Source organism: Thioalkalivibrio sp. AKL19, from assembly GCF_000420165.1.
Taxonomy (GTDB): Bacteria; Pseudomonadota; Gammaproteobacteria; order Ectothiorhodospirales; family Ectothiorhodospiraceae; genus Thioalkalivibrio.
Genome location: NZ_ATUK01000013.1, coordinates 1 through 56326 on the forward strand (window position 1 = coordinate 1; position 56326 = coordinate 56326).

Genomic DNA, 56326 nt, shown 5'->3' on the forward strand with positions numbered 1-56326 from the left:
ACTGGCTACGGCTATGAGGAGGCGAGTGAAGCGGTTGCTGGGGATGTCGTGTTCGACGTGTCGCATTCCCTGAACCTGGACGGGTTGGACCCGTCGCTGGCCGGGGCGATCGCCTACAGTATCGTGGGTGGAGATACAGCCTACCTGGCGCTGGCTCAGGACGGCTCGGGTAACTGGGTGGTGGTCCTGACCGAGGCCGGGGCCGCTGCGATTCGCGCCGGCCAGGTGGATGGCAACCAGCTGAATGTAACGATCGAGGGCACGGTGGTCCTGTCCGGGATGGACGATCTCGTGGATACCGGTAGTGGCGTGGCTCCCGTGCCCGAGCCGAGTGGCGAAGAGCCGCCGGATCTGCTGGCTTCTGCCCACACGGTGGGCGGCAGTGATGTTCAGGGCACGATGGCGAATGCGAACAACCTGAAGGAGACCGGTTCGCAGAGTGCAGCCGTCTCGCATCAGGATGGGTTTTTCGCGATCGACCATCAGGGGGCTTCGGATGACCCCAACGCGATCGAGTTCGGCGAGGCCCTGCTCTTTACGCTGGTCAGCCCGGCCGATACGGCCGTGTTCCAGATCCTGGGCGCCATTAACGGCGGTTCCTATCACCTGTACGACGCCGAGGGTGTGCGGATCGGTGGTGCCCGTGATCTGGCAAGCGATGTGAACGAGAACGGCTTCCTGGAGCTCGGTGGCGAGACGTTCTCCTTTATTGCATTCCAGGGTGGGAGCACGGGTCCTGGAGCCAGTGGGGACGCAAGCGCGTTCGCGGTGAAGCCAGTCGATCTTTCGGTACAGGTGGGTCAGGGCGAGGATGCGGAGTTCTATCCCGCGGGTGGCGAAGAGGCGCTTGCCGCGGAAGTGGTCGATGCCCTCGGTGAAGCCGATGACTTCGGGGCGAATTTCCTGACGGTCGATTCGGATCAGGACATCTTTGTCGTGTCGCAGGGTGGTGAAGGCAGCATGGAGGATCCAGCACGCTTCGTGATCCAGGGCTTCAGCCTGGAGAGCAACGATCCCGGTGCACAGATCACGCTCGGTGAGCTCCTGTCCAGCGCGAGCCAGGAGACGATCGACCAGTACCTGATGGCGGAAGCGCAGGGCGAGGGTACCGTGCTGCACATCAGCTCGGGCGGCATGCTGGAGAGTGACACGGGCGGTGCCGATTACGCCATCACGCTGGAAGGGGTCAGCATGAATGGCTTCGACTCGTCGTACGATTTTATCCAGACCCTGATCGAAAACGGGCATCTCTCCATCGATCAGTAGCGGTCCCTGCCATCGGGATCAAGGGCCCGGCGCCGCGATGCGGCCCGGGCCTTTTTCTGTGCCGGAAGGGAATCCCTGAGAAAGGCGGGTTCGTGCGGGGCGAGTACCGGGCCGTTTCTGGACCGCTCAGGGCGGGCAGCTGGCTCCGTGCACGAGTGAAGATGCGGAAGCCAGCGATCCGGCGCGATTGAATCGGCGCCTCCCTAACGCGTCGGTTCCCGGACGGCGCTCCCCGTGACGGCATCGATGCCGGCGTCCATCAGCAGTTCGATGTCGTCGCTGATGTCACAGCCTTCGGCGATGACAAGGATCCCGATGGAGTGGGCCAGGGTGCAAAGCCCGCGAATGAGGGCCTGGGTCTCGCTGGAGCGATGCACGCTGTGGGTCAGGGAAGCCTGCAGCTTGACGTAATGGAGGCCAAAGGTGGTCAGGTCGTGCGCCTGAAAGGCTTCCGGTCCCGCGTGTTCGAGCCCCACGGTGAACCCCGTCAGGCGAGCGATTCGACAGAGATCGCGCAGTTCCGCTGGGTGTGCCAGTGCGCCGCGAGCGGGGAACTCGACCCACAGGCGTCCCGCCGCCTGGGGGTCTTGCTGTAGCCGGGATTCGAGGGTCTGACGGAAGTGGGTGTCACGCAGGCTGTCCACCGAGAGGTTGATGGCCAGGCGTTCGCCGGCGGTCTGCAGCCGGGACAAGGCGGCTTCCAGGACGGCGTCGTCGAGCCGTCGGATCAGATCGAGGCGCACCGCCCAGGGCATGAAATAGCCCGCAGGGCGCAGTTCGCCGTCTAGAAACAGGCGCATCGGGGCTTCGTGATGCATCAGTTGATGGTCGGCATCGATGACCGCAAACCGGCCCAGCTCCACCCCGTGTTGGTCAAGCGCGTCGGTGATGGCCGCGCGCCATTGATTCTGGTCCGAATAGGGAAGGGTGGCGTGGGGCTCGTGGGCGACTGCATCGCCGGGCTCCAGTTCCGCACGTGCCAGCGCGAGATCCGCTCGCGCGAGAACTTCCCCGGTGGTGTCCTCGGGGTGATAGAGGGTCGCGGCCACATGAAGCGTCAGGGCGTCGGGTGCGTCGTCGCCGAGCGCGTCCCGGACCCCGCTCAACAGGGACTGCGCGAACCGGTGACTGTCCGCGATGCTGTCGCCGAAAACCGCGATGTCGGAGCCGTTGAGCCGTCCGGCGGCGCCATACTCGGTATGGGCGACGGCCTGTTCCACGACCTTCGCGATCCGGGCGAGCAGCGCATCGAGGTTCTGGTGGCCGACGATCTGGTTGATCGTGGCCAGATCGTGGATGCGGAGCACCGCGAGGCTGCCGGAGGAACCGGCATGCCGGTTATCCAGCGTCGCCTGCAGGCGGGCGAGAAAGGGCTCCCGGGCCAGCAGGCCCGTCACGTCATCGTGCTGCAGTCGGGTCTTCAGACGCTCCAGCCGTTTCGACTCCTCCACGAGCATTACGCGTACATGCTCGGTCAGTCGGTTCATGGCGCGCACCAGGGCGCGGAATTCCCATGTGCGCGGTTCGGGGGTGGTGATGAAGCGGCGTGCGCCGACCGCCTCGGCCTGCTCCACGACATGCCGAAGGGGCTGGATAAGTCGCCCGAGCAGGAACGACCCCAGCAGGCCGATGATCAGAAGCCCGGCGGTAAAGATTGCCGTCAGGCGCAGGGTGCCGGCCCAGAGCTCTTCGTACGCGTAATTGGTCTGGCTCTCGACGATCAGCGTGCCAAAGGACGACCAGCCGTCGGACACCTGTGCCACCCCGGGGCGGACATCGAAGTTCAGGGTGTCGATGAACCAGTTCGGGACACCCCGCGGCGTTTCGGGGTTGTGTCGTTCCAGCATGAGTTCGCCCGAGGGATCCTCGAGCCGGATATGGCGGTAGTGGCCGGTATCGAACTGGGAGGCTATCTGCAATTCGACGGTCGTATCGTCCTTGGGCAGCTGGGACAGCGACAATGCAAGCGAGGCGGCATTGTCGATGTTCTTGGTCAGGATCTGCTGGGCCAGGTAGTTGCGTGCCGACAACGTGCTGGCGACGATGCTCACCAGCAGCGCGAGCAGCATGATGATGGCCACCGCGATCCAGAGTTGTTTTCTCAACGTCATGCCTGCGCCCTCTTTATGGGGTCGGGTTGATGGGTTGTTCAAGATCGAGACCGTATTCCGCCAGCTGTTCCAGGACCCGGCGCCAGCGGGACAGCCTGGCAGTGGGATCGGCCGCCGATTGTGACGCGCCGTCGGGCCAGAGGCCCCGACTGTTGAACGAGAAGATTGGCGTCAGATCGTCGCGCTCCCCGGCGCGCTCGATACGGGTGATCAGATTGTCGAGAACCAGGGGTTCATCGCGCGGAGTTTCGAAGTAGCCCAGGACCATATGGGCCTGGCTCAGGTTGCTGCCCGGGCCGCCGATACGTGCGCGCACGTAAAAGAGCCGCAGACGTTCATCCGGGATGCCCAGTTTGCGCAGGCTGACGTACTTGGCGATCGAGTAGTCCTCGCAGTCGGCGGCACCCTTGTCCATGGCCTCCAGCGGCGTGGCCCAGAAGTCCTCCTGGCCCCAGGTAATCTGATCGTCCTGATAACGCAATAGACGGTTGAAGAACTCGTTCACCCGTGCGATCTGGGTTTGCTCGTCTTCGTCTGCCAGCGATTCGAGCAACTCGCGCCATTCACGGACCCGGTCCGCGGTCTCCGGGCCGTACCGGATGGCGGCGACCTCCTCCAGTTGCGCGAAGTCTTCGAGCCCCGCGTCGGAAGTACCCAGGGTCCACGTGCCCAGCGCCAGCATCAGCACGACGCTGAGCAGCCGGATCATTTGCGGGGGGGTACGGGCACAGGACAAAAGCACGTGGGCGTGCCCTCCGGTGAGTGAGGATTACGCGTCTCACCTGATGATGGGCTACGCTGACGGCGAAAGCCAGATTCGCAAGGAGAAAATCATCCTTCATATCACTTTTTTTTCGTTTTCCGTTTAGCGAGCGTTAGTCGGCAAAGGAAACGAGAGTTGTGCCGCCTGGGGGCGGTCCCTAGTATTCAGAAGTTTTGATAACCAGAACTTTTCTGACCGGCAAGAAAAAAAGCCCGGCAGAGGTCGTTCTGGGGGGTGTCCACGCTAAATGAAAGGACAAGAGCGATGAAGCGATTCGGGTCTGTGACCAGCAAGGGGGCTCTCGTCGGACTGACGGCGGCCGTGGCGATGGCGGTGGGGGTGTCTGCGCATGCAGCGCCGCCACAGGAACTCCGGGACGCCGCCATGGAGGCGGTACTCTCCAATCCGGAGGTCCAGTCGCAGTGGCATGCATTTCGTGCGGCCGGCGAAGAGCAGACTGGCGCGCGCGGCCGGTTCATGCCGGAGATCGATCTGAATGCGCGCGCGGGTTACCAGTGGCAGCGTTCCAGTGACGACGGTTTCGACACCTTCTCGCGCAACCCGCGCGGCGTGGATATTACGCTGACGCAGATGCTGTATGACGGGTTCGAGACCGCCAGCGAGGTGAATCGTCTTGGCGAGATCCAGCGCGTCCGGTTCTTCGAGCTGCGGGAGACGACCGAGGATATCGCGCTGGAGGCTGTTCGGGCGTTTGCCGACGTGCAGCGTCAGCGGCTGCTGGTGGACCTGGCGCAGGAAAACTACGACGCCCACAAGGACGTGTACGATCAGATCGTCGATCAAACCGAGCGCGGGGTTGGCCGGGGCGTGGATCTGGAACAGGCGGCCGGTCGCCTCGCGCTTGCGGAATCCAACCTTCTGACCGAGCGGCAGAACCTGCATGATGTCAATGCCCGCTACTATCGCGTCGTCGGGCAGATGCCGGCCGATGGCCGGGCGGATCTCGTCGGAACCTTCTCCGAAGAGCCCATCCCGGGGACGGTGCAGGAGGCGCTGACCGAGGCGGTCACCATGAACCCGGCCATGTTTGCGTCCCTGAGGAACATGGAGGCGGCGCAGGCGCAACGCAACGTCGCCCGTGCGGCCTTCCACCCCCGGGTCGACCTGCAATTGCGTCACGCCTACGAGAACGATCTGCTGGAACGGGAGGACATCCGGGTCCACGACACCTCGGCAATGGTGATGATGACGTTCAACCTCTTCCGGGGTGGAACCGACCAGGCGCGCGTACGCCAGTTCACGGAGGAGTTCAATCAGGCGCGTGACCAGCAGGAAGTGGTCTGCCGTAACGTCCGTCAGACCGTATCGGTGGCGTACAACGACGTCCGTTCCCTGGAAAGCCAGCTGCGTTTCCTGCGTCAGCATCGCGATTCTTCCGACCGCGTGCGGACCGCCTACCGACAGCAGTTCGGTATCGGCCAGCGCAGCCTGCTGGACCTGCTGGACACCGAGAACGAGTACTTCGAGGCCAGCCGCGCCTATATCAATGCGCAGCACGACATGGAAATCGCGAAGGCGCGGGCGCTGAACGGTCTTGGCCGGTTGCTTGAGTATCTGGAGATTTCGCGTGGGGATATGCCGACCGCCGCCGAGCTGGGGCTGGTCGACGAGCATGCACGCATCGATCCGGACTCGGTGTGCCCGCCGGAAGCACCGCAGATGATGGAAACCCGGCACGAGAGCATCTTTCGCTGATTGACCGCCGGGCATGTCCGGCGCAATAAAAGGGCCAGCCCTCAGGGCTGGCCCTTTTGCGTTTGGAGGGCGTGCCGATCCGGATGCCTGCCGGGGCTTCTGGCTCAGCGCTCTTCGATGGAGACGTACTCGCGCGAGGGGTAGCCGGTGTAGAGCTGGCGCGGGCGGCCGATGCGGGATTCGGGGTCCTGCATCATCTCGTTCCAGTGCGAGATCCAGCCGACGGTGCGGGCGAGGGCGAAGATCACGGTGAACATGTTCAGCGGGATGCCCATCGCGCGCAGGATGATGCCGGAGTAGAAGTCCACGTTGGGGTAGAGCTTGCGCTCGATGAAGTAATCGTCCTCCATCGCGATGCGTTCCAGCTCCATGGCCACGTCGAACAGGGGCTGGTTGTCGGCGCCCATGTCGCCCATTTCCGCGAGCAGTTCATGGCACATCGTGCGGATGATCTTGGCCCGCGGGTCGTAGTTCTTGTAGACGCGATGCCCGAAGCCCATCAGGCGGAAGGAGTCGTTCTTGTCCTTTGCTCGGGCGACGAAGTCCTCCACGCTCTTGTCGGAGTGCACGATCTCCTCGAGCATGCGGATGACCTTCTCGTTGGCACCGCCGTGCAGCGGGCCCCACAGCGAGGCGATGCCGGCGGAGATCGCGGCGAACGGGTTGGCCTCGGAGGAGCCGGACAGGCGTACGGTGGAGGTCGAGGCGTTCTGCTCGTGGTCGGCGTGCAGGATGAGGATCAGGTCGAGCGCGCGCACGAAAACCGGGTTGGGCTGATAGGGCTCGCTGGGCACGCCGAACATCATCGCCAGGAAGTTGGCGGTGTAGGACAGGTTGTTGTCCGGGTACATGAACGGTTGACCGTTAGCGTACTTGTACGACCAGGCGGCGATGGTGGGCATCTTGGAGATCAGCCGGTGGGCGGCGATGCGCCGGTGATCCGGGTTATGCACGTCGACGTTGTCGTGGTAGAAGGCCGACAGCGCGCCAACCACCCCGACCATGATCGCCATCGGATGGGCGTCGTGGCGGAAGCCGTCAAAGAAGCGGCGTACCGCCTCGTGCAGCATCGAGTGTTCCTTGATGATGCGCGAGAAGTCGTGGAGGTCGTCGGAGGAGGGCAGCTCGCCGTTCAGCAGCAGGTAGCACACCTCGAGGTAGGTGCTCTCCGAGGCGAGTTGTTCGATCGGATAGCCGCGATAGAGCAGCGTGCCTACGTCGCCGTCGATGAAGGTGACGTCCGAACGACAGCTGGCCGTGGACATGAACCCCGGGTCGTAGGTGAAGTAGCCGAGCTCCTTGTACAGGGCTCGGATATCCAGGCAGTTCGGGCCGTGCGAGCCCTCCTGGATCGGCAGCTCGATGCTCTTGCCGGTGGTGTTGTCGGTCAGGGTGACGGTTTTGCTCATGAAACGGCCTCGTGGGAAAGGGGTCGTCCGGATGCGGATGCCCCAATGGTAAACCAAAGGCGGCCCTGCGGCAGCGGGCTTCGGGCGGCTCCGCGACGCCGGTCGGTTCTGCGCCGCGAATATCTCGGTTCGTGTGTCGTGGCGGCCGCGTGTGGCGGCGGGCCTGGGGCCGGCGTGTTAAGGGGCGGGCGGTCCGCGGCGCTGGCGCTTGTCCGTGTACATGGCGGCATCGGCGTTGGCCTGCGCCTGATGCAGGGAGCCGCTGACGGTGCGGCAGGCGTAGCCGATGGAGGCGGCGACTCCGGCGGCGTCCAGGGCCGAACGCAGCCGGCTGGCGATTTCGGGGAGGTTGTCGGCCGGGGTGTCGGGCAGCAGGACGGCGAACTCGTCGCCGCCCAGGCGGGCCACGATGTCGTTCTCGCGAGTTGCGTCGCGCAGGGCCCTTCCGGCCGCGGCAATCAGCTGGTCACCCGCGTCGTGGCCCTCCTGGTCGTTCACGGCCTTCAGGTGGTCGAGGTCCAGGGCGATAATGCCTGCCGGGAGGCTGTGATCCAGACAGCGCTGCTCCTCCGCGTTCAATGCGATCTGCCAGCCCCGCCGATTGCGGGCTCCGGTGAGGGCGTCGCTGTAGGCCTCGAGTTTCAGGGCCTCGCGTTCGCGTTCGAGTTCGTCGATCTGGCGGCGCTGCCGGAGCAGGGCCTCGATCACGGCCACGGCGGACTCGATCTCCTCGGCGTGTCCTTCGAGGTCCACTGACAGGGCCTCCGGATGCATCGCGCAGAGTACGCCGTACATGCCGTATTCGTGGTCCTGGACCGGAAAGCCGATGTAGCTGCCGATGGCGGGGGGGTTGTCCAGGGTCGCCAGTGCTTCTCGGTAGGCGGGGACCTGCTGCACGTCGGGGGCGATGCGTGGGCCCCGTTCGGCAAGCATGCGGATGCAGAACGAGTTGCCCCAGTCGAAGGCGGTGCCTGGTTCGATCCCGTAACCGTGGTCGTCGGCACGCACCACGATCTGCTCGTTGTCCTCGATACGGGTCAGCATCCAGACGTCCAGTGGGGCGATCCGGTGGAGCAGCTTCAGGGCGTTGTCGACCCCGAGGTTAAACGGGGAGGGGGCGGCGTCGAGTGGATCGGTGCTTCGGGGCATGGGACATTCCGTCGAGAAGGCGCGGGTGTCGGTTTGATACAGGGAGGCCGCGGTCAGGCCGACGCGGCCTGTGGTGTCTGCCGCATGGCGCGGGTGGCGCGCTTCAGTGCGTGTTCGAGGCTGCCGGTGCCCACCTCGCGCATGGCGTGCCCGACGGCCGCTGGGATTCCCTGCTCGGCGAGGGACTGTTGCAGGGTCTGTGCGCGCTGCGCGAGCGGGATCTCGCTCAACTGGCTGGCGAGCAGGGCGAACTGGCTGCCGCCGAGTCGACCGATCAGGTCGGTGGGATGGATCAGCCCCTGCAGGGCGAGGATCGCGCGGATGAGGTCGGTATCGTCGTGGAACCCGGTGGTGCCCCGTGGCGAGGGGTCCGGAAACAGGTCGAGGGCAATGACGCCGGCCGGTTGGCCGCTCCGCTGGCAGCGCGTCTCCTCGGCGTCCAGGGCGAGCTCCCAGCCATGGCGGTTGAGCACGCCGGTCAGCGGATCACTGTGCGCAGCCAGGGCGGTGTGCTGGCGCAGGCGGTCCAGTACCTCGGCCCGTTCGCTGAGGCGCAGCACGTGAACCAGTGACTCGGCCAGGGCGCGGACCACGGGCTCGTGGCGGTCGATGTCCGCGTCCATGGGGTCCGGGTGCAAGCCACACAAGGTGCCGAAGAGGTGGCCGTTCGCATCGTACAGCGGGAATCCGATGTAGCAGCCGATCGTCGCAATATCGTTGATCGGGGCGCTGGCATAGGCCGGTACTGTGCTCGCATCGGCGGCGATGTTCGGCCCGTCGCCCGCGTTCATGTGGAGGCAGTAGGAATGCTGCCAGCTGAACGCCGCCCCCGGCCGGAACCGCGGTGAGCGGCCGCGTGTGTGCAGCACGATCCAGTCGTCGGCCTCGACCCGTGTCACCATCCAGATGTCCAGCGGGATCAGCGCCTGCAGGGCATTGAGGGTGGCATCGACGGCGCCGGAGAACTCGTCGGCCAGTGCGGTGGCAAGGGTGGCCCTGGGCATGCTGGGGCGCGCGCTCGGTTCGGTCGGGCCCGTCATCCTACAAGCGGGGCAGGTCGGGATGCGACAGCTGCCCGCCATGCACGTGCTGGCGGCCAAATTCAGCGCAGCGGGCCAGCGTCGGGACGGCCTTGCCGGGATTGAGCAGGCCCAGCGGGTCGAAGGCGCGGCGGAGGCGGTGAAACTGTTCCAGCTCCGAGGCGGCGAACTGCACGCACATGCCGTCCAGCTTTTCCACGCCGACGCCGTGTTCGCCGGTAACGGTACCCCCCACCTCTACGCACAGCTCGAGGATTTGCTGACCGAAGGCCTCGGCCGTCTCCAGCTGTCCGGTCTGGTTGGCGTCGTAGAGGATCAGGGGGTGCAGGTTGCCGTCGCCGGCGTGAAAGACATTGCAGACCCCGAGGCCGTGCTCGCGCGACAGGTTGTTGATGCGTTCCAGCACGGTCCCGAGCTGGTGGCGCGGGATGGTGCCGTCCATGCAGTAGTAGTCGGGCGAGATGCGGCCAGCAGCCGGGAAGGCCGCCTTGCGCCCCGCCCAGAAGAGGGCCCGCTCGGCGTCGTCACGGGCGGTGCGTACCTCGGTGGCACCGAGATCCAGCAGCTTCCGGCGCACCACCATGATGTCCTCGGATACCTCGGCGTTGGTGCCGTCGAGTTCGCACAGGAGGATGGCCGCCGCCTCCACCGGGTAGCCGGCATGAACGAAGTCCTCGGCGGCCCGGATGGCGGCGTTGTCCATCATCTCGAGGCCGGCGGGGATCAGGCCGGCGGCGATGATCCCGGCGACTGCGCGTCCGGCCGTGTCGACATCGTCAAATCGGGCCAGCAGGACCTGGGTGCGTTCGGGGCGCGGGAGCAGGCGCACGGTCACCTCGGTGACGATGCCGAGCATGCCCTCCGAGCCGACCATGAAGGCGAGCAGATCCAGGCCGGCACTATCCAGTGTCTTGCCCCCCAGCCGGATGGTCTCGCCGTCCAGGGTGACGATCTCCAGCCCGGTCACGTTATGCACGGTGAGCCCGTATTTCAGGCAATGCACCCCTCCGGCGTTCTCGGCGACGTTGCCGCCGATGGAGCAGGCGATCTGGGAGGAGGGGTCCGGCGCGTAGTACAGCCCCTGGGGCGCGGCGGCCTCGGAGATCGCAAGATTGCGGACGCCGGGCTGGACCACCGCACAGCGGTTGTCCGCGTCGATCTCCAGAATACGGTTGAAGCGGGCCATGGACAGCAGCAGCCCGGTCTCGCTGGGCAGTGCCCCGCCCGACAGGCCGGTGCCCGCCCCGCGCGGAATGATCGGTACACCATGTTCGCGGCAGACCCGTAGGCAGGTCAGGAGCTCGTTTCGGGTCCGTGGGAGCGCCACGGCGCCCGGGACCTGGCGGTAGGCGGAGAGCCCGTCGCACTCGTAGGCTCGACGTTCCGCCGCCTCGAGTACCAGGGCATCGGATGGCAGCTCGGCTGCCAGGATCTCGATGACCGCGGCCAGTGCCTGCATGGCCGTCTCGGATGGGGCGATGGATGGATTCGCGCTCATGCATTCGATGGTAGGGGTCTGCTGGGTACACGCGCTGTGATCGCATAAACTGTAGGCCTTTTTGGGAAGCAGGGCGGGATCATGGGCATCGGAATGGGTTCCTACCTGGCAGTGGCGGTGGGCGGTGCGCTGGGTTCCGCCCTGCGCCTCGGCATGCAGGAGTGGATGGTGGCGCAGTTTGGTCGCGCCTTCCCCTGGGGGACCCTCGGCATCAACATTCTCGGCTCGTTCCTGATCGGTGTGCTCGCCGTGATGCTGGTGGAGCGCCTGGAGCTGCATCCCGCCTGGCGACTGTTGCTGGTGGTCGGGGTGCTGGGGGGCTTTACGACGTTCTCCACGTTTTCCCTCGAGGTGGTCCATATGCTCGATATCGGTGCCTGGACCCGGGCGTTGGGGTACATGCTGGCGAGCATGCTGACCTGCGTGCTGGCCGCAGCCGCGGGGCTGTACGGGACGCGCTGGGTGCTGGGTGTCGGGCCTGTGGCTTCGTGAGCGTCGCCAGGAAGGGTCTCCCGGGCACCGCTGCATCGTGGACGTCGTGGAGTGGCAACCGTAGACTTCTCCGTCGTTCCCGCAACCCCTCACTGGAAAGCCGTCATGCTTGATATCCGCAGCCTGCGTCAGGATCTGGACGCGACCGCCGCCGCGCTCGCGCGGCGTGGCTACACCCTGGACCGCGAACGTTTCGAGTCCCTGGAGGCCCGGCGCAAGGCATTGCAGGTGCGCACCCAGGAGCTGCAGGCGGAGCGCAACACCCGGTCCAAGAGCATCGGGCAGGCCAAGGCGCGGGGCGAGGACATCGAGCCGCTCAAGGCGGAGGTCGGTCGGCTGGGGGATGAGCTCAAGCAGTGCGAGACCGATCTGCATGATGTTCAGGAGGAACTGGACACGCTGCTGATGTGGATCCCCAACCTCCCGCAGGCGGATGTGCCGGATGGCCTGGACGAGAAGTCCAACGTGGAGATCCGGCGCGAGGGTACGCCCCGCGGCTTTGACTTCGCGCCGCGCGATCATGTGGACCTGGGCCTGCCGGGCGGCTGGCTGGATTTCGAGGCGGCGGTGCGGGTGGCCGGTTCGCGTTTCGTGGTCATGCGCGGGCAGATGGCGCGTCTGCACCGGGCCCTGACCCAGTTCATGCTGGACATGCACACGGGCTCGCATGGATACCAGGAAACCTATGTGCCCTACCTGGCGAACCCGGAGTCGCTGGAAGGGACCGGTCAGCTGCCGAAGTTCGACGAGGATCTGTTCGCGGTGGACTGTGACCAGCGCTACCGCCTGATCCCCACCGCGGAGGTGACGCTGACCAACCTGGTCCGCGAGCAGATCCTGGAGGCCGACGCGCTACCGCTGCGGATGGTGGCGCATACCCCGTGTTTCCGTTCCGAGGCGGGCAGCTATGGCCGCGATGTGCGGGGGCTGATCCGGCAGCACCAGTTCGAGAAGGTCGAACTGGTGCAGATCGTGCGGCCGGACGAGTCGAACGCGGCCCTGGAAGCCCTGCTGGGACATGCCGAGGCGGTGTTGCAGGCGCTGGAGCTGCCCTACCGGGTGATGCTGTTGAGCGCCGGGGACATGGGTTTCGCCGCCGCGCGCACCTATGACCTGGAAGTCTGGCTGCCGGCGCAGGACGCCTACCGCGAGATCTCGTCGTGTTCGAACTTCGAGGCTTTCCAGGCGCGCCGCATGCAGGCACGCTTCCGGCCAAAGGCGGGCGAACGCCCGGAGCTGGTGCATACCATCAATGGATCCGGGGTTGCGGTGGGCCGGGCACTGGTGGCGTTGCTGGAAAATCACCAGCAGGCGGACGGTTCGATCCGCATTCCCGAGAAGCTGCGTCCGTATCTTGGGGGAACCTCGGTGCTGGAGCCGCCGTCCGATTAGCAGGCCCATTCGGAAACTTGCCACGTGAAACGTCTCTCCCCCGGAATTCGTCGCCCCGCTTCGCTAGCCTTCCTCGCGGCGCTGTTGCTGGCGTGGGCAGTGACGGGGACGTCCGTGCTGGCCGACGACGACGTGGCGGAGCCGGATGAAGGGCTGGTGTTCGACGACACGCCGCGACCGATCGGCCTGCACACCCCCGACTGGTTCGAACTGAGCTTTCTGGACCTGCGCGAGGACCTGGAAGACGCGGTGGAGCAGGGCAAGATGGGACTGGCCGTCTACTTCGGCATGGATGACTGCCCCTACTGCGAGGCCCTGTTCGAGAAGAATTTCGCGCAGGACGACATCCGCGAGTACCTGGCATCGCATTTCAATGTCGTGGCGATCGACGCCCTGGGTACTCGCGAGGTGACGGATCTCGACGGCGAGACCTGGATCGAACGCCGCTATGCGGCGGAACAGCGGCTCAACTTCACGCCCTCGATTGCCTTCTACGACGAGGACGGCGAGCGCATCCACCAGATGCGCGGCTATTACCCGCCCTACCGATTCCGTGCGTTGCTGGAGTACGTGATCGACCGGCACGACCGGGAAGAGAGCTTCCGCGACTACCTGGACCGCGCCGATCCGCCACCAAAGTTCGATCTGGACGACATCAATCAGCGTGACTTCTTCGCCGGCGAGCCGTATGCGCTGGATCGCAGCCAGGTTCCCGCGGACCGTCCCCTCGTGGTGTTCTTTGAGCGCGAGGCCTGTCACGCCTGCGATATCCTGCACTCCGAGCCGTTGCAGCAGGACGAGGTTCTGGAGCGCATTGCGCTGATGGATGCCGTCCAGCTGGATGCCGATGATGCCGACACCCCGGTACTGACCCCGGATGGCGAGCGGACCAGCGCGAAAGAGTGGGCGGCCGAGCTGGACGTGCACTGGGCCCCGACGCTGATCTTTTTCGACGAGCATGGCGAGGAGATCATCCGCATCGATTCGGTGGTGCACCTGAATCGACTGCGCAACGTGATGGACTACGTGCTGACCCGTGGCTACGAGGATCACCCGACGTTCGAGCGCTGGCGCGCCCAGCAGCCGGGACGTCCCTGAACCGGCCCGCGACCGCGTCACCTGAGACAAGGAACGAGCTTTGCATTTCGAACGTGACTTCGTAATTCGTAACCGCGAGGTGCTGGAAGGCATCGTCGCCCGATCCCATCGCGTGGCGCTGGGGATCTTCGTACTGACCTTCAGTGGCTACGGCGCGGCCGTATGGCTGTGGTTCCAGGACAACATGTGGGGCGCGCTGGTGGTGGCGACCGTAAGCTACCTGGTGTTCCGCCAGTTCCGCATGCTCGCGCTGGGCGTCGCGCGTATGCCATTGCGGGGGGATCCGCAGGCGGTGGAGGCGTTGCGGGCGATCGATGTGGCGCTGGAGCAGGACAAGCCCCACCCCGTGCTGGCCGAGGTCGAGGCGCATCTGCGCGCCCTTGAAGACGATCCGCCGACCGCGGACGAGCGCGCGGCGGCGGGCCAGGACGAACCGAAGGAAGGGTCGGGTAAAGCGGATTAGGGAAACACTGATCCAGCGGTTGTGCGTTCAGAGCTCGACCGGAACGCCCAGTTTCTGTTCGATGACGCGCACCAGGGTCGCGTGCAGGTCTTCGCCATTGCGATCGTCGATCCAGGCGCCTTCCTCCTCGGAGTAGCCGAAGTGGGCGGGACCCTCGGGCGAGGAAAGCCAGATCTGTTCGGCGGCCTCCTGGCGGTTCAGGATCAGTTGCGCGCCGTCGTCGAATTCGATCGTCATCACCCCGTCGATCAGGTCGATGTCCAGGTCATCCAGGGCGCTCTGCTCGCTCAGGCGGGTCTGGATGTCGTCGAGGGTTTTCTCGGCGAATACGGCGAAGGAGGTCTGGCTCATGGGGCGCTCGATCCGGTCGTGAAGTTGGGGCTGGCAGGGCGCGATTATAGGTCAGCCGCGCCAGGCGGCAATGACCAACCCCGCCCAGCCGAGGATAAAGGCGGTTCCGCCCAGCGGCGCGATCGCCCCGAGGATGCGGGGTGCTCCGAGGGCCAGGGCATACAGGCTGCCGGAGAAGAGCAGGATGCCGATCACGAATGCGACGGCGCTGGCCGCGGCCCAGCCGTTGGCCAGGTGTGCCCACAGCGCGGCCAACAGCAACAGGGCCAGGGCGTGGATGAAGTGATACTGGACCCCTGTGTGCCAGGTCGACAACGCGTGTTCCGAGAGGCGTTCCTGGAGGGCGTGGGCCCCGAAGGCGCCGAGGATGACCGCGACCCCGCCCAGCAAGGCCGCGATGACGATCAGGGGGCGTATGAGGGGTTCGCCACCGCCCATCAGGCGTCGTCGCCCATCTCGCTGTCGATGTCCTGGCCGGGGACCCAGCCGTGTTCGCGGGCGCGCTCGATCGCCTCCTGGTGGATGCGCTCGTGACGTTCGCGCAGTTCGGGCGGGAGGTTGCTGATACGCAGGTCGTACTTGTCCCACTCGGCATTGACCTGGTCATGCAGCATCTGGATGCGCGAGACATCCCAGCCATCGCAGGTTTCGGTCTCCGGCAGGATGCCGAACACCCAGGCATCGCGGATGAAATTGCCGATGGGGGTCATGCCGGCGTACATGTCGTTGTACAGACCGACATAGGTGCGGTTGGAACGGTTGGGTCCTCTCATGCCGCCTAGTGTAGGGGGGAGCTGAGCTCAGGCAAAGTGTTTTCGCCGGTTGGCGCGGCAAACGGAGATCACGGGTGCAAGTCGGGAACGATTCACTGGCGCGGGTGCGGATCCGCGCGGTCATGAAGCTGATGGTGCTGGGGGCCGCCTTGCTGCTGGTGGGGATCATGCTGCGATACGCGTTTTCCGGATCGGTGGATACCGGCGGCGAGACGCTTCGGGTGGATCTTGCGGAAATCACCCCGGGCGAGGCGGGGCGGTTCATCCACGGGAACCGGCATGTGCTGGTGGTGCATCGTGATGCCGCCTGGCAGGCCGCACTGGCGGATGACGACGAGCTGGTGGACCCGGCGGCGCGCCGGGGCCAGCAGCCGGACGGGCTGGCGTTGCCGCTGCGCAGTTTCCGGCCGGAATGGCTGGTCGTCATTGGCGAGAGTACGGACCTGGGTTGCGAACTGGACCTGGTACACCCGGAAGAGGCCGATGGCTGGAGTGGCGGGTTCGTCGACCGTTGCCGGGGCGGGCGCTACGACGGAGCCGGTCGGGTATACGCCGAGCAGTCGGCCCGCCGGAACCTGCCGATTCCGGATTACCGCTTCGCGGGGGACGACCGGCTGATCCTGGGAAGTCCGTGAATGCTGCGCGAGATCCGTCGGGTCACCCATTTTCCCGCGAGGGGGTGGTGGCAGGATAGAGGTCAAAGCGCACGCTCTTGCCCTTCACACTCGCCTGGGGCGTGTCCGGGCCGAGGGCCGGAGCCTGCAGCGGGCGTTTCACGATCACGCGGCGTTCCACGTGGCGGCGCAAGGTGGCGAGGGTCTGCTCCGCGTCCGGGTCGGCCGCCTCGGGCATTAGCGCCTGGATCAGCTGCATGTCCTTCTTGACCGCCGCGCGCTTGGCGCGCTCCGGGAACATGGGATCGAAGACGGCGGCCATCGCGGGCGGGGCCACACGATCGGGGTTGGCCTTGCCCTCGCGCAGATCAATGCGCCCGATGATGGCGGCGAGTTCCGGGTTGAGGGCGGCGCGAGCCAGCGCATCGGCCAGCAGCTGATACACCACCGGGTGCCGCTCCCAGGCCGTTACCTGGAAGCCGTGCGCGGCCAGCAGCAGGGTGTCGCGCCCGAGTCCGGCAGAGGCGTCGAGTACCTGGCCGTCGCGCGGCAGCTTGCCGAAGGCCCGGATGAGCCCTTCGCGCTGATGGCCGGCATGGGCAAGGCGATAGCCCAGGCGTCCGGCAGCAAAGTCGAGGTGCAGCCGCAGCGTGGGTCGCGTGTCCTCGCGAATCAGCTGGAGGCCGTGGTCTCCCGCCTCCAGTACCAGTTCGGCCTCACCTTCGTGGTGATAGCCGGCGAGCGCCTCGCGCAATCGCTCGGCTTCCGCCTCGTGACCGGGTGCGGCACGTACCTCGAGCGGCATGGGTTCAGTAGTGCGGCGGTGGGGGTTCCGCGCCCTCGGGGGCGCCGCCACGCTCCTCGAGGTCACGCAGGCGATCCCGCAGCCACTGGACCTGCTGGCGCAGTTCGGTATTGGCCTGCTGCAGCTCCAGCTGGACGCGGGCCTGCTCCTCCTGGGTGTACTCCTGGTGGGCCAGGCGGATCTCCAGGTCCTCGATGCGCTGTTGCAGGGCCTTGGTGTCCATGCCGGTCATTCCGCCACGTGGCGCGGCTGGCCGCTCGCGAAGCCGCGGATGTTGGCCGTGACCTCGTCAATCACCCGCTGGCGGGCGCTTCGGGCGGCCCAGGCGGTGTGGGGCGTGAGGACGAGGTTCGGAATATCGTCGGCCAGCAGGGGATGCTCCGCCGGCGGGGGTTCCGGCTCGAGGACGTCGATGCCGGCACCGCCGAGATGCCCGGAGCGCAGGTGGCGGGCAAGCGCGTCGGGATCGACCAGCCCGCCGCGGGCCGTGTTCAGCAGCAGGCTCCCGGGACGCATCCGCTGCAATGCCGCATCGTTGATGAGGTGTCGGGTCGCGGTCGTGAGAGGGCAATGAAGGCTGATCACGTCGCACTGGGAGAGCAGGCGATCCAGTGGGACGCGGTCTTTTTGTGCGCTGCGGACGGGATCGTGGCTCTCCGCGACCAGGACTTCCATGCCGAAGGCCTCGGCCACGCGGGCGGTCGCCTGGCCCAGGACGCCCCATCCGATGATGCCGAGGCGCATCCCGGCCACGGTACCGATGGTATGGTCGAGCAGGCAGAACTGGTCCGAGGCGCTCCAGCGACCTGCGCGGATGTCGGTGCGGTACGCGTCCAGTCGGGTTACCAGGGTCAGGAGCAGCGCGAAGACATGCTGCACGACCGAGTCGGTGGCGTAGTCGCGGGCATTGCTGACGACGATGCCCTGGCGACGGGCGGCGGCGACGTCGATATTGTTGAAGCCGGTCGCGGCGGCGCAGATCAGTCGCAGGCGGGGGGCGGCGGCTAGCAGGTCGGCATCCAGCTCGACCTTGTTGGTGATCACCACCTCGGCGTCCGCGATTCGTTCGGCGCGCTCGTCGGGACGCGTGCGGTCGTGGAAGGTCCAGTCGGGCAGACAGGCGCGGAGTTCGGTGAGGTCGAGATCGTCCCGGTCGACCGTGTTCAGGTCGAGAAAGACGCCGCTCTGGAGCTGATTCATGGGCCGACTTCCCCGGGAGTCTGTGCAAACGATGTCCAACGAAAAGGGCCCCGCGCAGCGGGGCCCTAGAACGTGTACCTGCGCGTAGCGCTGGACCCTTAGTTGTCGCCCATGAAGGCGTGGAACAGGTTCAGCAGGTGCAGGAACATCACATAGAGGTTGGCGTACAGCGAGACGGTCATCACGATGTAGTTGGCCTCGGGGTCGTGAATCATCCGGCTCGTGTCGAACAGGATGGCCGCCGACAGCAGCAGGACGACCGCTGCAGAAATGGCCAGCGACAGCGCCGGGATCGCCAGGAACAGGTTGGCGACAATGGCCAGCAGGGCGACGATCAGGCCGACGACCAGGAAGCCGCCGAGGAAGCTGAAGTCCTTCTTGGTGGCCAGGGCGTAGCCGGAGAGCGTGACAAACGCGATGGCCGTGGCGGCAAACGCGTTGCCGACGATCTGCGGGCCGTTCGGCAGCCCCAGGTACATGCTCAGGATGGGGCCGAGGAAGAAGCCCAGGACACCGGTGAAGGCGAAGGTCAGCACGATGCCGAGCGCGGAATTGCGGGCGGCGTGGATGGCGAACGGACCCCCGATCAGCACGCCAAGCATGATGATCCAGTGCACCGGCGGAGCGTTGACCGCCATGGCGATGAACGCGGTTACCGCGCTGAACGCCAGGGTGAGCGACAGCAGCATGTAGGTCTGCCGGATCACCTTGTTGGTCGAGATGGTCTCGCTGATGGAGCCAGTGCTGGACGGATTACGACTCGAGCGGACGATCTGGTCTCGGGACACGGGTCAACTCCTCAATGGGTTCGAAACAGCCACAGTGTAGCGACAAGCGCGGCGCGTTGCAGCGTTTCCATGGCCGTTCCGGGGCATCCGCCCGGCCATGGAAAAACGGGACCGGCGTGGGCTACTGCATGGGCTCGCCGACCTTCTCCGAAATGGTCTTCACCGCGTGGTCCGTGGACTTGTAGATGTTGTCCTTGCCGATGATTTCGTCCAGCCCGGTGCGCTGCATGACCTCCATGATCTGGGCCTTCACGCCGGCGAACACGAGGGTGATGCCGCGCGCCTTGAGGCGGTGCACGAGCTGGTGGATGACCTCCTCCCCGGAGGCATCGATCTCGTTGATGCCCTTGCCGACCACGATCAGGTACTTCGCCTGCGGATGTCGGGCCACCAGGTCCAGGACCGCGTCTTCGAAATACGGCACGTTGGCGAAGTAGAGTGAACCGTCGAAGCGCATCATCCCGACCTTTTCGTTGGTCTCCAGACCGTAGCGCTTGGCCTCGCGGAGGGTGCCGTCCTCGTAGCGGGCCAGCTCCGACACGCGAGGCTGCATGGTGCGGTACAGGTAGAGCACGATGGCCAGGCCGGCACCGGTGAGGATGCCGTAATCCAGGTTCGGGGCCATGGCGAGGGTCGCCACGAAGGTCACAACAGCGGCAACGCCATCATGCTTGTTGGCGATCCAGGCGTGCTTGATGGCCTTGAAGTTCACCAGGCCGGCCACCGCCATCATGATGATGGCCGCGAGGACCGCCTGCGGCAGGTGATAGATCAGCGGCGTCAGGAACAGCAGGGCGAGGCCGATGATGACCGCCGTGAAGACCGATGACAGTCCGGTCTTGGCGCCCGCGTTCAGGTTGACGGCCGAGCGCGAGAATGACCCGCTGACGGGGTAGCCCTGGGTAAGACCACCGGCAATGTTCGCCAGCCCCTGACCCATCAATTCCTTGCTGGGATCCAGCCGCTGGCCGGTGCGGGCGGCCATGGCCTTGGCGATCGCAATGGCCTCGGTGAAGCCGACCAGCGCGATGACGAAGGCGGTTGTGAGCAGGGTCGTGAAGGTGCCGAAGGTAATCTCCGGGATCGAGAAGGCGGGGAGCCCCTGGGGCACGTTGCCCACCACGGCACCGCCACCGTTCAGGTGGACGGTATCGTCGCCAACACGTTCGATGCGCCAGGCGGCCCGCTCGGCGCGTTCGCGCTCGGCATCCGTCAGGTGATCGTCGGCGACGAAGCGGTCCGGTTCGCCTTCCGCTCCGGGGACACGCCGCAGGGTGATATCGCGGATCTCGTCGCGCATGCCGGCCAGTTCGGGCCGCAGCTCATCTCGCTGCAGGCGCAGCTGGTCGGCTTCGTGGCGGAGCCGGACCGCTTCGGCACCTTCCTGTTCCTGCAGCTCGGCTTCCAGCTTGCGGATCTGGTCGTCGAGTTCGGCCAGGCGTTCGCCTTCGCGTTCGATACCCTGGGCCAGGGTGAGCACTTCGGCCGGTGCGATCCGCTCGATGGAGGTCTCGGCCTTCTGTTCATATCCCATGGCCCAACTCGCCAGGATGGCCACGACCACGGCCACGAGGACACCCGGGACCTTGGGGGTGAAGCGCTTCATCAGCACCATCAGGACGATAGCGCCGACACCGAACGCAAGCGTGGGCCAATGGATACTGCCCAGTTCCATGAGGACGCCCCAGAGGCCCAGCATGAAGTGACCACTGGTATCGATCGGGACGCCCAGGATCTTGTTCAGCTGCGAGAGCGCAATGATGATGGCTGCCGCGTTGGTAAAGCCCACAATGACCGGGTGCGAGATGAAGCTGACGAGCGCCCCCAGCTTGAAGAGCCCCAGCATCAGCTGGACAACGCCGACGATGAACGCCAGGGCAATGGCGAGCATGATGAATTCGGAAGACCCCTCGGCTGCCAGTGGGATCAGCGCCGAGGCCGTCAGCAGCGAGACCACCGCCACTGGGCCCGTCGCGAGTTGATTGGAGGAGCCCCAGAGTGCGGCCACCATCACGGGCAGCAGGGAGGCATACAGCCCGTAGACAGGCGGCAGACCGGCGAGTTGGGCGTAGGCCATGGACTGCGGGATGAGGACCAGGGCGACCGAGATGCCGGCGATGAGGTCCGCGTTGAGCGTCTGCTTCGTGGGGCGCCAGCTCAGGAAGGGAAACACTCGCAGCAGGATCGAATTCATCGGGTCGCTCACTTGGCCAGTTTTAAAGATCGACGACGGCGCGAAACCGAGTGCCAGGGCCCGGGGGGGATCAGGGCCGGTTGGTCTGCCAGGGCCGTCGTCGCAGTGCTGGCAGCCAGCGCTGGCCCGGTAGGGGCGCGGGCGCAATCGGGAAGTGGCGCTGATTATAGGGGGTGAGTATATTTTCTTCTATCTAACCTGTTCTATATGACACATGTCAGATCAGCTATGGGTCGGGGGCGACCGGTCGGCTGTTGGACGGGGAGGCCGGGCGATGGCGCGGGGAGTGATAGATGGCGGAGAGGGAGGGATTCGAACCCTCGAGGGGCTTTCACCCCTGCCGGTTTTCAAGACCGGTGCAATCAACCGCTCTGCCACCTCTCCGAGGTCGGGCATTGTCTGGCAAGGGGGGCGGGCTGGCAACCGGGGTGGTGCTGCGTGGCCTGGCGGCCACGAGAGGGAGGGATGGATTCGGCCCTGCGGGCCTCACCCTTCGGGCGTTGCCTGGCGGCAACGTCCTGCGGCGGCTGAGCCGCCTTGTCGAGACCCTCGAGGGGCTTTCACCCCTGCCGGTTTTCAAGACCGGTGCAATCAACCGCTCTGCCACCTCTCCGAGGTCGGGCATTGTCTGGCAAGGGGGGCGGGCTGGCAACCGGGGTGGTGCTGCGTGGCCCGACCCGGGTGTTGATGGCAGCCGGATGTTCGCCATGAAATGCTTGACGTTCGCGCGCTTGAACCCTAATCTTGTCCGCGCTCCGGGCGGTTAGCTCAGCGGTAGAGCACTGCCTTCACACGGCAGGGGTCACTAGTTCGAACCTAGTACCGCCCACCAATTTCGGATCACGGAAAAGCGGCTTCGGGAAACCGGGCCGCTTTTTTTGTGCCCGGACTACGTCGCGCGGAATGAACTGGGCGTTGTCGGATGGAGGACCTAGTGCGACGCCGCGTCCTTGGGGCCGGCGTTTGCCGCGACGTTCTGGCACTACCCGTCGAACGGTCGTTTCTCGATCCCTCTGGCTCGGATCCCGAAACCGCAGAGGCCGGACATGCAAAAGGGGTCGCTCGGGCCCCCTTGCTTGAATCTGGCGGAGAGGGAGGGATTACTCGGCACTTCGTGCCTCGCCCTCCGGGTCGTCGCCTGCGGCGACGTTCTGGCATCGCTGCGCGCTGCCAGTCGAACCGTCATTTTCGATTCCTCGGGTTCGAATCCCTGGACCGCTGGGGCCAGACATGCAAAAGGGGCCGCTCGGGCCCCCTTGCTTGAATCTGGCGGAGAGGGAGGGATTACTCGGCACTTCGTGCCTCGCCCTCCGGGTCGTCGCCTGCGGCGACGTTCTGGCATCGCTGCGCGCTGCCAGTCGAACCGTCATTTTCGATTCCTCGGGTTCGAACCCCGAAACCGCCGGGGCCAGACATGCGAAAGGGGCCGCTCGGGCCCCTTTGCTAATGTTTGGCGGAGAGGGAGGGATTCGAACCCTCGGTACTCGCGAGAGTACAACGGTTTTCGAGACCGCCCCGTTCGACCGCTCCGGCACCTCTCCGTTTTTTGCACCGGGCGGGGTCGAGCCGCCACGGCGGAGCGAATCCTAGCAGATTCGGTTGCCGGAGCGGTAGCGGCCCCGGTGGCGGGTCACGGCATCAGTCGGGTGATTTCCCAGTCATTCCCGACGCGGTGGTACTGGAAGCGGTCATGCAGCCGACTGGGGCGCCCCTGCCAGAACTCGAACAGTTCCGGCTGCAGGCGGTAGCCGATCCAGGCGGGATCCCGCGGGATGTCGCCTTCCGGGTGTTGTTGTTCCAGCTCGCGTACGCGTTGTTCCAGAGCGTTGCGGTCCGCGACCGGGTGGCTCTGGGTGGAGGCCGCGGCGGCGAGCTGACTCCCCCGCGGGCGCTGGTGGAAGTACTCGTCGGCCAGTTCGCCCGGGAGGGCGGCGACCGGCCCCTCGACGCGAATCTGGCGTTCCGTCTCGGGCCAGTAGAACAGGAGCGCGGCGCGGGGATTTTCGTTGAGGTCCTGACCCTTGCGGCTGCGCGAATCGGTATACCACGCGAGACCTTCGGCATCGACGTGCTTGAGCAATACGGTGCGCGCGGAGGGCTGGCCATCGGCGTCGGCCGTGGCCAGGATCATGGCCGTGGGGTCCGGGTTGCCGGCCTCGCGGGCTGCCTCCAGCCATTCGTTGAGAAGCCCGAGTGGGTTGTCCCGCAGATCGCGGCGACGCAGTTCCGCGTGGGTGTAGTCACGGCGGGTGTGGCGGTGGTCGGCGGTGGTCATGCGGTTCCCCGTGGTTGGACAAGACGTTGTCATCATACGGCGGCGCGAGGGATTCGGAAATTTGTGCGACTTTCGCTGTCACAGTTGGGAGCGAACACAACGAACGCAAGGAGCATCCGATGGCCGAACCGATCATCGCCGCAGTGGAACCCCGGGGCGTGGAGCTGAAAAAGGGCGAGGAGTACGCCTTCTGCCGCTGTGGACGTTCGCAGGATCAGCCGTTCTGCGATGGCTCGCACGAGGGTTCGGGGATCGAGCCCCTGGTGTTCACCGCGGAAGAGGACGGCGAGGCCTATCTGTGCCAGTGCAAGCAATCCGGCAACCTCCCGTACTGCGACGGGACGCATGCGCAGTTCGACGCGGATGCCGTGGGTGGGCCGGCGAGCAAGGCGGACGCGGACGCTGCCGAGGCCGATGCCCGGGACGCGGCACCGACCCCGCGCAACAGCGAGACGGAGCCGCACGTCGAGTGGATTCACGCGCTGGCCCGGGACGGGCTGGAGGGGGTGGGTCGGCACGGGACCACGGTGGCCATGGGTGTGCCGCGGGATCGCTTGCCGAGCTGGGATGGCCTGCAACTTCTGGCGGCGCAACTGGCCACACGCCCGCTGGACGAGGACGCCGCCGTGGGTACGTCCCTGGTGATCGGGCCCGAGGCCCGGCGCCCGCTGGAACTCGACATCCCGCTGCTGGTGTCGGACATGAGCTTTGGGGCGCTTTCGCGCGAGGCCAAGATTGCCCTGGCCCGAGGGGCCGAACGGGCCGGAACCGGCATTTGCTCGGGCGAGGGCGGGATGCTGGATGCCGAGAAGGCGGAGAACTCGCGCTATCTGTTCGAGCTGGGCCCGGCGGGGTTTGGCTACTCCGAAGACGTCCTGGACAAGATCCAGGCGTTCCACTTCAAGGCGGGCCAGGCCGCCAAGACCGGCGTGGGTGGCGTGCTGCCGGGCAGCAAGGTCAGCGACGAGATCGCGCGGGTGCGCGGAATCGAGGCCGGCCAGGATGCCCATTCGCCGGCGGCCAGTGCCGAGTTGCAGACTCCGGCCGATTTCCGCCGCTTTGCCGATGAGGTCCGCGAGAAGACAGGAGGCGTTCCCGTCGGCTTCAAGCTGTCGGCGAACCATATCGAGACGGATCTCGCATTTGCCCTGGAGGCCGGGGCCGACTACCTGATCCTGGACGGGCGCGGGGGTGGCACAGGGGCCGCGCCGGCCTTGCTGCGCGATCACATCAGCGTGCCGACGATCCCGGCGCTGGCCCGCGCACGGCGTTTCCTGGATGCCAACGGGGCATCCGGGCGGGTCACGTTGCTGGTGACCGGCGGTTTGCGCACGCCGACGGATTTCGTCAAGGCCCTCGCGCTGGGCGCGGACGGAATCGCCCTCGCCAATTCGGCGATCCAGGCCGTGGGCTGCGTCGGGGCCCGGATTTGCCATACCAACCAGTGCCCCAGCGGCGTCGCGACGCAGGATCCGAAACTGCGCAGTCGCCTCGATCCGCAGGAGGGTGCTGAGCGGCTCGGACGCTTCCTGGACGGTTCCACCGAGCTGATGAAGGTTTTGGCGCGAGCCTGCGGGCACGCCAGCCTGGAGGACTTCGGCCCCAACGACCTGACGACCTTCGACCGTGATCTGGCGCGCCTGGCCGGGATTCAGTACGCGGGCGTGCTCGGCGACACGTGACCGCTTCGGAATCCATCATGCGTGATGTATGTGTGGAAGGCGGGCTGGTCCGCGCCTTCCGGGGATTCAGACTCTGACGGATCTTGATGTTGGGCAAAGTTACAAGCGCTGCCGCATGGACGAAGCCTTCCTGGCCAGGTTTCTTGCCCGGTTTCTCTAGGAGACGCTGATTTAATCGCACGTCCGCGTTGGTATCCCCTGTTTTCCGAGACAAGGCGCGTCGTGCAGCGGGTAGTGGTTCTACCCGCAAGCGGCGCAACGCAGGATCGGGGAACAGGGGGCACCAACCCCACAAGCCATTGAACGCAGGGGCTCGGCCGCCCGTTTTTGATAACAACGGGCGTGGGAACTGCGTTGCGGTTCCCTTGTGCAGAATGACTGCACGGCAGTCACCGCGCCTTGTTCGCACGCAAAAGCGACTCGAGCGCGGACGCGCGATTAAATCAGCGTCTCCCTAAGCGGATGTTCGTGTGGCCGAAACGCTGGGGCGTTACTCCGCCGAGCGCCAGCGCCTAATCCTCGACCAGTCCATCCATGCGGTCATGCATCACGAGGGGTCCGGATCGGGCGCTGCTGACGGGATCCACCGGGTGGTTCAGGTCCACAGTCGGCATGGCGAGGTTCCAATCGAGCCAACGCTTTATCCGGTCTGGGTGGAGAGCCTGGTTGAATCCCTGCGGGAAACCGACCCGGATTGGGACGCGACCCTTGAAAAGGAATGGCGCGCGGTGATTGCCCCCGTGGTGGATACTCTGGTCGAGTTGCACCTGGCCGGACCTCCCGGTTATAGCAGGGGTGGTGGGATCGCCGACGTTTGATCTGGATCAGGCGGTCCCGGGACAATCCCGTTAGACTCGCGATTTTCCGGAAATGGGGGACTGGATGAGCTACTCCGACGTGCACCAGAGCTACGGACGTTGCCGGCGGGCCGGCCACTTCGTGGATCGCTTTTACGAGCGCTTCCTCGCGGCTGACGAACGAGTGGCGCAGGCATTCCGGACCACCAACTGGTCGCAGCAGAAGCGGGCCCTGGGCCAGGCGATCTCCACCGCAATCAGTTATGCGGAGGGCGAAAGCTTCGTGGCGCCGACGATGGAAAAGATGGCCGAGGTGCACAGCCGTCATGGCCGGGTGCCGGTCGAGCCGGAGCTCTACGGGGTGTGGCTGAACTGCATGGTGGAGACGGCCCGCGAGGTGGACCCGCGCTGGGACGAATCCCTGGCCCAGCGCTGGCGCGGGGCACTGAGCCCTGCGATCGACCTGTTCATCGAGCGCTACTGACACAAGTCCTGCCATGAGGTCCGGCCGGGGGCCTCCGGGCCCGGTCGCGTGAAGCCCCGCCCGCGGGCGTGCCCTGTTGATCTCGGGGCGCCCCGGGCGTGTAATGCGCGGATTTCCTGTTGCCGGCGCTCGCCGGAAGAAGCCTGGTCATGTCCGCTGTCCCCGATTCCCTGTTTGCCCGCAAGCCCTACTGGGCCAAGCGCTTCGGCACAGCGCCGTTCCTGCCGACCACGCGCGAGGAGATGGAAGACCTCGGCTGGGACAGCTGCGACATCGTGCTGGTCACCGGTGATGCCTATGTGGACCATCCGAGCTTCGGCATGGCAATCATCGGGCGGCTGCTGGAGGCGCAGGGGTTCCGGGTCGGTATTATCGCCCAGCCGGACTGGACTTCGGCCGAGCCGTTCCGCGCATTGGGGCGGCCCAACCTGTTTTTCGGCGTAACCGCCGGGAACATGGACTCGATGGTCAACCACTACACGGCCGAGCGGAAGATCCGTTCCAACGACGCCTACACGCCGGGGGATGTGCACGGCAGGCGTCCCGACCGCGCGGTGATCGTCTACGCCCAGCGCGCCCGCGAGGCGTACAAGGACGTGCCGGTCGTGGCCGGCGGAATCGAGGCGAGCCTGCGCCGGATCGCGCACTACGACTACTGGCAGGACAAGTTGCGCCGCTCCGTCTTGCTCGATTCGCGCGCCGACATCCTGCTGTTCGGCAACGCCGAGCGTGCCCTGGTGGAGCTGGCGCATCGCATCGCGGCGGGCGAGCACCCGCGCGAGATCACGGACCTGCGCGGGACGGCCTTCCTGCGCGATGCGGTGCCCGCCGGATACGTGGAGCTGGATTCCAGCGAGGTCGATACCCCCGGACCGGTGGATGCCAACCCCGACCCTTACGCGATGGTCTCGCCGGCGGCCTGCGCCGATGCCGAGGCGCAGGATTCGCAGGCTGTCGAGGGCGAGGCGGAGGCGGGCGCGAAGGTCGTGCGCTTTCAGCGCCATATCCCGCGTGGTACGCCGCGCGAAGGGACGGTCATTCGTATCCCCGCGTTCGAGCAGGTGAAGGGCGATGCGGTGCTGTACGCCCATGCCTCGCGGGTACTGCACCTGGAGACCAATCCCGGCAATGCGCGGGCGATCGTGCAGCGCCATGGCGACAAGGAGGTCTGGCTCAACCCGCCTCCGGTCCCGTTGTCGACACCCGAGATGGACGCGGTGTTCGATCTGCCCTATGCGCGCGCGCCGCATCCCTCCTACGGGGATGCCCGCATCCCGGCCTGGGAGATGATCCGCTTCTCGGTGAACATCATGCGCGGCTGTTTCGGCGGCTGTACGTTCTGTTCCATCACCGAACACGAAGGGCGGATCATCCAGAGCCGGTCCGAGGACAGCGTGCTGCGCGAGATCGAAGAGATCCGCGACAAGGTCGACGGGTTTACCGGGGTGATCTCGGACCTGGGCGGGCCGACCGCCAACATGTACCGGCTGGCCTGCAAGGACCCGAAGATCGAGCAGAGCTGTCGGCGGCTGTCCTGTGTGTACCCGGGCATCTGCAGCAACCTGGACACCGACCATGCACCGCTCATCCGGCTGTACCGCAAGGCGCGGGCCCTGCCGGGGATCAAGAAGATCCTGATCGCCTCGGGGCTGCGCTACGACCTTGCCATCGAGTCCCCGGAATATGTGAAGGAGCTGGTGACCCACCATGTGGGTGGCTACTTGAAGATTGCGCCGGAACATACTGAAACCGGGCCACTGTCCCGCATGATGAAGCCGGGAATGGGGACCTATGACCGGTTCAAGGCCATGTTCGAGAAGTACTCGAAGGCGGCCGGGAAGGAGCAGTACCTGATCCCGTATTTCATCGCCGCGCATCCCGGCACCACGGATCAGGACATGCTGCAGCTGGCGTTGTGGCTCAAGCGCAATGACTTTCGCGCGGATCAGGTACAGGCATTCCTGCCCAGCCCCATGGCGCTGGCCACGGCCATGTGGCACTCCGGGCGGGATCCGTTGCGTGGCATCCGGCGCAAGGCCAGCGAACGGGTCCCGGTGGCGCGGGGGGTGCGTGCGCGACGCCTGCACAAGGCGTTCCTGCGCTACCACGACCCGAACAACTGGCCACTGCTGCGCGATGCCCTGCAGCGGATGGGAAGGGCCGACCTGATCGGCAACGGTAAGCACCATCTGGTGCCGACGTGGCAGCCGGCCGGAACGGGTCAGGGGTCGGCGAGGCCGTCCGCGGGTGGGCGGATTACCCGGGGCGGCAAGGCGTTGAAGAAGCGCGGTCAGACCTTCCAGACCCAGCACAATGGGGTAGAGGCCGCGGCTCGTCCGGGTGGCAAGCCCGCGCCGGCCGGCAAGGGCGCCGGACGCTCCGTGGCGCCGAAAGGTGGCAAGCCGCGGGCGGCGGGCAAGGTTCGCCGGAAGGGGCGTCCGGCAGGCAAACCGCCGCGCGTCCGCGGCTGAGCGGCCTCAGGACGCGGTTGGCTCGGGAGCCGGTACCTGCCCGTCCAGGCTGATGTTCAGGCCGGTGGTCGTTCGGTCGCCGGGGTCGAGGAAGTACAGGTACGGACCCACCACCGCCTCGGGGCCGGGCAGCAGTTCCGCGTTTTCCCCCGGATAGTGGCCGGCCCGGAAGCGGGTGCGCACGGGGCCGGTGTCCACGCCATTGACGTGGATGAAGCGTGGCTCGTTGCGATGTTCGTGCGACAGGATGTCGATCAGGGCGTCCTGCGCGGCCTTGGCCATCCCGAAGGCGCCCCAAAAGGCCTTGCGTGCATTCTGGGTCGAGACCACGAGGCTCCCGGTGGGGCTGGCCTCCAGTAGCGGCAGCACGGCCTGGGTCAGGAAGAACGGGCCGTGCAGATTGCTGTTGATGACCTTGAACCACAGCTCGGGGTCGTAGTTCTTCATCGGCATCAGGGCGCCGGCCCAGCCCGCGTTCAGCACCAGCCCGTCGAGGCGGCCCAGGGAGTCGCGGATGTTCTCCGCCAGGTCGCCGTAGTCCTTGACCGTTGCGCCTTCGAGATTCAGGGGATAGATCGCGGGCTGCGGATGGCCGGCCTGCTCGATGCGGTCGTAGACCGCCTCCAGGCCCTTGAGGTCCTTGTCCAGCAGGACGACCGTGGCACCGGCCGCGGCGCAGGCCTCGGCGACCGCGCGGCCGATGCCGTCGGCGGCCCCGGTGACGAGGATCACGCGCTGGTCAAAGGCGCCCGGCTCGGGACGATGGGCGAGGAGGCGGGGGATATCGAGGTCGGTCAAGGATGGTCCTCCAGGAACAGGTGCGCCGATTCTAGTCCAGATTGTACGGCCGCTTCGAGCGTGGACGGCAGTGCGTGGGTCAGGTAATCCCCCGCCAGATAGCAGCCGGGCCACGGCGTGCGGGCTGGCGGCCGCTGGTGATCCAGATCGACCCGGGCGTCCACCGTGGCGCGGCGCTCGCAGACGCTGTGGCCGGTTTCGGGTTCCCCCAGTTCGGGAAAGGTCCGCGCCAGCGAGCGGGCGACGGTGCGCCATCGAGCGTCGGCCGTCAACGGTGCGAGGTCGTCGGCGGTGGAAATCACGATCGCCAGCCAGTGCGGCGCACCCGCCACGTGCCGGGGGATCAGCCACTGGCCATGCTGGTCCAGCAGGCCCTGGAGAGGCGGACGGTCCGTCACCGGGCGCGGGTAACGCAGGTAAACGGTGCAGATACTGCCGGCCCCCATGGCCGCGAGACCCTGGTGTGTGGCGTCCCAGCCGGGATCCGACGGCAACAGGCTGGCGGTCGCGGTGGGCGGGGTGGCCAGGATCAGGGCGCGCGCGGTGCTGGTCCCGCCCTGACGGTCGTGCAGTCGATAGGGAGCGTCCGGGTGCGTCGCGTCGCGCTCGATGGCCGTGATACGGCGGCCGAGTTCCACGCATGCATCGCGCTGGCGCAGTTCGCGCAAGGCGGGTTGCGGGAAAAGCTCGCCCAGGGGGCGCGCCGGGATCAGGAGCTGGGCCGCCTGGGGGCCGTGATTCAGGGCCAGGCGCAGGACGTTCTGGAAGATCCGGGCGGAGGCCATACGGGTCGGGGTGTTCATCACGGCCAGGCACAGGGGGTCCCACAGGCGCTGGACGAGGGCCTCGGGCTGGTGCCGCTGTCGCAGCCAGTCGAGCACCGGCAGGTCGTGCCGCAGGGGGCGGTGGAGCATCGCGGCGGCACCGATCAGAGCGCGCAGCCGGACGCCGGTTGCGTGGCCGGGCAAAGAGCGGTAGAGGGCTGTGGCCAGCGCCGGCAGCCGGGGCGAGCGCGGTTCGAGGACGAACGCCGGTGCGTGGCCGCCGGGATCGAACATCCGCAGGCCGAACGGGACGGCGTGAAAGGCCGACTCGGGGTCGATGTCGACTGCGCGGATCTGCTGCAGGGTCTGCTGGCAGGCCCCCACGAGGATGTGCTGGCCGTTGTCCAGCGGCGTTTGGTCCAGCTCCAGGCTGCGGGCGCGACCGCCGGGGGTCCTGCCGGCCTCGATCAGGTGCACGGGCTGTCCGGCCCGCGCGAGGGCGAGGGCGGCGGTCAGCCCGGCCCAGCCCGCACCGACCACGGCGACGGGCGCTGCGGGAGAGCCGGAGGCCATGGTGTCAGCCCGCGCGGCGCCGATGCTCGCGCTTCAGGCGGCGTGCGGTGCGCCAGGCGATCCAGAGCTTGCGGATCGGGGTGAGCCGCACCCGGTGCTCGAGTACGCGAAAGCCGTCGTCCTCGATCTCGTCGAGCAGGGTGCGGTAGATCGCCGCCATGATCAGTCCGGGGCGCTGGGCGTAGCGGTCGGCATCGGGAAGGTGCTCCTCGGCGCGGTCGTAGTAGAGCCGGGCCCGTTCCGCCTGTTCCGCGAACAGGGCGCGGTGGCGGTCGGCGGTAATGTTGACCTGGAATTCCTCGGGTTTTACGCCGTGCTTGTGCAGCGCGTCCATCGGGATGTACACGCGGCCGCGCATGGCATCCTCGTGGACGTCGCGCAGGATGTTGGTGAGTTGCAGCGCCATGCCGAGGTCGTGGGCGTATTTCAGCGTGCGACGGTCGCTGTAGCCGAAGATGTGGGCAGACAGGATGCCCACGACGCTGGCCGCGCGATAGCAGTACAGCGACAGCGTCGTGAAGTCCGGGTAACTGTCGTAGTCGAGATCCATCTGCATGCCGTCGATGATCTCGTCGAAGTATTCGCGACCGAGATCGAACGCGGCGATGTGGGGCTGCAGTGCCTGGGTGATCGGGTGGCGGGGTTCGGCCTCGAACAGGCGCTCGATCTCCTGGCGCCACCAGTCGAGCTTGGTGCGGGCGATGCTCTCCTCGCTGACCTCGTCGACGATGTCGTCCACCTCGCGGCAGAAGGCGTACAGCGCGGTGATCGCGCGACGGCGATCCGGCTCCAGGAAGCGGAACGCGTAGTAGAAGCTGGAGCCGCTCCGGGCGGCCTTCTCCTCGCAATATTCGTCGGGGGACATGCGCTCTCGCGTGGCGGCTGTCGAACAGGGAGGGAAGGCTAGCACAGGCAGCGCGAAGGGCGGGAGATGGCCCCCGAAAGCGGATTGTTGACCTGTATCAAGCCGGGTACCGGGGTCTGGCCGTAGCCTGTCGGACTCCGAAGCCGTAAATCGGCGGAGCATGCCCGAGGGGGGACCCGATGGAACAACGCCTGGTATTTGATCCGGAGATCCTGCGTCGCTACGACGTGAGCGGGCCCCGCTACACGTCGTATCCCACCGCCCCCCAGTTTCACGAGGGCTTCGACGACCGGGTGTATGCCGAGGCGGCGCAGGCGACCAACGGGGCGGAACCGGCGCGCCCGCTGTCGCTGTACGTACATGTCCCATTCTGCGACACGGTCTGCTTCTATTGCGCCTGCAACAAGGTGATCACCGGTAATTACCAGCGCGCGCAGCGCTATCTTCACTATCTGGAGCGCGAGGCCGAGTTGCAGGGCGAGCTGTTCGATCGGGATCGCCGGGTGGGGCAGCTGCATTTTGGCGGTGGCACGCCGACCTATCTCGGGGACGAGGATCTGCGTCGGGTCATGGAGACACTGGGCCGCCACTTCCGGCTCGATGACAGTGACGCGCGTGAATTCTCCATCGAGATTGATCCGCGCGCAGTCCGCCCCGGCACCATCCCGCTCCTGGGCGAGTTGGGGTTCAACCGCATCAGCCTCGGGGTGCAGGATTTCGATCCGGACGTGCAGCGGGCGGTGAATCGCATTCAGCCCTTCGAGGTGACGGCGAAGGCCGTTGAACAGGCCCGGGCCAATGGTTTCGAGTCCACCAACTTCGATCTGATCTACGGCCTGCCGCTGCAGACGGTGGAGACCTACACCCGCACCCTGGAACGCGCCCTCGAACTGCGGCCGGAGCGCCTGGCGATCTACAACTACGCGCATCTGCCGCAGATGTTCAAGACCCAGCGCCAGATCCGCGAGGCCGACCTGCCCGATGCCGCGGAAAAGCTCGCCATCCTCGAGACCACGATCAAGCGGCTGACCGATGCCGGCTATGTCTACATTGGCATGGATCACTTCGCCCTGCCGGACGACGAACTGGCCGAGGCGCAGCGAGCCGGTACCCTGCAGCGGAATTTCCAGGGGTATTCCACGCGCGCGGAGTATGACCTGGTGGCACTGGGGCCGACGGCCATCGGGAAGGTCGGCGCGACCTACAGCCAGAACCTGCGCGAGCTGGACGCCTACTATGCGCGCCTGGATGCCGGTCGCCTCCCGGTCTTTCGCGGCCTGGAGCTGAGTGCCGACGACCGCTTGCGGCGGGACGTGATCAGCGAGTTGATGTGCCACTCCCGGATCGACTTTGCCGCGATCGAGGCGCGCCACGGGATCGTCTTCGGCGAGGTGTTCGGCGATGCCCTGCAGCGGCTGCGGGGCATGGAGGCCGACGGCCTGGTGCGCATCGCAAGTGGGCGTCTGGACGTGCTGCCGCGCGGCCGCCTGCTCCTGCGCAACGTGGCCATGGCCTTCGACGCCTACCTGGCCACCGAAGGCCAGCAGCGCTACAGCAGGGTGGTTTAGCGCGCCCGTGCGCGCCGGCGCGGACGCAGGCTGTGGCTCAGGATGATCCAGGCGTCGCGGGTGCGCAGGCGCGGGCGGGCGAAGACGTCATCCTGCTGGCGCAGGCGCCAGAGGATGCGAGCGCCGCCGTTGATGATGGCCCGGATTTCCAGTCCCATGCGCCCGCGCAGCATGCCGCCCAGGGGCGCGCCGGCCCGCAGCAGGCGGTCGGCACGGGCGTACTGGAACTGCATCAGGTTGCGTAGCTGGAAGGTGGTCTTTCCGGCTGCGAGCATTGCCTCGGTGACGCCGTACTGGTCCATCTCTTCCTGCGGCAGGTAGATCCGGTTGTTCTCCTGAAGGTCCTGCTGCAGGTCCTGGTAGAAGTTGATCAGCTGCAGGGCGGAGCAAATCGCATCCGAATGGCCCAGCATCTCCTCGGTGGGATCACCATTGAGGTGCAGCAGCAACCGGCCGACGGGGTTGGCCGAACGCCGGCAGTAGTCGATCACCTCGCCGAAGGTGGCGTAACGGGTTTGTTCGAGGTCCTGCAGAAAGGCGTCGATCAGGTCGGAGAACGGTGCCGCCGGGAGGTTGAAGCGTGCGCGGGCGTCGGCCAGTGCGATCCACTCCGGCTCGTGTTCGGCGGCCGGGTCCTCCAGGATCTGGACGCGTTCCTGCATTGCCAGCAGGGCCTGGCGCCGTTCGGCGACCGGGCGCGGGTCCTCGTCGGCCAGGTCATCGGCATCGCGGGCAAAGCAGTAGATCGCCGCGACCGGCCCGCGCAGGCGTCCGGGCAGCAGCCAGGAGGCGACGGGGAAGTTCTCGTAATGCGCCGCGGCGCGCTGGCGGCAATGGCGGTAGGCCGAACGGACATGGGCCGACATCGCGACTCAGGCCTCCTGGCCGCAGCGCGGGAGGGTGGGAACGGACGGCTCAGCCTGCAAGGCTGCGCTCCGGGGCGGGGGTGCCGGCGTACCAGGACCAGAAATCCCCCGGTTCCTCCAGGGCGGCATCGGCGCCCCATTGATCCGGGCGTTGGTCGGCATTGATGTAGCCCCAGTTGGCGATCAGCGTGGCCATGCCGGCGGCCCGCCCGGCGGCGATGTCGCGTTCGGCGTCGCCCCAGTAGCAGTGGCGTTCCGGGGGCAGGCCGGTCTGGCGTGCTGCCAGCCACATGGGCTCCGGGGCGGGCTTGCGCTGCGGCAGGGTGTCGCCGCTGACCACGGCCGCCATGCGCGAATGCAGCCCGAGGGCCTCGAGCAGCGGATCGGTGAGCCAGCCCGGCTTGTTGGTAACCACTCCGAGAGACCAGCCGCGGGCCTCGCAGGCGTCCAGCAGCTCCGCCAGTCCGGGAAACAGGGCGGTGGCCCGGCACAGGTCGCGGGCGTAGATCTCCAGGTAGCGCTTCTTGAGATGCTCGGCAAAGGTGGGATCGGCGTCCGGGAAGGCGAGATCCACCAGGGCCCGGGAGCCGTGGGAGACAAAGTTACGCACGACCTCGAACGCCAGCGGCGCCCGGTCGTGTTCGGCCATCAAGGTGACCAGCGCCGCATGCATGTCCGGGGCGGTATCCAGCAACGTCCCGTCGAGGTCGAACAGGACCGATCCGAGATCGCGGGTCATCCGTCGCTGCCGGCGTCGCCCCGACGGGCGGCCATCAGGTAATTCACGTCGGTGCGGGCGACCAGGCGATAACGCCCGCTCAGGGGCGAATAGGTCAGGCCGGTCATCGCGGTGACCTCGAAGCCGTGACGGCGCAGGGCGGCGCCCAGTTCGGAGGGGCGGATGAAGCGGCCGTATTCATGGGTGCCGGTGGGCAACATGTGCAGGATGTATTCCGCCCCGACGATCGCCTCGGCGAAGGCGCGTGGCGTGCGGTTGATGGTGGACAGGAACAGCCAGCCGCCGGGGCGCACGAGCTTTACCAGTGCGTCGATGACCGCGTCCGGATCGGGTACGTGTTCCAGCATCTCCAGGCAGGTCACCACATCGTAGTCACCGGCGTGATGTTCGGCGTGCGCCTCGGCGGTGGTGTGCAGGTAGTGGATCTCCAGCCCGGCTTCTGTCGCGTGTTCGCGGGCGACCTCCAGGTGTTCGGCGCCGGCGTCCAGTGCGGTGACCTGCGCGCCGCGCACGGCCATTGCCTCGGAGAGGATGCCGGCGCCGCAGCCTACGTCCAGTACCTTCTTGCCGGCGAGGTCGGCCTGACCGTCGATCCACTTCAGGCGCAGCGGGTTGACCGCGTGCAGCGTTGCGAACGGGCCCTGGGGGTCCCACCACTCGTGCGCCCGGTGCGTGAACTTGTGGATCTCGGCGCTATCGACGTTCGTGTGCGCCTGGGAATGGGACTGCGGCTCGGTATGGGATTGGGGGCTCATGGGGTCGGTCTCGCTCAGGGAAACACTGATTAATGTACACGCTCGCGCTCGAGTCGCTTTTGCGTGCGAACAAGGCGCGGTGACTGCCGTGCAGTCATTCTGCACAAGGGAACCGCAACGCCGTTCCCACGCAAAAGAGGCCGAGCCCCTTGGGGTTGGTACCCCAGGTTCCCAGATCCTGCGTTGCGGCCCTTGCCGGTAGAACCACTACCGGCTGCGCACCGCGCCTTGTCTCGGAAAACCTGGGGTACCAACGCGAGCGTGTACATCAATCAGTGTTTCCCTCAGGCAATGGGCGGCTGGGTTTCCAGCACCCGGATGCGCCAGTAATCGGCTTCGGCGCGGAGGTCCTGCGGGTCCAGCGTAAGCAGTTCGCGGTTGCGGAGCAACGGCCGGCCGGCCACGTAGACATCGCGCACGGCATCGCGGGTTGCGGCGTACACGATCTGCGCGCTGGGATCGTGTGCGGGCTGCAGTTCCAGGGCCTGCAGGTCCACTGCGACCACATCGGCCTGCTTGCCGGGTTCCAGCGATCCGATTCGATCCGCCAGCCCCAGGGCCCTGGCACTCCCGAGCGTGGCCATTTCCAGCGCGGCGGTGGCGGGCAGGGCGGCGGCATCGCCGCTGACGCCCTTGGCGAGCAGCGCGGCGGTGCGCATCTCCCCGATCATGTCGAGGTCGTTGTTGGAGGCGGTGCCGTCGGTGCCCAGGGCCACGTTGATGCCGGCGTCCTGCAAGCGTGTGACCGGACAGAAGCCGGAGGCCAGTTTCAGGTTCGACTCCGGGCAGTGGGCGATGGACACCGGGCGGTCGCGCAGCAGATCCAGGTCCGACGCGTCCACCTGGGTCATGTGCACGGCAATGAAGGGCTGGTCCAGCATGCCGAGGCGCGTCAGGCGGGCGAGGGGGCGCTCGCCCTGTTCGCGCAGGGCGTCGGCCACCTCGCTGGCCGTCTCGTGGACGTGCATATGGATGGGCGCGTTCAGCTCGCGGGCCCGTTCGGCGACACGTTCCAGGCTCGCGTCGCCAACGGTGTAGGGCGCGTGCGGGGCCACGTTGAACGCGATCCTGTCATGCTGACCCCAGGAGGCCACCACATCGGCGCCGCGCTGGAAGTACTCGTCGGGGGTGCTGGCCCAGGGGGTGGGGAAATCGAAGACGGTCAGGCCCAGCGAGGCGCGGATCCCGGTCTCGTCGACCACTCGCGCGGCATCCTCCACAAACAGGTACATGTCGCTGAAGCAGGTCGTGCCACCCCGCAGCATCTCGGCGACGGAGAGCCGGGTGCCGGCGCGCACGAACTCGGGCGAGAGCAGCCGCCCCTCGGCCGGCCAGATATAGCCCTTGAGCCATTCCATCAGCGGGCGGTCGCTGCCGATGCCACGCAGCAGACTCATCCCGGAGTGGGTGTGGGCGTTCACCAGGCCGGGGATCAGGATCTGTCCGGGGTGATCGCGGTACACGGCCTCGGGATGGTTGGCGCGCGCGGTCGCCTGTGGCTCGATTGCGTGGATCGTTCCGTCGCGGATGATCAGAGCGTGGTCTTGCAGGAGGGTGTCGCGGGGGACAACCGGAAGGATCTGTGGAGCGGCGAGGATCAGCGTCTGGGCATTGCTCATGGCGGACGGTCTGCGCGTGGGTCAGGGTCGCGCATGGTACCCGAAAGGGGCGGCATTGCGCCGCCCCGGGTCGCCGTGAAGATTACAGGCGGTTGATCGCGAACCGGCCGGGGCCGGTCAGGGCCAGGGCGATTGCCGCGAACAGGAACATGCCCTGAAGTTCGAGGGCCCAGCCGCCATGGCTGGTGAGTTCGAAGACCTCGTGGGTATGCGCCAGGACAATGGCGAAGACCATGTTGATGGCAATGATCACGGCGCCAATGCGGGCATACAGGCCGATGATCACGAGGATCGGAGCAAGAATCTCGCCGATATAGACGCCGTAGGCAAGGATGGCCGGCAGCCCCGCATTGGTCAGCATGCCTTCGATGCCGCTGACACCGCCGCTGATCTTGTCGATGCCGTGCAACAGGATCATGATCCCGAGGGCCAGGCGCAGGATGAGCTTGCCACTGTCGTCTAGCATGTTGTCCATCTCCATTTTCTCCTTGTCGTGCTGCGGATCGACGTCCGCGGTGGGTGCGGTCGGGCCTGTGCCCGACCGGGTTCGCCCCCGGACGATGTCCGGCGAGGGCATGTAGACCCTTCGGTAGCTGCCCGCAGAGGGTCAGCCGGCGTTGCGCCCCAGGCACTGGGCCCGAGTGACCTCGGCCACGTGACGCCCCTGCGAGGCGGCCATGCCCAGTTCGTTTTCGCTCGGCTGGCGCGAGCCGTCGCCGTCGGCCAGCGTGGTCGCCCCGTAGGGTGTGCCGCCGGAGACCTCGCTGACATCGAGCAGGCGCTTCTCGGTGTAGGGTAGACCAACCACGGTCATGCCGAAGTGCAGGAGATTGACGATGGTGGAGACCAGCGTCGTCTCCTGGCCCCCGTGTTGCGACGCGGTGGATCCGAAGACGCTGCCGACCTTCCCGACCAGCTTGTCGCCGAACCACAGGGCCCCGGTCTGGTCGAGAAAGTTCGCCATCTGCGCGGCCATCCGGCCGAAACGGGTCGGGGTGCCGATGATGATGGCGTCGTAGTCCGCCAGCTCTTCCGGCCTGGCGATGGGCGCGGCCTGGTCGAGCTTGGCGCCCGCGTTGCGGGCCACCTCGTCCGGCATCAGCTCGGGTACGCGCTTGATGGTTACTTGGGTATCCGGGACCTCCCGGGCGCCCTGGGCGACGGCCTCGGCCATCTGCTCGATGTGGCCCCAGGTGGAGTAGTACAGGATCAGGATCTTGGTGCTCATGTTCGACGTGCCTCCGCTCGTCAGGAATGGATTACCCGGTACCATAGATCCGATTTATACGAATGAAAATGCCGAAAATCGGCCTTTCATATTCGATTAAATCGAACAGTTAGTGATTCGCGGCCGGGTGGCCATTGCCGGACTGGCGCAGCACCAGTGCCTCGAGCGTTGCCAGGGTGTCGGGGTGGCCGTACAGGTAGCCCTGGAAATGGCGACAGCCAAGGCCGAAGAGGAAGGCGCGCTGCTGGTCGTTCTCCACGCCCTCGGCGATCACGTCGAGGTCGAGGGTGTGGGCCAGATTGACCACCATCTGCGCGATGGCGGCGTCATTCGGGTCGTCCAGCACATCGCGGACGAAGGACTGGTCGATCTTGAGCTGCGCCAGAGGGAGGCGCTTGAGGTAGGCGAGCGACGAGTAGCCGGTGCCGAAGTCGTCGAGGGAGAACTCGATCCCCAGGGCGCGCAGCTCCTCGATATGGGCGATCACGGTCTCCACGTTCTCCAGAAGCATGCTCTCGGTCAGTTCGAGCTTCAGGCGTTCCCCGGGGGCACCGGTCTCTTCGAGGACATGGGCCAGGTCGCGCACGAAGTGGCGGTGGCGGAACTGGCGGGCGCTGACGTTGACCGAGAGTGTCAGGTCGCGGAACGCGGGCTGGTGTCGCCAGGCGGCCAGTTGTCGGCAGGCGGCGCGCATCACCTGGCGTCCGATCGGGACGATCAGGCCGGTCTGTTCGGCCAGCGGGATGAATTCGCCGGGCGAGATCGCCCCGCGGGTGGCATGCATCCAGCGGAGCAGGAGCTCGGCGCCAATGACGCGTCCGGAGGCATCCACCTGGGGCTGGAAGTGCACGCTGAAGTCGTCGCCGTCGAGGGCATGGCGCAACTCGCTTTCGAGTTCGAAGCGGGCCTCCACGGCACGGTGCAGGGCGGGGTCGTAGAAGCGCACGGTGTTGCGGCCGGCGTTCTTCGCCCGATACATCGCGAGGTCGGCCTGCTTCAGGATCTCTTCCACGCCGAGGCTGCGCCCGCTGAACAGGGTGGCCCCGATACTCGGGGTGATGTGGCGTTTCTGGCCGGCCAGCTCGAAGGGCTCGCGCAGGATGTCGATCAGCTTGCGCCCGACCGCCTCGGCCTGGCTGGCGGCGCGCGCCGGGTCCGCGTGGAGATCGTTGAGGATGACCACAAACTCGTCGCCGCCGAGCCGGGCCAGGGTGTCCGCCTCGCGGACCGAGTCCTGCATGCGCTCGGCGACCTGGCGCAGCAGGTCGTCGCCCACGGCGTGTCCGAGGGTGTCGTTGATGTCCTTGAAATTGTCGAGATCGATGAACAGCAAGGCGCCATGCACGTGGTTGCGCTCCGTGTTGCCGAGCGTCTGGCCCAGGCGGTCATGCAGCAGGGTGCGGTTGGGCAGGTGGGTCAGCCCGTCGAAGAAGGCCAGACGGCGGATCTCGTCCTCGGCCTGTTTGCGATCGGAGATGTCGGTCATCGTGCCGAACGTGGCCATGACCTGCCCGTGATCGTCGAAGCGGGCGCTGGCGTAGACGCTGACCCAGCGGATGTCTCCGTCCCGGGTGCGCAGACGGATCTCCTCGGACTGGGCGTGGGAACCGCCCTCCAGCAGCGTGGCGCAGAAGCTGCGCGCGTCGTCGTGGTCCTCGGGTGCGACGAAGTCGCACATCGGGCGCCCCAGGGTCTCTTCCACGCTGAAGCCGGTCAGGTTCTCCCAGGCCGGGTTCAGCAGGGTCCAGCAGCCATCCGCGTCGGTCCGGAAGATCACCTCGGAGATATGGTCGACCACGTCGCGGTAGCGATTCTCGCTCTCGGCCAGGGCATCGGTGGTGCGCCGGTGGCTGGTGATGTCCAGTGTCAGCCCGCGCAGGCTTTCGCGGCCGTCGGCATCCGTGGCCCAGGAGAGAATGTCGCGCAACCAGATCCACTGGCCGTCGCGATGGGCAAAGCGGTAGTCCACGGTGCGCGACTGGCGCCGGCTCTCGCGGGCGGCGTTCTGGACTCGCGGCAGGTCGCTCGGATGGATATGGCGGGCCCGCAGTTCGCCGCGGCCCAGGTTCCGGGCGGGGAACCCCAACAGGTGGCGGGTATCGCCGGCCACGAACTCCCATTCGTGGGTGGCGGGGTTGGCCTCCCACAGGATGGCATTGGCGCCCCCCAGCATGGACTCCAGTCGCGCGACCGAGCGGTTGAGCTGCTGGTTCTGCTGTTCCAGGGTGGCCTGGGTGGTGCCCAGATGGGCCGCGACATCGTTGAAGGTGCGCGCCAGGTCTCCGAACTCGTCGTGCGAACGCACCGGGATCCGGTGGTCCAGGTGGCCGGCCTCCAGGGCCTTGCCGCCCTGGTTCAGCAGGCGCAGGCGGCGGGTGATGATCAGGCTGAAGATGACGGCGGCGATCATCGACAGGAGCAGGACCACAAGGGCGAGCAGGACATTGCGTTCCAGCAGGTCGGCGGAGAGGGCGTCGATGGCGTCGGTGGAATAGCCAACCGCCAGGGTGCCGAGAGGCTGGCCGGCCAGTTCGATCTCGCGGAGGATCTCGATCTGTCCGGGGCTGGTACGGATGCCGTCGGAAGCGTCGGGGATCGCGTCCGGCGAGATGCCTACCGAGGCCATCGGCTGGTCCTGAGTGTCGAGCACCACGGCGTAGAGCACGTGGGAATCGTCCGCGACCAGGTCCAGCAGGTCCTGCAGCATGGCCGGGTCGGCGTAGGCCAGCCCGGGGGTCAGCGCGCTGGACAACAGGCGGCCCTGTTGCTCGGCAAAACGCTCGAGCATCTGCGACTGGTTTTGCTGCACCTGGGAGATGCCGCTGAACATCAGCACCGCCACCATCGCGACCTGGATCGCGACCGTGCCGATGATGATCTGCCAGGCGAAATTCAGGCGCATGCGGACCTGGTTCCGCCGCGTCCGGGCGAAACGGTCATGGACGGGCCGAAATCGGTGGGATCCAGGCCGGGCAGGGTCATGGGGATATCCGGGTCGCGTGCGCGCCAGTGTCTGGTGGCGCGACGGGAATGGTTGTTAACGCTCTTGATTCTACCGGACCAGGCAGTCGATGCCCATCGCAGACGGATCGGAGCGGGGGTTCTGCCGCTCAATCATCCGTGTTCCCGAGGGAGGGCAGTTTGCGCTGGTACGCCCTCTGGGCAAAAGGTCGAAAGTCGGTTTCCTCGACGGCCATGAAGCCCCGGTGCCGTATGCTGCGCAGTACCTGCTGGCCCCGGGGCGTGTCCTGAAGGGCGCGCAGACGTTCCGTCAGGTCCGGGGCGTCCGCAAGCAACTCCTGGCGGGCCAGCAGGGTCATTCCCGGAAAGCTGGGCGAGGCGGAAATGACCCGTACAAGGGTCCCGTCGCCGAGCGACATCGACATCGAAGGCGTCGCAGCGCGACGTTGCGTGTCGACCAGATCGCCATCCGTGACCAGAACCAGGCCTTCCGCCTCGCCACGGAGGAAGGTGGTGACGGCGGCGCTGTGATGATGATGGTGGCGGACGTTCGGCGGGCCAGATCCTTCTGGCCACACAATCTCCGAGAGCGTCTGACTCAGGAAGGCCGCGGCAAGGCTCTCCTGGAAGGGCGCCGCGATGCGGACGTTCGCGAGGTCCTCGACGGTGTGGATGTTTGACTCGGGTAGCACGGCTATCAGGATGGCCAACCGGTCCCGGGTCGCGGCAACAGGACGATAGTCTGTTTCCTCCGCGAGGATGGGTACCACGTGCGGTGACGTAAAGACCAGGTCGTAGCGTTCGGCGGAGAGCCTCCGGTGAAATACGTCGCGTGTGCGCGCCGATTCAATCCGGATGGGGACTCCAAGCTCCGTGGCTAGCCAGTCACGCAGTGGGGCATAGCGTTCAAACAGTGCTGGCGGACTGAGGAACGGCTGGATGCCCAGCACGCGCCCATCATCGGTCGCCTGAACCGGGACGGGGAGCGCCACGAGGGCCAGGAGTAGCCAGCCGAGGGCTGCACCGGCGTGCCGGGCGAGTCGCAGCGGTCGCCGGGATCGGGCTTGACTGGGTGGTAGCGTGACCATGTCGGCGCGCCCCCTCCGTACATGTGGCGGGTCTGGTATCGAGTAAAGCACGTCTGGACCCATGGAGCATCGGGCAGCCCGTTCGAATCCGGAAATCGGCAATCCGGGTGGACAACAAGCTGACGCTTTTGGGTGGCCGTCTGACGCCCGTTTTCGTGGCGGCCGTCAATAAATCGTCGAATAGGCCGCGAGGCCCGCCCGAATGCCGCAGACTCAACTGGCTTCTTTCTTGCTTCCCCGGGACTGTAGACACACGAGCGTGCCGCGGGTACGACAGGAGATTGCAGAATGGGGATGTTGGACCGGATTGCCGAGGCCCTGCTGGCCACGCTGCAGGGCCTCAGCCCGCTGACGGTCATCGGGTTTTTCGCGCTGCTGCTGTTCGGGCTGTTCCTCGCGGGACTGGCCGCAACGGCGCTGCGGCGGGCCGAGGCCCTGCAGGGCGCGGCGCCCGCGCTGCTGACGACACTGGGTATCCTGGGCACCTTTCTGGGTGTCGCCATCGGACTGCTGGATTTCGATGCGGCCCGGGTGGAGGCCAGCATACCCGCCCTGCTGGAGGGGCTTAAGCTGGCGTTCGTCACGAGTATCGTCGGCATCCTGCTGGCCGCGGTACTGCGCGTCGTCCAGGTGATGGCACCGGCACCGGCTGCATCGGGAAAGGCGGACCGTAGCGGCACGCCGGACGCGGAATCCGGCCAGGCCGCGCTGGCGGCGGAACAGCGTGACGCGTCGCTGGCCGTGGTGGAGGCGGTGCGCGCGCTGGATCAGCGCCTGGACGCCCGCCTGGAGCAGCAGCACCGCGAACTGACCCGGACCCTGGACGGCATGGCCGAGCGGATCACGGAGATGAGCAGCGGACACCTGGTCGAGGCCCTGGAACGGGTGATCCACGACTTCAATAACCGCCTGGGTGAGCAGTTCGGGGAGAATTTCCGGCGCCTCGATGATTCCGTGGCCCGCCTGGTGGAGTGGCAGGAGCAGTATCGTCAGCAGATGGACACGCTGCATCGCGCATTCGATCAGGCGCGGGCGGGGGTGGAGCAGACCGAGCAGACTCTGGAACGGATGACCGGCCAGGCGCTGCAGATTACCCGGCATGTGGAGGATCAGGAGTCGACCCTGTCCAGCCTGCGTCGCGAAACGGTGGAGCTGGAGGCGCTGCTGGGCAGTATCGCGGCGCTGCGCGACCGGGCCACCGAGGCCTTCCCGGCCATGGATGCGCGTCTGGAGGCCATGCTCGAGAGCATCGAGAACGCCGTTCAGGCGGGCCACGCGGCGGAGGGTCGCTGGAGCGGCGGACGCGCCGCTTCGGCGGTATCCGCGGGCGGGCGTAGCTGATGTTTGCCTGGCTGGCGCGTCGGCGTCGCCGCCGAGGGGCCGGTGGCGGGAGCGAGGCCGACCAGGGCTCGCACTGGCTGGCGGTCGCGGACCTGATGGCCGCGCTGATGATGATCTTCCTGTTTCTGGCCCTGCTGCACATGGTGCAGGTGGAGCGCGAGAGCGCGGCGCACACCGAGGTGCGAAACGAGGCGGCGGCACTGCGCGCGGCGATCTATTCGGTGCTGGAGGAAGAGTTTCGCGAGGACCTCCCGCGCTGGAACGCGGAACTGGACCGCGACAGCCTGACCCTTCGCTTCCGCGAGCCCGAGGTCCTGTTCGAGCGGAGCTCTGCGACCATACGCCCGCGTTTCGAGGCGATCCTGGCCGATTTCATGCCGCGTTACGCCGAGCAGTTGCGCCCGTTCGCCGAGGTGATCCGGGAGGTGAGGATCGAGGGCCATACCTCCAGCGAGTGGGCGGGAAGCGATGATGCGCTGGAGGCGTATTTCGGCAACATGGACTTGAGCCAGCGGCGCACGCGCGCGGTTCTGGAATACGCCTATCAGCTGGAGGCGCTGCAGGAGGCCGACTGGTTTCGCTCGCGGGTCGCGGCGGTCGGCCTGTCCTCCTCGCGGCGGGTGCTGGACGAGCAGGGCGAGGAGGACCGCCGGGCCTCGCGCCGGGTCGAGTTCAGTGTGCTGACCGACTTCGAGACGCGCCTGCTGGGCGATGCGCCCCCGGAGCCGGAACCTCTTCCTCTGGAGGCGCGCGGACGCTGAACCGCGCGGAGCCAGCCGACGATACGGTGCCTTGGCGAGGTCTCAGATCGCCTCGAGCAGGGCCTGACGCAGCCGGGCCTGATCTTCCTCGGGGAGCGCGCGGCGGCCGGGGCGACTGAGCAGGAAGCTGTCCTCGACCTGTTCGCCGGCGGTTGCAATGCGGGCCGTTCGAACGTCGATTCCCTGGTCCCCCAGGACATGCCCGATCGTGGACAAGAGACCCGGCCGGTCCAGGGCGCGCAGCCGCATGCGCGTGGCATGGCCGCCGGGGGCAGGCTCGAATTCGATCCGGGTGTCGACGTCGAAGTGCTTGAGCCGGCGCGGAAGCTGCCGGGAGGCCGGGTTGGGGATGCCGCCTTCGTGTCCGAGTGCGCGTTCGAGGTTCTGGCGGATCTCGTCGGCACGATAGCCGGCGTCCACGGTCTGTCCGCCACCGCTTTCGAGCACGAGGAAGGTGTCGAGCGTGCGCCCGCCCGCCGTGGTGATGATGCGGGCATCCACGATATCCAGCCCGAGCTGGGTCAGGGCGCTGGTGATCCGGGCAAAGATCTGCGGGTGATCATCGGCGTAGACAAAGATCTCGGTACTCCCGCGCGAGGTCTTGGGGCGCACCAGGATCAGCGGGAGGTCTTCCGGCTCCAGCGGGATCAGGGCCCGGGCATGCCAGGCGATCTCGTCGGCGGAGTGGCGCAGGAAGTATTCGTCGTCGAGTTCGTCCCACAACTGGCGCGCCTGGTCGGGTTCGAATCCCTGTTGCTGCAGCCGTTCGAGCGCCTCGGCGCGGGTCTTGCGGATCTGCTCGTCCATGTCCGGCGGGGTGTCGAGTCCCCGTTCGAGGACATTGCGGGTGGCGTGGTAGAGGGTCTGGAGCAGCGAATCCTTCCAGCTGTTCCAGAGCTCCGGGTTGGTCCCGCGGATGTCGGCGATCGTGAGCAGGTAGAGAAAATCGAGCCGCTCGCGGGTGGCCACCTCGCGGGCAAAGCCGAGGACGACCTCGGGGTCGGAGATGTCCTTGCGCTGGGCGGTCAGGGACATCAGCAAATGGGAACGCACCAGCCAGGCGACCAGGCCGGCGTCGGCATCCGAGAGGCCGTGCTGCTGGCAGAAGTGCAGGGCATCCTGTGCCCCCAGTTCGGAGTGGTCGCCGCCGCGGCCCTTGGCGATATCGTGAAACAGGGCCGCCAGCACCAGGCGCTCGGGCCGGTCCAGCTCGCTGTGGATCCGGTGGGCCAGCGGCTGTTCGTGGGCGAATTCCGGCAGTGCCAGGCGGCGCGCGTTGCGCACCACGTTCAGGGTGTGCTCGTCCACGGTGTAGGCGTGGAACAGGTCGTACTGCATGCGTCCGATGATGCGCCCGAAGGCCGGCAGGTAGTTGCCCAGCACCCCGTAGCGGTTCATGCGCCGGAGCTGGCTGGTAATGCCGCGCGGGGCACGCAGGATGGCCATGAACAGGTCGCGACAGACCGGGTTGCGACGGAAATGACCGTCGATCAAGTGCCGGTGGGCACGGATCAGGCGGATGGTGGACGCGCGAATGCCCTGGATCTCGGGATGATCCTGCAGCAGGCGGAAGACCTCCAGCAGGGCCGGTGGATAGATCATGAAGACCTGGTCGTGGGCGGCCTCGAGGTAGCCTCCGCGGATCTGGAAGCGCTGGTGGATGCGCACCGGATCCTGCAGGGCTTCGGGGTCGTCGAGGATGGCCTCGTTGAAGTGCTGCAGCAGCAGCTCGTTCAGGCGCTCGAGGTCGTTGATGGTGCGGAAGTAGCGCTGCATGAACTGCTCGACCGCCCGGTTGTGGTTCTGGTCGACAAAGCCGAAGGTGTTGGCCAGCTGGCGCTGCAGGTCGAACAGCAGGCGGTCCTCGCGTCGGCCGGAGAGCATGTGCAGGGCAAAGCGCACCCGCCAGAGGAAGTTCTGTCCCTCCATCATCTCGCGGAACTCGCCCTCGCGCAGGAAGCCCAGCGACACCAGCTCTTCGATGCGTTCGGCCCCGTAATGACGCTTGGTGACCCAGCCGATCATCTGGATGTCGCGCAGGCCGCCGGGGCCCTCCTTGACGTTCGGTTCCAGGCGATAGGCGGTCTCGCCGAAGCGACGATGACGGGCCTGCTGCTCCGCCAGTTTGGCGGCGTAGAAGCTGCGTGAGTCCCAGATGCGGTCGGGCTCGATGGCGCCGCGGAAGTCGTTGAACAGCCCCAGGTGGCCGGCCAGGTAGCGGGCCTCGATCAGGTTGGTCGCGACGGTGATGTCGTCGCGCGCCTCGCGGGTGCAGTCCTCGATGCTGCGCACGCTGTGACCGACCTCGATGCCGATATCCCAGAGGAAGGTCACGAAGTCACTGATGCGGTCGAAGCGGGCGCGGTCGTGCTCGCCCTCGAGGATGATCTGGATGTCGATATCGGAGGCCGGGTGCAGTTCCCCGCGGCCATAGCCACCGACCGCGATCAGGCAGAGCTGGTCGTCATCCGCGAGACCTTTCTGGGCCCAGATCAGCTTGAGTAGTTCGTCGATGCGCCGGGCATGCCCGTGGATCAGCTCCGCGATGGGCATGCCGTCCCGGAAGCCCTGGTATTGCTGCTCCAGGATGGCGCGCCGGCGGTCCCGGAACAGGGCGATGTTCCCCGGGTTGCGGCTGAGCCGCTGGTAGTCCTCGCCCCAGTCCGGGGTGAACGCGGGGGTATCGAGTTCGCCGGGGGTGCTGCCCGCAGGATTCATTGGAGCTCCGGAGGTTGGGCGGTTCGAATCAGCGGGAATTGGACGAGAAAGTCCGCGATCAGGCGGCGATCTCCTGCGGGGGTGTCTCGTCCTTGCGCAGGGTCAGGATCTCGTGGCCGTCGGCCGTCACCAGGATGGTGTGTTCCCACTGTGCCGAGGGGCTGTGGTCCTTGGTCACGGCGGTCCAGCCATCGGCCAGGATGCGCGTGTGGCGACGCCCGGCGTTGATCATGGGCTCGATGGTGAAGCACATGCCTTCTTCCAGTGTCATGCCGGTGCCCGGCTTGCCGTAGTGCAGGACCTGGGGATCCTCGTGGAAGCCGCGACCGATCCCGTGACCGCAGAACTCGCGCACGACCGAGCAGCGCTGGGCCTCTGCATATTCCTGGATGGCGTGCCCGATGTCGCCCAGGGTGGCACCGGGGCGCACCTGCTGGATGCCGAGGTACATGCTGGCCCGCGCGACGTCGATGACCCGCCGGGCCTGGATGCCGGCCTTGCCGATCACGAACATGCGACTGGTATCGCCATGGAAGCCGTTCTTGATGACCGTGATGTCGATATTGAGGATGTCGCCGTTCTTCAGCTTGCGGTCACCGGGAATGCCGTGACAGACCTGGTGGTTCACCGAGGTGCAGATCGACTTTGGAAAGCCGCGGTAGTTCAGCGGGGCCGGGATGGCGTCCTGGGTGTTCACGATGTAGTCGTGGCAGATCCGGTCCAGTTCCCCGGTGGTCACGCCAGCCTGCACGTGGGGCTCGATCATCTCGAGGACTTCGGCGGCCAGCCGGCCGGCGACGCGCATGTGTTCGATTTCTTCGGGGGTCTTGATGGAAACGGACATGAGGGCTCCCGCCGCGGCGCCCGGAGGGGCTCGGCGTTTGGTTCGGATAAGCGTCCTATGCTATAAAGCGCGCGCCTCGCTGGCAATTCGGCGGGGCCGGAAGCCGCCCTTTGCCGGGCCGGCATTCGAAACCTTAATCCACACACGTATCGGCACGGTCTGTCGGGTGCCCGCTCGCGAAGAAGATTCGGTTCGGGTTTCAGATCGGGATGCGTGGAGGCTCAACCCGTTACAGGAGAAAACTCATGTCCCTCGTGACTATGCGACAGATGCTGGAGGCCGGTGTGCACTTCGGCCACCAGACGCGTTACTGGCATCCCAAGATGGCCCCGTACATCTTCGGGGAACGCAACAAGATTCATATCATCAACCTCGAGAAGTCCCTGCCGATGTTCAACGATGCGTTGAACTTCCTCGGCAAGATCGCGGCCGACGGTGGCCAGATCCTGTTCGTCGGCACCAAGCGCTCGGCGCGTGATGTGGTGGCGGAAGAGGCGCGGCGCTGCGGCATGCCGCACGTCAGCCATCGCTGGCTGGGCGGCATGCTGACCAACTTCAACACGGTCAAGCAGTCGATCAAGCGCCTGAAGGACCTCGAGACGATGGACGCCGACGGCAGCTTCCAGGTCCTGAACAAGCGCGAGGCCCTGAGCCGCCGCCGCGAGAAGGACAAGCTGGACCGCAGCCTGGGCGGTATCAAGGACATGAACCGCATGCCCGACGCGATGTTCGTGATCGATGTCGGCTACGAGAAGATCGCCGTGGCCGAGGCGAAGAAGCGCGGCATCCCGGTGGTGGCCGTGGTCGATTCCAACCATTCCCCGGAAGGCGTGGACTACGTGATCCCGGGCAACGATGATGCGATGCGCGCGATCCAGCTGTACGTGGCGGCGATCGCCGATACCATCATCGAAGCCAAGGGCGCGGTCAGCACCGGCGGTGTGAGCGAAGAAGAATTCGCCGAACCGGCCGCTGCGGCCTCCACTGACGGTTCCGACACCGCGTCGCCCGCCAACCCCGCTTGATAACCGGGGTCGGTCGCCACGAAGGCGGCCGACCCGAGCATGATTCAGGAGCACGCAACGATGCAGATTACTGCTGCACAAGTGAAAGAACTGCGCGAGCGCACGGGCGCCGGCATGATGGAATGCAAGAAGGCCCTGACCGAGACCGGGGGTGACCTGGAAGCGGCCGTGGAGGCCATGCGCAAGTCAGGCATGGCCAAGGCCGACAAGAAGGCCGACCGGGTTGCCGCCGAGGGCCGCGTCGAGATTGCCAGCGAGGGTTCGCGCGCCGTGATCGTCGAGATCAACTGCGAGACGGACTTCGTCGGCAACGACGACAACTTCCGTGCCTTCACCGGGACGTGCGCCAAGGTGGCGCTGAACACCTCCGCCGATTCGGTGGAAGGCCTGATGGCCGAAACGGTCGATGGTCAGACCCTGGAAGAGCAGCGCACCCAGCTGATCGCCAAGGTCGGCGAGAATGTCCAGGTGCGTCGTTTCGAACGGATGTCGGCCGAAGGCGCGCTGGGTTTCTACCAGCACGGGGCCCGAATTGGCGTCCTGGTCGGCCTGAACGGCGGCGACGAGCAGCTAGCCAAGGACATCGCGATGCATATCGCGGCCAGCCACCCGGTATGCGTGGACGAGAGCCAGGTTCCGACCGAGATGCTCGACAAGGAACGCGCGATCTTCAAGGCGCAGGCCGAGGAGTCCGGCAAGCCCGAGAACATCATCGAGAAGATGATCGAGGGTCGGATTCGCAAGTACCTGGGCGAGATCACGCTGGTCGGCCAGCCGTTCGTGAAGGATCCCGACCAGACCGTGGGCCAGCTGCTGGAAAGCAAGGGGGCCTCCGTGTCCGGGTTTATCCGCTACGAGGTCGGCGAGGGCATCGAGAAGAAGACCGAGAACTTCGCCGAAGAGGTAATGGCCCAGGCGCGCGGCGCCTGAGGCAGCAGAACCCCGGGGCGGCCGCTTGATGCGGCCGCTTCCGGATAAAAGGCCAGAAAAATCTGGCGAGCGAGAATAAACGAGCCCGAGACAAGGAACCTCATGAGTCAGGACAGCCAGCCCGCGTACCGGCGCATCCTTCTGAAGTTGAGCGGGGAGGCCCTGATGGGCCAGCAATCCTACGGGGTTGACCCGGATGTCCTGGCGCAGGTGGCCGAAGAGGTCTCGGAGCTCTCCCGCATGGGGGTGGAAGTCGGCATCGTGATCGGTGGCGGCAACATCTTCCGTGGTGCGGGGCTGGCGCAGGGTGGTATGGATCGGGTGACCGGCGACCACATGGGGATGCTGGCGACCGTCATCAATGCCCTGGCGCTTCAGGATGCGATCGAACGGGCCGGACGCTTCTCGCGTGTGATGTCGGCGATCCGCATCAACCAGGTGTGCGAGGACTACATCCGCCGCCGTGCGGTGCGGCACCTGGAAAAGGGGCGCATCGTGGTGTTTGCGGCCGGTACCGGCAATCCGTTCTTCACCACCGATTCCGCGGCGAGCCTGCGGGCGATCGAGATCAACGCCGACATCATGATCAAGGCGACCAAGGTCGACGGGGTCTACGATGCCGACCCGGTGACCACGAAGGACGCCCGGCGCTACGAGCGCCTGACGTTCGACGACGCGCTGGAACAACGCCTGGGCGTGATGGACACCACGGCGCTGGTGATGTGCCGCGACAATGGCCTGCCGATTCGTGTAATGAACATGTTTGCCAGGGGCGACCTGCAACGGCTCGTGATGGGCGAGGCGGTTGGCACCCTGGTCGAGGGATCCCGCAATGAGTGACGCCACCATCAAGGATGCGCGCGAGCGCATGGACAAGAGCCTGGAAGCGCTGCGCAACGAGCTGTCGAAGATCCGCACCGGACGCGCCCACCCCACGCTGCTCGAGCACGTGCACGTGGAGTATTACGGCATGGAAGTGCCGATCAATCAGGTCGCGAACATCACGGCGGAAGACGCGCGGACGCTGGCCGTGGTGCCCTACGAGAAGGACATGGTGGGCAAGATCGAGAAGGCCATCATGACCTCCGATCTGGGGCTCAATCCGGCGAGCATGGGGACGACGATCCGGGTGCCGCTGCCGGCGTTGACCGAGGAACGTCGCCGCGATCTGGTCAAGGTCGTGCGCGCCGAGGCCGAGCATGCGCGGGTGGCCGTGCGCAATATCCGGCGGGATGCCAACAACGCCTTCAAGCAGCTGGTCAAGGACAAGGAAATGTCCGAGGACGACGAGCACAAGGCACAGGATCAGATCCAGAAGCTGACCGACGATCACATCGCCAAGGTGGATGCGATGCTCGCGGACAAGGAAGCCGAGCTGATGGAAGTCTGACCGGCGCCCGCGATGCCGGTTTCCAGTACACCCAGCGAGGCGTTGCCCGCGCATGTGGCCATTATCATGGATGGCAACGGGCGCTGGGCCGAAGCCCGTGGCCTGACTCGCTCCGAGGGGCACCGCGCCGGGCTGGAGGCCACGCGCCAGGCGGTTCGTTTCTTCGCCGAACAGGGCGTCGACACGCTGACTCTCTTTGCCTTTAGCAGCGAGAACTGGTCCCGGCCCCGCGACGAGGTCGAGGCCCTGTTCGAGCTGTTCGTGTCCGCCATCGAGGCGGAACTCCCGGAACTCGTCGAACGCGGCATTGCCCTGACCTTCATCGGTGATCGCGCAAGCTTTCCGCAGGATCTCCAGGCGCGCATGACTGAAGCCGAGCAGGCCTCCGCACGCAACGAACGCATGCGCCTGGTGGTGGCGCTGGGGTACGGCGGGCGCTGGGACATCCTCCAGGCGGCACGCCGCTGGGTCGCGGGCGGCGACGAAGCACCGGATCCCGAGGCCAGCTTCTCCGGGTATCTCAGCACCGCCGGGTTGCCGGACGTGGACCTGCTGATCCGCACCGGTGGCGAACGGCGGATCAGCAACTTCCTGCTGTGGCAGTCCGCCTACGCCGAGCTTCTGTTCATCGAGACCTTCTGGCCCGATGTCAGCACGGCCGAGCTTCAGGAAGGGCTGAGTTGGTATGCGCGCCGGCAGCGTCGGTTCGGTCGGGTGATAGCCAGCGCGGCGGGACCGGAGCCGGGCGAGGTGCCCAGTGCTTAGGCAGCGCATCCTGACGGCCTCCGCCCTGGGCCTGCCAGCCCTGGGCCTGGTGGCCTGGGGGCCCAATTGGGCGGTCCTCCTGCTGGTGTTGCTGGTCCTGGGTCTCGCGACCTGGGAGTGGGCCGGGCTGGCCGGGCTCGAGGGCGCGGCGCCGCGGGGGTCGCTGGTACTGGCAGTGGGCGCTCCGGTGCTCGCACTGGGCGTGGCGCCGGTCGCGGCTATGCACTATCTGATTCTCGGGCTGGCCCTGATTTGGTGGCTGGTCGTACTGCTGATCCTGCCGTTCTATCGCGAACACGAAGGGGAGGCGCACGGCCGGCGGGGGGCGCTCTTTGCGGTGGCGGCCATCGTGGCGCTGGTCCCGGCCGGGATGGCGCTGGTCTGGCTGCATGCCCTGGCGCCCCTGCTGGTGGTCTACCTGGTCGTGCTCGTCGGTCTGGCGGATACGGGCGCGTACTTTGCCGGCAAGACGTTCGGCCGGCATGCCCTCGCGCCCCATATCAGCCCCGGCAAGACCCGTGAGGGTCTATTCGGGGGGCTGTTGACCGTGCTGGCCTTCGCGATCGTGGGGGCGGGGGTGTGGGGGCTCGACCCGATGGATGCGCTGGTGTTCCTGCTGCTTTCAGTGCTGATCGGTCTGGTCTCGGTCGTGGGTGACCTCTTCGAGAGCATCCTGAAACGCGAGGCCGGAGCCAAGGACAGTGGTTCCTTGCTGCCCGGCCACGGGGGTATTCTGGACCGGTTCGACAGCATGGTTGCGGCGGCCCCCGTCTTTCTGGCCGGCTTGCTCTGGCTGGCGCTGGTCCCGATGCCGTCGGTGGCGGCGTAGCGCGAACGCAGGCAGGTGTCCATGAACACGATGAACATCACGATTCTCGGATCGACCGGCAGCATCGGCATGAGCACGCTCGACGTGGTCGCGCGTCAGCCCGAGCGGTTTCGCGTCCATGCGCTGACGGCGCATCGCAATGTGGAGCGAATGCGCGAGCAGTGCCTTGCGCACCGGCCCGAGGTGGCGGTCATGGTCGAGCCGCAGGCGGCCGAGTCCCTGCGCACGGCGCTGGCGGCCGCGGGTGCAGAGACCGAGGTCCGGACGGGACCGGAGGCCCTTGCGGATGTGGCTCGGGAAGCGCGGGTCGATGCGGTGATGGCGGCGATCGTCGGGGCTGCGGGGCTGCTGCCGACGCTGGCCGCGGCCGAGGCCGGCAAGCGGGTGTTGCTGGCCAACAAGGAGGCCCTGGTGATGTCCGGGGCCTTGCTGATGGATGCCGTGCGCCGTTCCGGTGCCTGCTTGCTGCCGATCGACTCCGAGCACAATGCGATCTTCCAGTGCCTGCCCAATGGCTATGTCTGTGCGGAGTCGGTGACCCCGCACGGGGCGCGCCGGATCTGGCTGACAGCATCCGGCGGCCCTTTTCGCGACCGTCCGCTGGGCAGCTTTGGCGGGATCACCCCCGACGAGGCCTGTGCCCATCCAAACTGGGACATGGGGCGCAAGATATCGGTGGACTCCGCGACGATGATGAACAAGGGCCTGGAGGTGATCGAGGCGTGCTGGCTGTTTGCGGTGCCGCCGGCGGCGATCCAGGTGGTACTGCATCCGCAGAGCATTGTGCACTCGATGGTTGCCTACGACGACGGTTCGGTCCTGGCCCAGCTCGGGAATCCGGATATGCGGACGCCGATCGCCCATGCCCTGGCCTGGCCCGAGCGCATGGAGTCGGGCGTCGAACCACTGGATCTGCTGACCATGGGCAAGCTGGAGTTCTTCGAACCGGAGGCGGCACGCTTCCCGGCGCTGGGGCTCGCCTATCGCGCGCTGGAACAGGGCGGGACCGCCACCGCCGTGCTGAATGCGGCCAATGAAGTGGCGGTAGAGGCGTTTCTGGATCAACGCCTGGCGTTCAGCGAGATTCCGGCGGTCATCGCCGCGACCCTGGACGCGATGGATGCGGAGCCGGTGGATTCGCTGGATCGGGTCCTGGGCGCCGACCGGCGGGCGCGCGAGATCGCCGGCGAACAGGTCGCGAACGCCCGGAAAGTGGTGTCATGACATTCCTGACAAGCCTGCTGGCGTTCGCGGTGGCCATCGGCGTGCTGGTGACCGTGCATGAATACGGGCACTACCTGGCGGCCCGTCTGATGGGCGTGAAGGTGCTGCGATTCTCCGTTGGCTTCGGTCGTCCGCTGTACAAGCGCCATTTCGGACGGGATCGGACCGAGTTCGTGGTCGCCGCGCTGCCGCTGGGTGGCTATGTGAAGATGCTGGACGAGCGCGAGGGGGCCGTCGCGCCGGAGGAGGTCCCGAGGGCCTTCAACCAGAAGGGGCTTGGGGCGCGTACCTTTGTGGTGTCGGCAGGACCGGCCGCGAACTTCCTGCTGGCGGTCGTTGTGTACGCGGTGATGTTCATGGTGGGCGTGGGCGGTATCAAGCCGATTCTCGGGGATGTTGCGCCGGATTCACCGGCCGCCGAGGCCGGGCTCGAGCGCGGGCAGGAGATCCTTCGGGTCGGCGATCGCGCGGTGGTGGACTGGGAACAGGCCAACCTGCGGCTGCTGGATCACGCGGTGCGTGGCGAGGCCGTAACGCTGCTGGTCCGTGATGCCGATGGCCGCGAAGTCGTGCGAGAGGTCGACCTGCGGGATCGCCAGGCGCTGCTGGGTGAGGGGCAGTTCCTCGACAAGCTGGGTCTGCAGCCCTATCGGCCCCTGCTGGAGCCGCGCATTGGTACCGTGGAGGCCGGGAGTCCCGCGGCGGCGGCCGGGCTGGAGCCGGGGGATCGCGTGCTGGCCGTGGACGGCGAGCCCGTGGCCGACTGGAACCGCTGGGTCGAAGTTGTGCGCGCGCAACCGGAGGCGGACCTTCGCGTGACGGTGGAGCGGGACGGGCGCACCCTGGAACTGCGCATGATGCCCGAGGCGGTGGAACATGACGGCGGGATGATCGGCCGGATTGGTGCGGGCGTGGATACCAATCAGGCGGCGGCCCGGGACATGGCCGTGCTGGTTCGCCAGGGGCCGGTGTCGGCGTTCGTCTCGGGCGCGCAGCGCACGTGGGACGTGTCGGTGCTGACGCTCGGGATCCTGTGGCGAATGATTACCGGGGATGCGTCGGTTAAAAATATCAGCGGACCGGTTACCATAGCCGAGTTCGCGGGGGTCTCGGCACTGATCGGGATCTCGGCGTTTCTGGGATTTCTCGGGCTGGTGAGCGTGTCGCTCGGGATCATCAACCTGCTGCCGATTCCGATGCTGGACGGTGGGCATCTGCTGTACTACGCCGCGGAGGCGGTGAAGGGTAGTCCGGTGTCGGAACGCACCCAGATTATCGGCCAGCAGGTGGGTCTGCTGGCGATCGCGGGCCTGATGACACTGGCCCTGTACAATGACCTGACACGACTGTTCGGTTAGGCGCGGGCATTCGGGAGTTTTGTTCCGGGTGCCCTCGACTGGCCTGCCGAGCGGCCTTTTTTTTGGCGGAGAGCATGGCGCGAAACAGCTTGAGAGGAATGGCCCTGGTCGGTTTGCTGGGCCTGGCGGGTACGGCCTGGGGCCAGGCCTACGAGATCGAGGACATCGAGATCGAGGGGCTTGAGCGGATCACCGCCGGGACCGCCCTCAGCTATCTGCCCGTACAGGTGGGCGATACCTTCGACGACAGTCGCAGCCCGGAGGTCATCCGCGAGCTGTTCCAGACCGGTTTCTTCGATGATGTGGAGATCGCCCGGCGTGGCGATGTGCTGGTGGTGATCGTCTCGGAACGCCCCGCCATCAACGAGATCAATTTTTCCGGCAACCGCGATATCCCCGACGAGGGTCTGCGCGAGGCCCTCAATTCCGCCGGCCTGCGCTCGGGCCGCGTGTTCAATCGGACGATGCTGGACCGGATCGAGAGCG

At 66.6% G+C, this 56326-nt stretch carries 51 protein-coding genes, 4 tRNA genes and 2 other RNA genes (1 of these 57 cut by a window edge); 24 read left to right on the forward strand and 33 right to left on the reverse strand.

Annotation, left to right across the window (positions count from 1 at the left end):
- A partial coding sequence (locus tag F817_RS0108260) for a hypothetical protein (RefSeq protein ID WP_024327202.1) occupies nucleotides 1-1266 on the forward strand: 1266 nt, incomplete at its 5' end.
- Between the two features lie 203 nt (nucleotides 1267-1469).
- Here the strand turns inward: F817_RS0108260 and F817_RS0108265 are convergent.
- The gene (locus F817_RS0108265; protein WP_024327203.1) at nucleotides 1470-3377 is read right to left on the reverse strand and encodes a LapD/MoxY N-terminal periplasmic domain-containing protein; all 1908 of its coding nucleotides are present in this window, start codon (nucleotides 3375-3377) and stop codon (nucleotides 1470-1472) included.
- A gap of 13 nt (nucleotides 3378-3390) precedes the next feature.
- The gene (locus tag F817_RS0108270; protein WP_029681070.1) at nucleotides 3391-4086 is read right to left on the reverse strand and encodes a transglutaminase-like cysteine peptidase; all 696 of its coding nucleotides are present in this window, start codon (nucleotides 4084-4086) and stop codon (nucleotides 3391-3393) included.
- A gap of 381 nt (nucleotides 4087-4467) precedes the next feature.
- Between F817_RS0108270 and F817_RS0108280 the strand changes: the two genes are divergently transcribed.
- Nucleotides 4468-5856 (forward strand): TolC family outer membrane protein, encoded by a 1389-nt coding sequence (locus tag F817_RS0108280; RefSeq protein ID WP_024327205.1) that lies wholly within the window; start codon nucleotides 4468-4470, stop codon nucleotides 5854-5856.
- 104 nt (nucleotides 5857-5960) lie between these two features.
- Here F817_RS0108280 and F817_RS0108285 read toward each other — a convergent pair whose 3' ends face one another.
- The 4 genes from F817_RS0108285 to F817_RS0108300 form a co-directional block, all read right to left on the reverse strand.
- Nucleotides 5961-7265 carry a citrate synthase gene (locus F817_RS0108285; RefSeq protein ID WP_024327206.1) on the reverse strand — a complete coding sequence of 435 codons (1305 nt, stop codon included), beginning with the start codon at nucleotides 7263-7265 and terminating at the stop codon, nucleotides 5961-5963.
- 177 nt (nucleotides 7266-7442) lie between these two features.
- Nucleotides 7443-8414 (reverse strand): sensor domain-containing diguanylate cyclase, encoded by a 972-nt coding sequence (locus F817_RS0108290; RefSeq protein ID WP_024327207.1) that lies wholly within the window; start codon nucleotides 8412-8414, stop codon nucleotides 7443-7445.
- Between the two features lie 53 nt (nucleotides 8415-8467).
- Nucleotides 8468-9418, reverse strand: coding sequence for a diguanylate cyclase domain-containing protein (locus tag F817_RS0108295; RefSeq protein WP_024327208.1), 951 nt, complete (start codon nucleotides 9416-9418; stop codon nucleotides 8468-8470).
- A 37-nt stretch (nucleotides 9419-9455) separates the two neighbouring features.
- Nucleotides 9456-10952 carry an FAD-linked oxidase C-terminal domain-containing protein gene (locus tag F817_RS0108300; RefSeq protein ID WP_024327209.1) on the reverse strand — a complete coding sequence of 499 codons (1497 nt, stop codon included), beginning with the start codon at nucleotides 10950-10952 and terminating at the stop codon, nucleotides 9456-9458.
- A gap of 81 nt (nucleotides 10953-11033) precedes the next feature.
- Here F817_RS0108300 and crcB point away from each other — a divergent pair, with 81 nt between their 5' ends.
- The 4 genes from crcB (at nucleotide 11034) to F817_RS0108320 (ending at nucleotide 14397) form a co-directional block, all read left to right on the forward strand.
- Nucleotides 11034-11444, forward strand: a complete 411-nt coding sequence (crcB, locus tag F817_RS0108305; protein WP_024327210.1) for a fluoride efflux transporter CrcB — start codon at nucleotides 11034-11036, stop codon at nucleotides 11442-11444.
- A 105-nt stretch (nucleotides 11445-11549) separates the two neighbouring features.
- Complete coding sequence (serS, locus tag F817_RS0108310) at nucleotides 11550-12836, forward strand: serine--tRNA ligase (RefSeq protein ID WP_024327211.1); 1287 nt, start codon at nucleotides 11550-11552, stop codon at nucleotides 12834-12836.
- 117 nt (nucleotides 12837-12953) lie between these two features.
- Nucleotides 12954-13934 (forward strand): thioredoxin family protein, encoded by a 981-nt coding sequence (locus tag F817_RS0108315; RefSeq protein WP_369774212.1) that lies wholly within the window; start codon nucleotides 12954-12956, stop codon nucleotides 13932-13934.
- 40 nt (nucleotides 13935-13974) lie between these two features.
- Nucleotides 13975-14397, forward strand: coding sequence for a hypothetical protein (locus F817_RS0108320; RefSeq protein WP_024327213.1), 423 nt, complete (start codon nucleotides 13975-13977; stop codon nucleotides 14395-14397).
- Between the two features lie 27 nt (nucleotides 14398-14424).
- On the opposite strand, the gene cyaY is transcribed toward F817_RS0108320, so the two are convergent.
- From cyaY to F817_RS0108335, 3 genes are read right to left on the reverse strand one after another with little or no spacing between them, the layout of a single operon-like run.
- The gene (gene cyaY, locus F817_RS0108325; protein WP_024327214.1) at nucleotides 14425-14748 is read right to left on the reverse strand and encodes an iron donor protein CyaY; all 324 of its coding nucleotides are present in this window, start codon (nucleotides 14746-14748) and stop codon (nucleotides 14425-14427) included.
- A gap of 51 nt (nucleotides 14749-14799) precedes the next feature.
- Nucleotides 14800-15186 carry a DUF423 domain-containing protein gene (locus tag F817_RS0108330; protein ID WP_024327215.1) on the reverse strand — a complete coding sequence of 129 codons (387 nt, stop codon included), beginning with the start codon at nucleotides 15184-15186 and terminating at the stop codon, nucleotides 14800-14802.
- A complete protein-coding gene (locus F817_RS0108335; RefSeq protein ID WP_024327216.1) occupies nucleotides 15186-15521 on the reverse strand; it encodes a hypothetical protein in 336 nt (111 codons plus the stop codon). Before F817_RS0108335 ends, F817_RS0108330 begins: the two co-directional genes overlap by 1 nt.
- A 74-nt stretch (nucleotides 15522-15595) precedes the next feature.
- On the opposite strand from F817_RS0108335, the gene F817_RS0108340 reads away from it, so the two are divergent.
- Nucleotides 15596-16156, forward strand: coding sequence for a ubiquinol-cytochrome c reductase iron-sulfur subunit (locus F817_RS0108340; protein WP_024327217.1), 561 nt, complete (start codon nucleotides 15596-15598; stop codon nucleotides 16154-16156).
- A gap of 22 nt (nucleotides 16157-16178) precedes the next feature.
- Here F817_RS0108340 and F817_RS0108345 read toward each other — a convergent pair whose 3' ends face one another.
- The 7 genes from F817_RS0108345 to F817_RS14540 all read right to left on the reverse strand — a co-directional run bounded on the left by F817_RS0108345 (nucleotide 16179) and on the right by F817_RS14540 (nucleotide 21735).
- Nucleotides 16179-16940: a class I SAM-dependent methyltransferase gene (locus tag F817_RS0108345; RefSeq protein WP_024327218.1), complete on the reverse strand. Its 762-nt coding sequence runs from the start codon at nucleotides 16938-16940 to the stop codon at nucleotides 16179-16181.
- Between the two features lie 4 nt (nucleotides 16941-16944).
- Complete coding sequence (locus F817_RS0108350) at nucleotides 16945-17163, reverse strand: SlyX family protein (RefSeq protein WP_024327219.1); 219 nt, start codon at nucleotides 17161-17163, stop codon at nucleotides 16945-16947.
- A gap of 5 nt (nucleotides 17164-17168) precedes the next feature.
- Nucleotides 17169-18140, reverse strand: a complete 972-nt coding sequence (locus F817_RS0108355) for a D-2-hydroxyacid dehydrogenase (RefSeq protein ID WP_024327220.1) — start codon at nucleotides 18138-18140, stop codon at nucleotides 17169-17171.
- A 98-nt stretch (nucleotides 18141-18238) separates the two neighbouring features.
- Nucleotides 18239-18928 (reverse strand): Bax inhibitor-1/YccA family protein, encoded by a 690-nt coding sequence (locus tag F817_RS0108360; protein WP_017941768.1) that lies wholly within the window; start codon nucleotides 18926-18928, stop codon nucleotides 18239-18241.
- 121 nt (nucleotides 18929-19049) lie between these two features.
- A complete protein-coding gene (locus tag F817_RS0108365) occupies nucleotides 19050-21122 on the reverse strand; it encodes a SulP family inorganic anion transporter (protein WP_024327221.1) in 2073 nt (690 codons plus the stop codon).
- A 294-nt stretch (nucleotides 21123-21416) separates the two neighbouring features.
- Nucleotides 21417-21506, reverse strand: a tRNA-Ser gene (locus tag F817_RS0108370).
- A gap of 68 nt (nucleotides 21507-21574) precedes the next feature.
- A tRNA-Ser gene (locus F817_RS14540) sits at nucleotides 21575-21735 on the reverse strand.
- A gap of 144 nt (nucleotides 21736-21879) precedes the next feature.
- On the opposite strand from F817_RS14540, the gene F817_RS0108375 reads away from it, so the two are divergent.
- Nucleotides 21880-21954: transfer RNA gene (locus F817_RS0108375), tRNA-Val, on the forward strand.
- Nucleotides 21955-22205: 251 nt separating this feature from the next.
- Here the strand turns inward: F817_RS0108375 and F817_RS14190 are convergent.
- The 4 genes from F817_RS14190 to pdxH all read right to left on the reverse strand — a co-directional run bounded on the left by F817_RS14190 (nucleotide 22206) and on the right by pdxH (nucleotide 23397).
- Nucleotides 22206-22354: non-coding RNA, RtT sRNA (locus F817_RS14190), on the reverse strand.
- 35 nt (nucleotides 22355-22389) lie between these two features.
- Nucleotides 22390-22520, reverse strand: a non-coding RNA gene (locus F817_RS14195) — RtT sRNA.
- A gap of 53 nt (nucleotides 22521-22573) precedes the next feature.
- Nucleotides 22574-22663 (reverse strand) — tRNA-Ser (locus F817_RS0108380).
- Nucleotides 22664-22752: 89 nt separating this feature from the next.
- On the reverse strand, nucleotides 22753-23397 hold the full coding sequence (pdxH, locus tag F817_RS0108385) for a pyridoxamine 5'-phosphate oxidase (RefSeq protein ID WP_024327222.1): 645 nt from the start codon (nucleotides 23395-23397) through the stop codon (nucleotides 22753-22755).
- 119 nt (nucleotides 23398-23516) lie between these two features.
- On the opposite strand from pdxH, the gene F817_RS0108390 reads away from it, so the two are divergent.
- The 4 genes from F817_RS0108390 (at nucleotide 23517) to F817_RS0108405 (ending at nucleotide 28831) form a co-directional block, all read left to right on the forward strand.
- A complete protein-coding gene (locus F817_RS0108390; RefSeq protein WP_024327223.1) occupies nucleotides 23517-25079 on the forward strand; it encodes a glutamate synthase-related protein in 1563 nt (520 codons plus the stop codon).
- 470 nt (nucleotides 25080-25549) lie between these two features.
- The gene (locus F817_RS13770) at nucleotides 25550-25897 is read left to right on the forward strand and encodes a hypothetical protein (RefSeq protein WP_155988448.1); all 348 of its coding nucleotides are present in this window, start codon (nucleotides 25550-25552) and stop codon (nucleotides 25895-25897) included.
- A gap of 64 nt (nucleotides 25898-25961) precedes the next feature.
- On the forward strand, nucleotides 25962-26360 hold the full coding sequence (locus F817_RS0108400; RefSeq protein WP_024327224.1) for a globin: 399 nt from the start codon (nucleotides 25962-25964) through the stop codon (nucleotides 26358-26360).
- 149 nt (nucleotides 26361-26509) lie between these two features.
- Entirely contained in the window at nucleotides 26510-28831 is a 2322-nt protein-coding gene (locus tag F817_RS0108405) for a YgiQ family radical SAM protein (RefSeq protein ID WP_024327225.1), read from the forward strand.
- 6 nt (nucleotides 28832-28837) lie between these two features.
- Here the strand turns inward: F817_RS0108405 and F817_RS0108410 are convergent, their stop codons facing one another.
- Genes F817_RS0108410 through hpnD form a run of 3 tightly spaced genes read right to left on the reverse strand, consistent with a single transcriptional unit; the run spans nucleotide 28838 to nucleotide 31831 of the window.
- Nucleotides 28838-29629, reverse strand: a complete 792-nt coding sequence (locus tag F817_RS0108410; protein WP_024327226.1) for an SDR family NAD(P)-dependent oxidoreductase — start codon at nucleotides 29627-29629, stop codon at nucleotides 28838-28840.
- Entirely contained in the window at nucleotides 29626-30966 is a 1341-nt protein-coding gene (gene hpnE, locus F817_RS0108415; RefSeq protein WP_024327227.1) for a hydroxysqualene dehydroxylase HpnE, read from the reverse strand. The genes F817_RS0108410 and hpnE overlap by 4 nt, the downstream gene beginning before the upstream one ends.
- Nucleotides 30967-30970: 4 nt before the next feature.
- A complete protein-coding gene (gene hpnD, locus F817_RS0108420) occupies nucleotides 30971-31831 on the reverse strand; it encodes a presqualene diphosphate synthase HpnD (RefSeq protein WP_024327228.1) in 861 nt (286 codons plus the stop codon).
- Nucleotides 31832-32010: 179 nt separating this feature from the next.
- On the opposite strand from hpnD, the gene hemN reads away from it, so the two are divergent.
- Nucleotides 32011-33399 (forward strand): oxygen-independent coproporphyrinogen III oxidase, encoded by a 1389-nt coding sequence (gene hemN / locus F817_RS0108425; protein ID WP_024327229.1) that lies wholly within the window; start codon nucleotides 32011-32013, stop codon nucleotides 33397-33399.
- On the opposite strand, the gene hpnC is transcribed toward hemN, so the two are convergent.
- From hpnC to F817_RS0108465, 8 genes are all read right to left on the reverse strand, one after another.
- Entirely contained in the window at nucleotides 33396-34265 is an 870-nt protein-coding gene (hpnC, locus tag F817_RS0108430) for a squalene synthase HpnC (protein WP_024327230.1), read from the reverse strand. The two genes, hemN and hpnC, sit on opposite strands and share 4 nt — an antisense overlap.
- A gap of 49 nt (nucleotides 34266-34314) precedes the next feature.
- Nucleotides 34315-35004 (reverse strand): HAD-IA family hydrolase, encoded by a 690-nt coding sequence (locus F817_RS0108435; RefSeq protein WP_024327231.1) that lies wholly within the window; start codon nucleotides 35002-35004, stop codon nucleotides 34315-34317.
- A complete protein-coding gene (ubiG, locus tag F817_RS0108440) occupies nucleotides 35001-35759 on the reverse strand; it encodes a bifunctional 2-polyprenyl-6-hydroxyphenol methylase/3-demethylubiquinol 3-O-methyltransferase UbiG (RefSeq protein WP_024327232.1) in 759 nt (252 codons plus the stop codon). Before ubiG ends, F817_RS0108435 begins: the two co-directional genes overlap by 4 nt.
- Nucleotides 35760-36043: 284 nt before the next feature.
- Nucleotides 36044-37378, reverse strand: coding sequence for a TRZ/ATZ family hydrolase (locus tag F817_RS0108445; RefSeq protein WP_024327233.1), 1335 nt, complete (start codon nucleotides 37376-37378; stop codon nucleotides 36044-36046).
- A gap of 82 nt (nucleotides 37379-37460) precedes the next feature.
- Nucleotides 37461-37853, reverse strand: a complete 393-nt coding sequence (locus tag F817_RS0108450; protein ID WP_024327234.1) for a DoxX family protein — start codon at nucleotides 37851-37853, stop codon at nucleotides 37461-37463.
- Nucleotides 37854-37985: 132 nt separating this feature from the next.
- A complete protein-coding gene (gene wrbA / locus F817_RS0108455) occupies nucleotides 37986-38606 on the reverse strand; it encodes an NAD(P)H:quinone oxidoreductase (RefSeq protein ID WP_024327235.1) in 621 nt (206 codons plus the stop codon).
- A 109-nt stretch (nucleotides 38607-38715) separates the two neighbouring features.
- Nucleotides 38716-41508, reverse strand: a complete 2793-nt coding sequence (locus tag F817_RS0108460) for an EAL domain-containing protein (protein WP_024327236.1) — start codon at nucleotides 41506-41508, stop codon at nucleotides 38716-38718.
- Nucleotides 41509-41716: 208 nt separating this feature from the next.
- Nucleotides 41717-42517, reverse strand: coding sequence for a phosphate/phosphite/phosphonate ABC transporter substrate-binding protein (locus F817_RS0108465; protein ID WP_231369398.1), 801 nt, complete (start codon nucleotides 42515-42517; stop codon nucleotides 41717-41719).
- Between the two features lie 426 nt (nucleotides 42518-42943).
- Between F817_RS0108465 and F817_RS0108470 the strand changes: the two genes are divergently transcribed.
- Both F817_RS0108470 and F817_RS0108475 read left to right on the forward strand, forming a co-directional pair.
- Nucleotides 42944-43996 (forward strand): hypothetical protein, encoded by a 1053-nt coding sequence (locus F817_RS0108470; RefSeq protein WP_024327238.1) that lies wholly within the window; start codon nucleotides 42944-42946, stop codon nucleotides 43994-43996.
- A complete protein-coding gene (locus F817_RS0108475; RefSeq protein ID WP_024327239.1) occupies nucleotides 43996-44757 on the forward strand; it encodes an OmpA family protein in 762 nt (253 codons plus the stop codon). Before F817_RS0108470 ends, F817_RS0108475 begins: the two co-directional genes overlap by 1 nt.
- 42 nt (nucleotides 44758-44799) lie before the next feature.
- On the opposite strand, the gene glnD is transcribed toward F817_RS0108475, so the two are convergent.
- Together glnD and map are read right to left on the reverse strand one after the other, a co-directional pair.
- Nucleotides 44800-47475, reverse strand: a complete 2676-nt coding sequence (gene glnD / locus F817_RS0108480; protein WP_024327240.1) for a [protein-PII] uridylyltransferase — start codon at nucleotides 47473-47475, stop codon at nucleotides 44800-44802.
- A 58-nt stretch (nucleotides 47476-47533) separates the two neighbouring features.
- Entirely contained in the window at nucleotides 47534-48319 is a 786-nt protein-coding gene (gene map / locus F817_RS0108485) for a type I methionyl aminopeptidase (protein ID WP_024327241.1), read from the reverse strand.
- Between the two features lie 245 nt (nucleotides 48320-48564).
- On the opposite strand from map, the gene rpsB reads away from it, so the two are divergent.
- The 9 genes from rpsB to bamA form a co-directional block, all read left to right on the forward strand.
- Complete coding sequence (gene rpsB, locus F817_RS0108490; RefSeq protein WP_024327242.1) at nucleotides 48565-49344, forward strand: 30S ribosomal protein S2; 780 nt, start codon at nucleotides 48565-48567, stop codon at nucleotides 49342-49344.
- 60 nt (nucleotides 49345-49404) lie between these two features.
- Entirely contained in the window at nucleotides 49405-50274 is an 870-nt protein-coding gene (gene tsf / locus F817_RS0108495) for a translation elongation factor Ts (RefSeq protein WP_024327243.1), read from the forward strand.
- Between the two features lie 102 nt (nucleotides 50275-50376).
- Nucleotides 50377-51114, forward strand: a complete 738-nt coding sequence (gene pyrH / locus F817_RS0108500) for a UMP kinase (protein ID WP_017941792.1) — start codon at nucleotides 50377-50379, stop codon at nucleotides 51112-51114.
- Complete coding sequence (gene frr, locus F817_RS0108505; protein ID WP_024327244.1) at nucleotides 51107-51664, forward strand: ribosome recycling factor; 558 nt, start codon at nucleotides 51107-51109, stop codon at nucleotides 51662-51664. Before pyrH ends, frr begins: the two co-directional genes overlap by 8 nt.
- 12 nt (nucleotides 51665-51676) lie before the next feature.
- On the forward strand, nucleotides 51677-52429 hold the full coding sequence (gene uppS / locus F817_RS0108510) for a polyprenyl diphosphate synthase (protein ID WP_024327245.1): 753 nt from the start codon (nucleotides 51677-51679) through the stop codon (nucleotides 52427-52429).
- Complete coding sequence (locus F817_RS0108515) at nucleotides 52422-53258, forward strand: phosphatidate cytidylyltransferase (RefSeq protein WP_024327246.1); 837 nt, start codon at nucleotides 52422-52424, stop codon at nucleotides 53256-53258. Before uppS ends, F817_RS0108515 begins: the two co-directional genes overlap by 8 nt.
- Nucleotides 53259-53279: 21 nt before the next feature.
- The gene (ispC, locus tag F817_RS0108520) at nucleotides 53280-54482 is read left to right on the forward strand and encodes a 1-deoxy-D-xylulose-5-phosphate reductoisomerase (RefSeq protein WP_024327247.1); all 1203 of its coding nucleotides are present in this window, start codon (nucleotides 53280-53282) and stop codon (nucleotides 54480-54482) included.
- Entirely contained in the window at nucleotides 54479-55840 is a 1362-nt protein-coding gene (rseP, locus tag F817_RS0108525; protein ID WP_024327248.1) for an RIP metalloprotease RseP, read from the forward strand. The genes ispC and rseP overlap by 4 nt, the downstream gene beginning before the upstream one ends.
- Before the next feature lie 74 nt (nucleotides 55841-55914).
- Nucleotides 55915-56326: the 5' portion of an outer membrane protein assembly factor BamA gene (gene bamA, locus F817_RS0108530; protein WP_369774207.1), read on the forward strand. 1922 nt of this gene lie beyond the right edge of the window; only the first 412 of its 2334 coding nucleotides appear in the window; the start codon lies at nucleotides 55915-55917; its stop codon lies beyond the right edge, outside the window.

Excerpts from the sequence above, each read along its gene's own strand:
- F817_RS0108290 (WP_024327207.1), bottom strand. The coding sequence starts at position 8,414 with ATGCCCCGAAGCACCGATCCACTCGACGCCGCCCCCTCCCCGTTTAAC.
- tsf (WP_024327243.1), top strand. The coding sequence starts at position 49,405 with ATGCAGATTACTGCTGCACAAGTGAAAGAACTGCGCGAGCGCACGGGC.
- serS (WP_024327211.1), top strand. The coding sequence starts at position 11,550 with ATGCTTGATATCCGCAGCCTGCGTCAGGATCTGGACGCGACCGCCGCC.
- wrbA (WP_024327235.1), bottom strand. The coding sequence starts at position 38,606 with ATGAGCACCAAGATCCTGATCCTGTACTACTCCACCTGGGGCCACATC.
- F817_RS0108270 (WP_029681070.1), bottom strand. The coding sequence starts at position 4,086 with ATGATCCGGCTGCTCAGCGTCGTGCTGATGCTGGCGCTGGGCACGTGG.
- F817_RS0108300 (WP_024327209.1), bottom strand. The coding sequence starts at position 10,952 with ATGAGCGCGAATCCATCCATCGCCCCATCCGAGACGGCCATGCAGGCA.
- pyrH (WP_017941792.1), top strand. The coding sequence starts at position 50,377 with ATGAGTCAGGACAGCCAGCCCGCGTACCGGCGCATCCTTCTGAAGTTG.
- F817_RS0108345 (WP_024327218.1), bottom strand. The coding sequence starts at position 16,940 with ATGCCGCTCGAGGTACGTGCCGCACCCGGTCACGAGGCGGAAGCCGAG.
- cyaY (WP_024327214.1), bottom strand. The coding sequence starts at position 14,748 with ATGAGCCAGACCTCCTTCGCCGTATTCGCCGAGAAAACCCTCGACGAC.
- F817_RS0108405 (WP_024327225.1), top strand. The coding sequence starts at position 26,510 with ATGTCCGCTGTCCCCGATTCCCTGTTTGCCCGCAAGCCCTACTGGGCC.
- F817_RS0108265 (WP_024327203.1), bottom strand. The coding sequence starts at position 3,377 with ATGACGTTGAGAAAACAACTCTGGATCGCGGTGGCCATCATCATGCTG.
- F817_RS0108400 (WP_024327224.1), top strand. The coding sequence starts at position 25,962 with ATGAGCTACTCCGACGTGCACCAGAGCTACGGACGTTGCCGGCGGGCC.
- F817_RS0108280 (WP_024327205.1), top strand. The coding sequence starts at position 4,468 with ATGGCGGTGGGGGTGTCTGCGCATGCAGCGCCGCCACAGGAACTCCGG.
- F817_RS0108350 (WP_024327219.1), bottom strand. The coding sequence starts at position 17,163 with ATGGACACCAAGGCCCTGCAACAGCGCATCGAGGACCTGGAGATCCGC.
- pdxH (WP_024327222.1), bottom strand. The coding sequence starts at position 23,397 with ATGACCACCGCCGACCACCGCCACACCCGCCGTGACTACACCCACGCG.
- F817_RS0108355 (WP_024327220.1), bottom strand. The coding sequence starts at position 18,140 with ATGAATCAGCTCCAGAGCGGCGTCTTTCTCGACCTGAACACGGTCGAC.
- F817_RS0108450 (WP_024327234.1), bottom strand. The coding sequence starts at position 37,853 with ATGGACAACATGCTAGACGACAGTGGCAAGCTCATCCTGCGCCTGGCC.
- hpnC (WP_024327230.1), bottom strand. The coding sequence starts at position 34,265 with ATGTCGGCCCATGTCCGTTCGGCCTACCGCCATTGCCGCCAGCGCGCC.
- crcB (WP_024327210.1), top strand. The coding sequence starts at position 11,034 with ATGGGCATCGGAATGGGTTCCTACCTGGCAGTGGCGGTGGGCGGTGCG.
- map (WP_024327241.1), bottom strand. The coding sequence starts at position 48,319 with ATGTCCGTTTCCATCAAGACCCCCGAAGAAATCGAACACATGCGCGTC.
- ubiG (WP_024327232.1), bottom strand. The coding sequence starts at position 35,759 with ATGAGCCCCCAATCCCATACCGAGCCGCAGTCCCATTCCCAGGCGCAC.
- rseP (WP_024327248.1), top strand. The coding sequence starts at position 54,479 with ATGACATTCCTGACAAGCCTGCTGGCGTTCGCGGTGGCCATCGGCGTG.
- F817_RS0108460 (WP_024327236.1), bottom strand. The coding sequence starts at position 41,508 with ATGCGCCTGAATTTCGCCTGGCAGATCATCATCGGCACGGTCGCGATC.
- hpnD (WP_024327228.1), bottom strand. The coding sequence starts at position 31,831 with ATGTCCCCCGACGAATATTGCGAGGAGAAGGCCGCCCGGAGCGGCTCC.
- frr (WP_024327244.1), top strand. The coding sequence starts at position 51,107 with ATGAGTGACGCCACCATCAAGGATGCGCGCGAGCGCATGGACAAGAGC.
- F817_RS0108435 (WP_024327231.1), bottom strand. The coding sequence starts at position 35,004 with ATGACCCGCGATCTCGGATCGGTCCTGTTCGACCTCGACGGGACGTTG.
- rpsB (WP_024327242.1), top strand. The coding sequence starts at position 48,565 with ATGTCCCTCGTGACTATGCGACAGATGCTGGAGGCCGGTGTGCACTTC.
- ispC (WP_024327247.1), top strand. The coding sequence starts at position 53,280 with ATGAACACGATGAACATCACGATTCTCGGATCGACCGGCAGCATCGGC.
- hemN (WP_024327229.1), top strand. The coding sequence starts at position 32,011 with ATGGAACAACGCCTGGTATTTGATCCGGAGATCCTGCGTCGCTACGAC.
- F817_RS0108330 (WP_024327215.1), bottom strand. The coding sequence starts at position 15,186 with ATGGGCGGTGGCGAACCCCTCATACGCCCCCTGATCGTCATCGCGGCC.
- F817_RS0108390 (WP_024327223.1), top strand. The coding sequence starts at position 23,517 with ATGGCCGAACCGATCATCGCCGCAGTGGAACCCCGGGGCGTGGAGCTG.
- F817_RS0108335 (WP_024327216.1), bottom strand. The coding sequence starts at position 15,521 with ATGAGAGGACCCAACCGTTCCAACCGCACCTATGTCGGTCTGTACAAC.
- F817_RS0108365 (WP_024327221.1), bottom strand. The coding sequence starts at position 21,122 with ATGAATTCGATCCTGCTGCGAGTGTTTCCCTTCCTGAGCTGGCGCCCC.
- hpnE (WP_024327227.1), bottom strand. The coding sequence starts at position 30,966 with ATGGCCTCCGGCTCTCCCGCAGCGCCCGTCGCCGTGGTCGGTGCGGGC.
- glnD (WP_024327240.1), bottom strand. The coding sequence starts at position 47,475 with ATGAATCCTGCGGGCAGCACCCCCGGCGAACTCGATACCCCCGCGTTC.
- F817_RS0108295 (WP_024327208.1), bottom strand. The coding sequence starts at position 9,418 with ATGCCCAGGGCCACCCTTGCCACCGCACTGGCCGACGAGTTCTCCGGC.
- F817_RS0108285 (WP_024327206.1), bottom strand. The coding sequence starts at position 7,265 with ATGAGCAAAACCGTCACCCTGACCGACAACACCACCGGCAAGAGCATC.
- uppS (WP_024327245.1), top strand. The coding sequence starts at position 51,677 with ATGCCGGTTTCCAGTACACCCAGCGAGGCGTTGCCCGCGCATGTGGCC.
- F817_RS0108475 (WP_024327239.1), top strand. The coding sequence starts at position 43,996 with ATGTTTGCCTGGCTGGCGCGTCGGCGTCGCCGCCGAGGGGCCGGTGGC.
- F817_RS0108470 (WP_024327238.1), top strand. The coding sequence starts at position 42,944 with ATGGGGATGTTGGACCGGATTGCCGAGGCCCTGCTGGCCACGCTGCAG.
- F817_RS0108445 (WP_024327233.1), bottom strand. The coding sequence starts at position 37,378 with ATGAGCAATGCCCAGACGCTGATCCTCGCCGCTCCACAGATCCTTCCG.